Source organism: Streptomyces sp. NPDC030798, from assembly GCF_055572275.1.
The window spans coordinates 226,356-282,976 of the sequence record NZ_JBVIDR010000002.1; the positions used below are offsets into that span (position 1 = coordinate 226,356).

The 56,621-nt window shown below is 72.3% G+C and carries 52 protein-coding genes, 1 tRNA gene and 1 pseudogene (1 of these 54 only partly in view); 38 read left to right on the top strand and 16 right to left on the bottom strand.

Translation table 11 applies throughout. The features are described 5' to 3' along the window. Positions 1–857, top strand: the 3' portion of a protein-coding gene (locus ACZ404_RS05545; RefSeq protein WP_468436211.1) for a dihydrodipicolinate synthase family protein. The gene continues 295 nt to the left of window position 1, outside the view; only the last 857 of its 1,152 coding nucleotides appear in the window; its start codon lies beyond the left edge, outside the window; the stop codon is at positions 855–857. Then, positions 854–1,693, top strand: a complete 840-nt coding sequence (locus ACZ404_RS05550) for a sugar phosphate isomerase/epimerase family protein (RefSeq protein ID WP_468436213.1) — start codon at positions 854–856, stop codon at positions 1,691–1,693. Before ACZ404_RS05545 ends, ACZ404_RS05550 begins: the two co-directional genes overlap by 4 nt. Positions 1,694–1,874: 181 nt before the next feature. Here the strand turns inward: ACZ404_RS05550 and ACZ404_RS05555 are convergent, their stop codons facing one another. Next, complete coding sequence (locus ACZ404_RS05555) at positions 1,875–2,786, bottom strand: ribokinase (RefSeq protein ID WP_468436215.1); 912 nt, start codon at positions 2,784–2,786, stop codon at positions 1,875–1,877. Between the two features lie 196 nt (positions 2,787–2,982). On the opposite strand from ACZ404_RS05555, the gene recD2 reads away from it, so the two are divergent. Together recD2 and ACZ404_RS05565 are read left to right on the top strand one after the other, a co-directional pair. Continuing rightward, positions 2,983–5,241: an SF1B family DNA helicase RecD2 gene (gene recD2, locus ACZ404_RS05560; protein WP_468436217.1), complete on the top strand. Its 2,259-nt coding sequence runs from the start codon at positions 2,983–2,985 to the stop codon at positions 5,239–5,241. A 237-nt stretch (positions 5,242–5,478) separates the two neighbouring features. Next, on the top strand, positions 5,479–6,768 hold the full coding sequence (locus ACZ404_RS05565) for a citrate synthase (protein WP_468436219.1): 1,290 nt from the start codon (positions 5,479–5,481) through the stop codon (positions 6,766–6,768). 622 nt (positions 6,769–7,390) lie between these two features. Here ACZ404_RS05565 and ACZ404_RS05570 read toward each other — a convergent pair. From ACZ404_RS05570 to ACZ404_RS05585, 4 genes are all read right to left on the bottom strand, one after another. Then, the gene (locus ACZ404_RS05570; protein ID WP_468436221.1) at positions 7,391–9,643 is read right to left on the bottom strand and encodes a heavy metal translocating P-type ATPase; all 2,253 of its coding nucleotides are present in this window, start codon (positions 9,641–9,643) and stop codon (positions 7,391–7,393) included. Between the two features lie 86 nt (positions 9,644–9,729). Next, the gene (locus ACZ404_RS05575) at positions 9,730–9,969 is read right to left on the bottom strand and encodes a heavy-metal-associated domain-containing protein (RefSeq protein WP_468436223.1); all 240 of its coding nucleotides are present in this window, start codon (positions 9,967–9,969) and stop codon (positions 9,730–9,732) included. Between the two features lie 74 nt (positions 9,970–10,043). Next, entirely contained in the window at positions 10,044–10,994 is a 951-nt protein-coding gene (locus ACZ404_RS05580; RefSeq protein WP_468436225.1) for a PrsW family glutamic-type intramembrane protease, read from the bottom strand. Positions 10,995–11,163: 169 nt separating this feature from the next. Next, positions 11,164–11,805: a TetR/AcrR family transcriptional regulator gene (locus tag ACZ404_RS05585; protein ID WP_468436227.1), complete on the bottom strand. Its 642-nt coding sequence runs from the start codon at positions 11,803–11,805 to the stop codon at positions 11,164–11,166. Between the two features lie 180 nt (positions 11,806–11,985). On the opposite strand from ACZ404_RS05585, the gene ACZ404_RS05590 reads away from it, so the two are divergent. After that, complete coding sequence (locus tag ACZ404_RS05590; RefSeq protein WP_468436229.1) at positions 11,986–14,205, top strand: MMPL family transporter; 2,220 nt, start codon at positions 11,986–11,988, stop codon at positions 14,203–14,205. A gap of 160 nt (positions 14,206–14,365) precedes the next feature. Further along, positions 14,366–15,409 carry a zinc-dependent alcohol dehydrogenase family protein gene (locus ACZ404_RS05595; RefSeq protein ID WP_468436231.1) on the top strand — a complete coding sequence of 348 codons (1,044 nt, stop codon included), beginning with the start codon at positions 14,366–14,368 and terminating at the stop codon, positions 15,407–15,409. Here the strand turns inward: ACZ404_RS05595 and ACZ404_RS05600 are convergent. From ACZ404_RS05600 to ACZ404_RS05610, 3 genes are all read right to left on the bottom strand, one after another. Next, positions 15,390–15,953, bottom strand: coding sequence for a GNAT family N-acetyltransferase (locus ACZ404_RS05600; protein WP_468436232.1), 564 nt, complete (start codon positions 15,951–15,953; stop codon positions 15,390–15,392). The two genes, ACZ404_RS05595 and ACZ404_RS05600, sit on opposite strands and share 20 nt — an antisense overlap. Positions 15,954–16,005: 52 nt before the next feature. Then, positions 16,006–16,206 carry a helix-turn-helix transcriptional regulator gene (locus ACZ404_RS05605; protein WP_468436234.1) on the bottom strand — a complete coding sequence of 67 codons (201 nt, stop codon included), beginning with the start codon at positions 16,204–16,206 and terminating at the stop codon, positions 16,006–16,008. A gap of 256 nt (positions 16,207–16,462) precedes the next feature. Continuing rightward, the gene (locus ACZ404_RS05610; RefSeq protein WP_468436236.1) at positions 16,463–17,377 is read right to left on the bottom strand and encodes a sugar phosphate isomerase/epimerase family protein; all 915 of its coding nucleotides are present in this window, start codon (positions 17,375–17,377) and stop codon (positions 16,463–16,465) included. Positions 17,378–17,502: 125 nt separating this feature from the next. On the opposite strand from ACZ404_RS05610, the gene iolC reads away from it, so the two are divergent. The 12 genes from iolC to ACZ404_RS05670 all read left to right on the top strand — a co-directional run bounded on the left by iolC (position 17,503) and on the right by ACZ404_RS05670 (position 31,212). Next, complete coding sequence (iolC, locus tag ACZ404_RS05615) at positions 17,503–18,453, top strand: 5-dehydro-2-deoxygluconokinase (protein WP_468436238.1); 951 nt, start codon at positions 17,503–17,505, stop codon at positions 18,451–18,453. Positions 18,454–18,512: 59 nt separating this feature from the next. Next, a complete protein-coding gene (locus ACZ404_RS05620) occupies positions 18,513–19,397 on the top strand; it encodes a Cgl0159 family (beta/alpha)8-fold protein (RefSeq protein WP_468436240.1) in 885 nt (294 codons plus the stop codon). A 7-nt stretch (positions 19,398–19,404) separates the two neighbouring features. Next, on the top strand, positions 19,405–20,229 hold the full coding sequence (iolB, locus tag ACZ404_RS05625) for a 5-deoxy-glucuronate isomerase (RefSeq protein WP_468436242.1): 825 nt from the start codon (positions 19,405–19,407) through the stop codon (positions 20,227–20,229). Further along, positions 20,226–22,103 carry a 3D-(3,5/4)-trihydroxycyclohexane-1,2-dione acylhydrolase (decyclizing) gene (iolD, locus tag ACZ404_RS05630; protein WP_468436244.1) on the top strand — a complete coding sequence of 626 codons (1,878 nt, stop codon included), beginning with the start codon at positions 20,226–20,228 and terminating at the stop codon, positions 22,101–22,103. Before iolB ends, iolD begins: the two co-directional genes overlap by 4 nt. A gap of 16 nt (positions 22,104–22,119) precedes the next feature. Then, a complete protein-coding gene (gene mmsA / locus ACZ404_RS05635) occupies positions 22,120–23,622 on the top strand; it encodes a CoA-acylating methylmalonate-semialdehyde dehydrogenase (RefSeq protein WP_468436246.1) in 1,503 nt (500 codons plus the stop codon). Positions 23,623–24,031: 409 nt separating this feature from the next. Continuing rightward, complete coding sequence (locus ACZ404_RS05640; protein WP_468436248.1) at positions 24,032–25,423, top strand: APC family permease; 1,392 nt, start codon at positions 24,032–24,034, stop codon at positions 25,421–25,423. Positions 25,424–25,566: 143 nt separating this feature from the next. Then, positions 25,567–28,215, top strand: coding sequence for an alpha/beta fold hydrolase (locus ACZ404_RS05645; protein ID WP_468436250.1), 2,649 nt, complete (start codon positions 25,567–25,569; stop codon positions 28,213–28,215). Continuing rightward, positions 28,212–29,075 (top strand): ABC transporter permease, encoded by an 864-nt coding sequence (locus ACZ404_RS05650; protein ID WP_468436252.1) that lies wholly within the window; start codon positions 28,212–28,214, stop codon positions 29,073–29,075. Before ACZ404_RS05645 ends, ACZ404_RS05650 begins: the two co-directional genes overlap by 4 nt. 212 nt (positions 29,076–29,287) lie before the next feature. Further along, positions 29,288–29,677: a hypothetical protein gene (locus ACZ404_RS05655; RefSeq protein ID WP_468436254.1), complete on the top strand. Its 390-nt coding sequence runs from the start codon at positions 29,288–29,290 to the stop codon at positions 29,675–29,677. A gap of 435 nt (positions 29,678–30,112) precedes the next feature. After that, positions 30,113–30,433 carry a hypothetical protein gene (locus tag ACZ404_RS05660; RefSeq protein ID WP_468436256.1) on the top strand — a complete coding sequence of 107 codons (321 nt, stop codon included), beginning with the start codon at positions 30,113–30,115 and terminating at the stop codon, positions 30,431–30,433. A 65-nt stretch (positions 30,434–30,498) separates the two neighbouring features. Next, a complete protein-coding gene (locus ACZ404_RS05665; protein WP_468436258.1) occupies positions 30,499–30,819 on the top strand; it encodes a hypothetical protein in 321 nt (106 codons plus the stop codon). Between the two features lie 72 nt (positions 30,820–30,891). Next, positions 30,892–31,212, top strand: coding sequence for a hypothetical protein (locus ACZ404_RS05670; protein ID WP_468436260.1), 321 nt, complete (start codon positions 30,892–30,894; stop codon positions 31,210–31,212). A 193-nt stretch (positions 31,213–31,405) separates the two neighbouring features. On the opposite strand, the gene ACZ404_RS05675 is transcribed toward ACZ404_RS05670, so the two are convergent. After that, positions 31,406–31,699 (bottom strand): hypothetical protein, encoded by a 294-nt coding sequence (locus ACZ404_RS05675; protein WP_468436262.1) that lies wholly within the window; start codon positions 31,697–31,699, stop codon positions 31,406–31,408. A gap of 309 nt (positions 31,700–32,008) precedes the next feature. On the opposite strand from ACZ404_RS05675, the gene ACZ404_RS05680 reads away from it, so the two are divergent. The 8 genes from ACZ404_RS05680 to ACZ404_RS05715 all read left to right on the top strand — a co-directional run bounded on the left by ACZ404_RS05680 (position 32,009) and on the right by ACZ404_RS05715 (position 41,199). Then, complete coding sequence (locus tag ACZ404_RS05680) at positions 32,009–33,193, top strand: glycosyltransferase (RefSeq protein WP_468436264.1); 1,185 nt, start codon at positions 32,009–32,011, stop codon at positions 33,191–33,193. Beyond that, entirely contained in the window at positions 33,190–34,650 is a 1,461-nt protein-coding gene (locus tag ACZ404_RS05685) for an exopolysaccharide biosynthesis polyprenyl glycosylphosphotransferase (RefSeq protein WP_468436266.1), read from the top strand. The genes ACZ404_RS05680 and ACZ404_RS05685 overlap by 4 nt, the downstream gene beginning before the upstream one ends. A gap of 6 nt (positions 34,651–34,656) precedes the next feature. Next, positions 34,657–35,925, top strand: coding sequence for an O-antigen ligase family protein (locus tag ACZ404_RS05690; protein ID WP_468436268.1), 1,269 nt, complete (start codon positions 34,657–34,659; stop codon positions 35,923–35,925). A gap of 98 nt (positions 35,926–36,023) precedes the next feature. Then, the gene (gene murJ, locus ACZ404_RS05695; RefSeq protein WP_468436270.1) at positions 36,024–37,751 is read left to right on the top strand and encodes a murein biosynthesis integral membrane protein MurJ; all 1,728 of its coding nucleotides are present in this window, start codon (positions 36,024–36,026) and stop codon (positions 37,749–37,751) included. Then, on the top strand, positions 37,741–38,535 hold the full coding sequence (locus ACZ404_RS05700) for a polysaccharide deacetylase family protein (RefSeq protein ID WP_468436272.1): 795 nt from the start codon (positions 37,741–37,743) through the stop codon (positions 38,533–38,535). The genes murJ and ACZ404_RS05700 overlap by 11 nt, the downstream gene beginning before the upstream one ends. Then, positions 38,532–39,671 (top strand): glycosyltransferase, encoded by a 1,140-nt coding sequence (locus ACZ404_RS05705; RefSeq protein WP_468436274.1) that lies wholly within the window; start codon positions 38,532–38,534, stop codon positions 39,669–39,671. The genes ACZ404_RS05700 and ACZ404_RS05705 overlap by 4 nt, the downstream gene beginning before the upstream one ends. Beyond that, the gene (locus ACZ404_RS05710) at positions 39,671–40,099 is read left to right on the top strand and encodes a hypothetical protein (RefSeq protein WP_468436275.1); all 429 of its coding nucleotides are present in this window, start codon (positions 39,671–39,673) and stop codon (positions 40,097–40,099) included. The genes ACZ404_RS05705 and ACZ404_RS05710 overlap by 1 nt, the downstream gene beginning before the upstream one ends. Continuing rightward, positions 40,099–41,199: a GNAT family N-acetyltransferase gene (locus ACZ404_RS05715; RefSeq protein ID WP_468437151.1), complete on the top strand. Its 1,101-nt coding sequence runs from the start codon at positions 40,099–40,101 to the stop codon at positions 41,197–41,199. The genes ACZ404_RS05710 and ACZ404_RS05715 overlap by 1 nt, the downstream gene beginning before the upstream one ends. 16 nt (positions 41,200–41,215) lie before the next feature. On the opposite strand, the pseudogene ACZ404_RS05720 reads toward ACZ404_RS05715, so the two are convergent. From ACZ404_RS05720 to ACZ404_RS05730, 3 genes and pseudogenes are all read right to left on the bottom strand, one after another. Then, positions 41,216–42,096, bottom strand: a pseudogene (locus tag ACZ404_RS05720) (glycoside hydrolase family 26 protein); the annotation flags it as partial. Between the two features lie 165 nt (positions 42,097–42,261). After that, on the bottom strand, positions 42,262–42,912 hold the full coding sequence (locus ACZ404_RS05725) for a hypothetical protein (RefSeq protein ID WP_468436277.1): 651 nt from the start codon (positions 42,910–42,912) through the stop codon (positions 42,262–42,264). 221 nt (positions 42,913–43,133) lie between these two features. After that, the gene (locus tag ACZ404_RS05730) at positions 43,134–45,053 is read right to left on the bottom strand and encodes an AMP-dependent synthetase/ligase (RefSeq protein WP_468436279.1); all 1,920 of its coding nucleotides are present in this window, start codon (positions 45,051–45,053) and stop codon (positions 43,134–43,136) included. A gap of 228 nt (positions 45,054–45,281) precedes the next feature. Between ACZ404_RS05730 and ACZ404_RS05735 the strand changes: the two genes are divergently transcribed. The 10 genes from ACZ404_RS05735 to ACZ404_RS05780 all read left to right on the top strand — a co-directional run bounded on the left by ACZ404_RS05735 (position 45,282) and on the right by ACZ404_RS05780 (position 52,682). Next, entirely contained in the window at positions 45,282–45,872 is a 591-nt protein-coding gene (locus tag ACZ404_RS05735; RefSeq protein ID WP_468436281.1) for a hypothetical protein, read from the top strand. A 214-nt stretch (positions 45,873–46,086) separates the two neighbouring features. Further along, a complete protein-coding gene (locus ACZ404_RS05740; RefSeq protein ID WP_468436283.1) occupies positions 46,087–46,686 on the top strand; it encodes a vitamin K epoxide reductase family protein in 600 nt (199 codons plus the stop codon). Between the two features lie 110 nt (positions 46,687–46,796). After that, complete coding sequence (locus tag ACZ404_RS05745; RefSeq protein WP_468436285.1) at positions 46,797–47,294, top strand: tyrosinase cofactor; 498 nt, start codon at positions 46,797–46,799, stop codon at positions 47,292–47,294. Then, positions 47,278–48,144 carry a tyrosinase family protein gene (locus ACZ404_RS05750; RefSeq protein WP_468436287.1) on the top strand — a complete coding sequence of 289 codons (867 nt, stop codon included), beginning with the start codon at positions 47,278–47,280 and terminating at the stop codon, positions 48,142–48,144. The genes ACZ404_RS05745 and ACZ404_RS05750 overlap by 17 nt, the downstream gene beginning before the upstream one ends. A 126-nt stretch (positions 48,145–48,270) precedes the next feature. Then, positions 48,271–49,230, top strand: coding sequence for a D-2-hydroxyacid dehydrogenase family protein (locus tag ACZ404_RS05755; protein WP_468436289.1), 960 nt, complete (start codon positions 48,271–48,273; stop codon positions 49,228–49,230). Between the two features lie 187 nt (positions 49,231–49,417). Next, complete coding sequence (locus ACZ404_RS05760; protein WP_468436291.1) at positions 49,418–50,818, top strand: condensation domain-containing protein; 1,401 nt, start codon at positions 49,418–49,420, stop codon at positions 50,816–50,818. Positions 50,819–50,982: 164 nt separating this feature from the next. Next, entirely contained in the window at positions 50,983–51,225 is a 243-nt protein-coding gene (locus ACZ404_RS05765) for a hypothetical protein (protein WP_468436293.1), read from the top strand. Positions 51,226–51,268: 43 nt separating this feature from the next. Next, a complete protein-coding gene (locus tag ACZ404_RS05770) occupies positions 51,269–51,646 on the top strand; it encodes a hypothetical protein (RefSeq protein ID WP_468436295.1) in 378 nt (125 codons plus the stop codon). A 122-nt stretch (positions 51,647–51,768) separates the two neighbouring features. Continuing rightward, positions 51,769–52,140, top strand: a complete 372-nt coding sequence (locus ACZ404_RS05775) for a hypothetical protein (protein ID WP_468436296.1) — start codon at positions 51,769–51,771, stop codon at positions 52,138–52,140. A 197-nt stretch (positions 52,141–52,337) separates the two neighbouring features. Next, positions 52,338–52,682, top strand: a complete 345-nt coding sequence (locus ACZ404_RS05780; protein WP_468436298.1) for a hypothetical protein — start codon at positions 52,338–52,340, stop codon at positions 52,680–52,682. A gap of 134 nt (positions 52,683–52,816) precedes the next feature. Here ACZ404_RS05780 and ACZ404_RS05785 read toward each other — a convergent pair whose 3' ends face one another. The 3 genes from ACZ404_RS05785 to ACZ404_RS05795 all read right to left on the bottom strand — a co-directional run bounded on the left by ACZ404_RS05785 (position 52,817) and on the right by ACZ404_RS05795 (position 54,364). Beyond that, a complete protein-coding gene (locus ACZ404_RS05785) occupies positions 52,817–53,113 on the bottom strand; it encodes a hypothetical protein (RefSeq protein WP_468436300.1) in 297 nt (98 codons plus the stop codon). A gap of 237 nt (positions 53,114–53,350) precedes the next feature. Then, positions 53,351–53,644 carry a hypothetical protein gene (locus ACZ404_RS05790; RefSeq protein WP_468436301.1) on the bottom strand — a complete coding sequence of 98 codons (294 nt, stop codon included), beginning with the start codon at positions 53,642–53,644 and terminating at the stop codon, positions 53,351–53,353. A 231-nt stretch (positions 53,645–53,875) separates the two neighbouring features. After that, positions 53,876–54,364 carry a hypothetical protein gene (locus ACZ404_RS05795; RefSeq protein ID WP_468436303.1) on the bottom strand — a complete coding sequence of 163 codons (489 nt, stop codon included), beginning with the start codon at positions 54,362–54,364 and terminating at the stop codon, positions 53,876–53,878. Between the two features lie 428 nt (positions 54,365–54,792). Here ACZ404_RS05795 and ACZ404_RS05800 point away from each other — a divergent pair, with 428 nt between their 5' ends. Then, a complete protein-coding gene (locus ACZ404_RS05800; RefSeq protein WP_468436305.1) occupies positions 54,793–55,551 on the top strand; it encodes a hypothetical protein in 759 nt (252 codons plus the stop codon). Between the two features lie 79 nt (positions 55,552–55,630). Next, positions 55,631–55,906 (top strand): hypothetical protein, encoded by a 276-nt coding sequence (locus ACZ404_RS05805; protein WP_468436307.1) that lies wholly within the window; start codon positions 55,631–55,633, stop codon positions 55,904–55,906. Between the two features lie 395 nt (positions 55,907–56,301). Here the strand turns inward: ACZ404_RS05805 and ACZ404_RS05810 are convergent. Next, a tRNA-Arg gene (locus ACZ404_RS05810) sits at positions 56,302–56,374 on the bottom strand. Positions 56,375–56,621 lie beyond the last annotated feature (247 nt).

The window sequence follows — 56,621 nt, forward strand, 5'->3', positions numbered from 1 at the left end:
GCCGCTCGGCCGCGGAGGCGCGCGCCGTGGGCGGCCGCATCGCCTGCGGAGCCGGCACCGACCAGCTCACCGCCGGCACCCTCGCCGAGATCCGCGCCGCCTACGAGGAGCAGCTCGCGGTCGTGGAGGGGGCCGGCGCCCAGGCCATCCTCATGGCCTCCCGCGCCCTGGCCGCCGCCGCCTCCGGCCCCGAGGACTACCTCGAGATCTACGGCCACCTGCTCCGTCAGGCCGCCGAGCCGGTCGTCCTGCACTGGCTGGGCCCGATGTTCGACCCGGCGCTGGAGGGCTACTGGGGCTCGGCCGACCTCGACGCGGCCACCGAGACCTTCCTCGAGGTCATCGCGGCCCACCCGGACAAGGTCGACGGCATCAAGGTCTCCCTGCTGGACGCCCAGCGCGAGATCGACCTGCGTCGCCGCCTCCCGCAGGGCGTGCGCTGCTACACGGGCGACGACTTCAACTACCCCGAGCTGATCGCGGGCGACGACCAGGGCTTCAGCCACGCCCTGCTCGGCATCTTCGACCCGCTGGGCCCGCTGGCCGCCGAGGCGGTACGGGTGCTGGACACCGGCGACACGGCGGGCTTCCGCGCCCTGCTCGACCCGACCGTCGAACTGTCCCGGCACCTCTTCCAGGCGCCGACCCGCTTCTACAAGACGGGAGTGGTCTTCCTCGCCTGGCTGGCGGGCCACCAGTCCCACTTCACGATGGTCGGCGGCCTGCAGTCGGCCCGCTCGCTGCCGCACTTCGCCCGCGCCTACGAACTCGCCGACGGTCTGGGCCTGTTCCCGGACCCGAAGCTGGCCGAAGAGCGGATGAAGAACCTCCTGGCGCTGTACGGGGTGAACCGATGAGCACCGGACTCGAACGCTTCTCCATCAACCAGATGACGGTCAAGCAGCTCTCGCTGCCCGAACTGGTCGACGCCTGCGTCCGGTCGGGCGTGCCCGGCGTGGGCCTGTGGCGCGAGCCGGTCCAGGACCACGGCGTGGAGAAGACCGCCAAGCTCGTCCGCGACGCGGGCCTCGCCGTCACCACCCTGTGCCGCGGCGGGTTCCTCACGGCCATCGACCCGGACGCGCGCGCGGCGGCCCTGGCCGACAACCGTCGCGCCGTCGACGAGGCGGCCACCCTCGGCACCGACACCCTGGTCCTGGTCTCCGGCGGGCTCCCGGCCGGCTCCAAGGACCTGGGGGCGGCCCGCGAGCGCATCGCGGACGCCCTGACGGAGCTGGCGCCGTACGCCGAGGAGCACGGCGTACGCCTCGCCATCGAGCCGCTGCACCCCATGTACGCGTCCGACCGGTGCGTGGTCTCCACCCTCGCCCAGGCCCTGGACCTCGCCGAACGGTTCCCCGCCCACCAGGTCGGGGTGACCGTCGACACGTACCACATCTGGTGGGACGACCAGGCCCCCGCCCAGATCGCCCGCGCGGGCGCGTCCGGCCGCATCCACACCTTCCAGCTCGCCGACTGGACCACCCCGCTGCCCGAGGGCGTCCTGAACGGCCGGGGCCAGATCGGCGACGGCGCGATCGACATGCGGGAGTGGAAGGGGTACGTGGAGGCGGCGGGCTACACCGGTCCCATCGAGGTCGAGCTGTTCAACGAGGGGCTGTGGTCGAGGGACGGGCGCGAGGTCCTCACCGAAACGGCAGAGCGGTTCCTCGTACACGTGATCGACGGGTAATCCTCCCGGAAAAAAATCCGCGAGGCCGTGCAACCCTTCCCCGGCCTCTCGTGTCGTAGCAGGCGTCAGGACCTTGGTGGGGGACCCGGGGGGGATCACGGGGTTCTGACAGGGAGGGGAAACCCGAGGGGGCGCCCGGTCGACGGACCGGGCGCCCCCTCGAAAGTCGGGCGGCGGAAACCTAGACGCCGCCGAGGGCCTCGACCTCGGCCTCCGTCGGATACGACTCCTGAGCACCCCGTTTCGTCACCGCCGCCGCGCCGACCCGGGCCGCGTAGGCCGCCGCCTCGGCCAGGGCGGCACCCGACCCCAGCTCCCGGGCCAGGGCGGCCGTGAACGCGTCCCCGGCGCCGGTCGTGTCCACCGCGTCCACCTTCATCGACGGCACCCGGGTCACCCCGGAGGAGTCGCACACCAGCGCCCCCTCCGCGCCCAGGGTCACCACCACCGAACGCGGGCCCTTGGCCAGCAGCAGCCGCGCCCAGTCGGCCGGTTCCTCGCTCACACACGCCTCGCCCAGGATGACGCGGGCCTCGTGCTCATTGACGACCAGCGGGTCGCAGGCGGCCAGCACCTCCGTCGGCAGCGGGCGCGGCGGGGAGGGATTGAGCACGAACCGGCTGCCGTCCGCCAGGTTGCGCACGACCTCCACGACCGTCTCCAGCGGGATCTCCAACTGCGCCGACACCACGCGTGAGGCGAGGAACAGGCTGACGGCGGCCCTCACGTCGCCGGGGGTGAGCCGGGCGTTGGCGCCGGGCGAGACGACGATGCTGTTGTCGCCCGACGGGTCCACCGTGATCAGCGCGACACCCGTCGGCGCCTCGCCCACCAGCACGCCGATCGTGTCCACCCGGGCCGCGCGCAGCGAGTCCAGCAGCAGCCTGCCGTGCCCGTCGTCGCCGACCCGCGCCAACAGGGCCGTACGGGCACCGAGCCGGGCGGCCGCGACCGCCTGGTTGGCGCCCTTGCCGCCGGGGTGCACGGCCAGGTCGCCGCCGAGCACCGTCTCGCCGGCGGCGGGTCTGCGCTCGACGCCTATGACCAGGTCGGCGTTTGCCGAACCCACGACCAGGAGGTCGTAGTCGTCCATGATGTGACTCCCCTGAGAGATACCCGGGCGAGTGCTCCCGGCCACCACCCGCCCACCCCACCGGCACCGTCCATGACGGCCTTGCAACCGCCGGGAACGCCGTCGAAGCCTACGACCACGACAGCCTCCCCGGCCCGCGAACCGGGGCGATGGCACTGCCCGTACCACTGTCACCCCCCGCCGGTACCGTCGGGGCATGGCTCAACAAACGGGGACCTCGGGTGCGGAGCGGCGGCCGGCCGTGCTCGAAGGGGTGCTGGAGCGGATCACGTACGCCAACGAGGAGAACGGGTACACCGTCGCCCGGGTCGACACCGGAAGAGGCGGCGGCGATCTGCTCACGGTGGTCGGCGCGCTGCTCGGTGCCCAGGTCGGGGAGTCCTTGCGGATGGAGGGGCGCTGGGGGTCGCACCCGCAGTACGGCAAGCAGTTCCACGTGGAGAACTACACGACCGTCCTGCCGGCCACCGTCCAGGGCATCCGCCGCTACCTCGGTTCCGGCCTGGTCAAGGGCATCGGGCCGGTCTTCGCCGACCGCATCACGCAGCACTTCGGGCTCGACACGCTCCAGATCATCGAGGAGGAGCCCAAGCGGCTCATCGAGGTGCCCGGCCTCGGGCCCAAGCGGACGAAGAAGATCGCCGACGCCTGGGAGGAGCAGAAGGCGATCAAGGAGGTCATGCTCTTCCTCCAGACCGTCGAGGTCTCCACCTCCATCGCGGTGCGGATCTACAAGAAGTACGGCGACGCCTCGATCTCGGTCGTCAAGAACCAGCCCTACCGGCTGGCCGCCGACGTCTGGGGCATCGGCTTCCTCACCGCCGACAAGATCGCCCAGTCCGTCGGCATCCCGCACGACAGCCCGGACCGGGTCAAGGCGGGGCTGCAGTACGCGCTCTCCCAGTCCGCCGACCAGGGGCACTGCTACCTGCCCGAGGAGCGCCTGATCGCCGACGCCGTCAAGCTGCTCCAGGTCGACACCGGGCTCGTCATCGAGTGCCTCGCCGAGCTGGCCGAGCCGGGGGAGCAGGGCGAGGAGCCCGGGGTCGTGCGGGAGAAGGTGCCCGGGCCGGAGGGGGACGCGGCACAGCCCGTCACCGCCGTGTACCTGGTGCCTTTCCACCGCGCCGAACTCTCCCTGGCCGGCCAGGTGCTGCGCCTGCTGCGCACGGACGAGGACCGCATGCCCGGCTTCCGGGACGTCGACTGGGGCAAGGCCCTCGGCTGGCTGAAGACGCGTACCGGGGCCGATCTCGCGCCCGAGCAGGAGTCCGCGGTCAAGCTCGCGTTGACCGAGAAGGTCGCCGTGCTCACCGGCGGCCCGGGCTGCGGCAAGTCCTTCACCGTCCGCTCGATCGTGGAACTGGCCCGCGCCAGGCGCGCCAAGGTGCTGCTGGCCGCCCCCACCGGGCGCGCCGCCAAGCGGCTGGCCGAGCTGACCGGGGCCGAGGCCTCCACCGTCCACCGCCTGCTGGAGCTCAAGCCCGGCGGCGACGCGGCGTACGACCGGGACCGGCCGCTGGACGCCGATCTGGTCGTCGTGGACGAGGCCTCCATGCTGGACCTGCTGCTCGCCAACAAGCTGGTCAAGGCCGTGCCGCCGGGGGCCCATCTGCTTTTCGTCGGGGACGTGGACCAGCTGCCCAGCGTCGGCGCCGGCGAGGTGCTGCGCGACCTGCTCGCCGACGGCAGCCCCGTCCCCGCGGTGCGGCTCACCCGGGTGTTCCGGCAGGCCCAGCAGTCGGGCGTCGTGACGAACGCGCACCGGATCAACGCCGGGCAGCATCCGCTCACCGACGGCCTGAAGGACTTCTTCCTGTTCGTGGAGGACGACACCGAGGAGGCCGGCCGGCTCACCGTGGACGTGGCCGCGCGGCGGATCCCGGCCAGGTTCGGCCTCGATCCGCGCCGGGACGTGCAGGTGCTCGCACCGATGCACCGGGGACCGGCCGGTGCCGGCACCCTCAACGGCCTGCTCCAGCAGGCCATCACGCCCGGCCGGCCCGACCTGCCGGAGAAGCGGTTCGGCGGCCGGGTGTTCCGTGTCGGCGACAAGGTCACCCAGATCCGCAACAATTACGAGAAGGGGGAGAACGGCGTCTTCAACGGCACCGTGGGCGTGGTCACCTCGCTCGACCCGGTCGACCAGCGCCTGACGGTGCTGACGGACGAGGACGAGGAGGTTCCGTACGAATTCGACGAACTGGATGAACTGGCGCACGCGTACGCCGTGACGATCCACCGTTCGCAGGGAAGTGAATATCCCGCGGTGGTGATTCCCGTCACCACCGGTGCCTGGATGATGCTCCAGCGGAACCTGCTGTACACCGCGGTGACGCGGGCGAAACGGCTGGTCGTCCTGGTCGGTTCGCGCAAGGCGATCGGGCAGGCGGTGCGCACGGTGTCGGCCGGCAGGCGCTGTACGGCACTGGACTTCAGACTGAGCGGTTCCTGAGCGGTCCGGACCGGCTTCCGGGCGGCTTCGTAAAAAATGATCGATCAAACGAGTCGTGAAGGTCACAGAGCACTTCCAGATGCCCGCCGGAGGGGGCAGGATGAGCAGGTTGGCGGCACTGAGTGCCGCCAATAGGCCCAATGGTCGACCCCGAGTGCACTCTCCTGAGCCAAATGGGGGATGGTAGAGACAGTCAGGGCACCTCGAAGATGAGGCACTACGTCGGTGAGGGAAGACGTGAGCGACAACTCTGTAGTACTGCGGTACGGCGACGGCGAGTACACCTACCCGGTGGTCGACAGCACCGTCGGTGACAAGGGCTTCGACATCGGGAAGCTCCGCGCCCAGACCGGTCTGGTGACTCTGGACAGCGGTTACGGCAACACGGCCGCCTATAAATCCGCCATCACCTACCTGGACGGCGAGGCGGGCATCCTCCGCTACCGCGGCTACCCCATCGAGCAGCTGGCCGAGCGCTCCACCTTCCTCGAGGTGGCGTACCTGCTGATCAACGGTGAGCTGCCGACCGTCGACGAGCTGACGACGTTCAAGAACGACATCACGCGGCACACCCTGCTGCACGAGGACGTCAAGAACTTCTACAAGGGCTTCCCGCGCGACGCCCACCCGATGGCCATGCTGTCCTCGGTCGTCTCTGCGCTGTCCACCTTCTACCAGGACAGCCACAACCCGTTCGACGAGAAGCAGCGCAACCTCTCCACGATCCGCCTGCTCGCCAAGCTCCCGACGATCGCGGCGTACGCGTACAAGAAGTCGATCGGTCACCCGTTCGTCTACCCGCGCAACGACCTCGGTTACGTCGAGAACTTCCTGCGTATGACCTTCTCCGTGCCGGCGGACGAGTACGAGCTCGACCCGGTCGTCGTCTCCGCGCTGGACAAGCTGCTCATCCTGCACGCGGACCACGAGCAGAACTGCTCGACGTCGACGGTCCGCCTGGTGGGCTCGTCGCAGGCCAACATGTTCGCGTCGATCTCCGCCGGCATCAGCGCCCTGTGGGGCCCGCTGCACGGTGGTGCCAACCAGTCGGTGCTGGAGATGCTCGAGGGCATCCAGGCCTCCGGCGGCGATGTCGACTCCTTCATCCGCAAGGTGAAGAACAAGGAGGACGGCGTCCGCCTGATGGGCTTCGGCCACCGGGTCTACAAGAACTTCGACCCCCGCGCCAAGATCATCAAGGCCGCCGCGCACGATGTGCTGTCCGCACTCGGCAAGTCCGACGAGCTGCTGGACATCGCGCTGAAGCTGGAGGAGCACGCGCTTTCGGACGACTACTTCGTCTCCCGCAGCCTCTACCCGAACGTGGACTTCTACACCGGTCTGATCTACCGGGCCATGGGCTTCCCGACCGAGATGTTCACCGTCCTGTTCGCCCTCGGCCGGCTGCCGGGCTGGATCGCCCAGTGGCAGGAGATGATCAAGGAGCCGGGCTCCCGCATCGGCCGCCCGCGCCAGATCTACACGGGTGTGGTGGAGCGCGACTTCGTTCCCGTCGAGGAGCGCTGAGCCTTCCCCCGGGCGTCCGGGAGTGCGCGAGCCTCTCGGACGCCGCCTGTCGGCGCACGCAACCGGCGCCCGGCAGCAACTGACGACGCAGAGCAGAAGGCGCCCTGGAGCGCCGGTCCCCCCACGGGCCGACGACCAGGGCGCCTTCCCATGTCCCGGTGCGGATTCCCCCCACGGGATCCGGCCGGGCGCTCGGAGAGACAGCGCCTGAATCGCTGTCCGAGCACAACGAGCAGAACTCGTCGTACTCCAGTGATGCGGTGCGATCTGCCGGGACAAGCACGCTGGGAGGGCCGCTCAAAGCTTCCCGGTGTACGTGCCCCGGCAACGCATCTCTGAGGAAGTCCCCCAAGACATCCCCAGATGCCAGTCAGCGCCCCCCAAGACGCTGGTCTGACATCGCCAACTTAGACCTTCGAAGCCCTTCGATGGTTACGTTCGCATCACTGTGATCTGCGTCTCTTGCATATGTCCTATAGATGCGCAAGAGCCCCGATACGCCGATCGAGGCTCCAGCGTAAGGATGATGCGCGAGCCTTGTGAAGAGCTTATGTGAGGCTCGCGCCGGACTCTAGGGGGACTCTTACATCCGCCGGGCCGAACCCCCGGTAACACCTCGGGGTCAACGGAAGCGGCGCAGCCGCAGGCTGTTGGTCACCACGAACACCGAGGAAAAGGCCATCGCCGCGCCCGCGATCATGGGGTTGAGCAGCCCGGCGGCGGCCAGCGGCAGCGCGGCCACGTTGTACCCGAAGGCCCACACCAGGTTGCCCTTGATGGTGGCGAGAGTGCGCCGGGAGAGCCGGATGGCGTCCGCCGCCACCCGGAGGTCCCCGCGGACCAGGGTGAGATCGCCGGCCTCGATCGCCGCGTCCGTCCCGGTGCCCATCGCCAGCCCCAGATCGGCGGTGGCGAGCGCGGCCGCGTCGTTGACGCCGTCACCGACCATGGCCACGGCGCGCCCCTCGCGCTGCAGCCGCCGTACGACCTCCACCTTGTCCTCGGGGAGCACCTCCGCGTACACGCTCCCGGCGTCGATGCCGACCGTCCGCGCGACCGCCTCGGCGACCGTGCGGTTGTCCCCGGTGAGCAGCACCGGCGCGAGTCCCAGTGTGCGCAGCTCACGTACCGCCTCGGCGCTGGTCTCCTTGACCGCGTCGGCAACGGCGAGGACGCCGCGCACCTGCCCGTCCCAGCCGACCGTCACGGCCGTACGGCCGTCCTGCTCGGCCGCGTGCCGGGCCCGGGCCAGCTCCTCGGGGAGATCGTCGTACAGCCGCCCCACGGCCACCTCGCGGCCCGCCACGCGCCCGCGGGCGCCCCGGCCCGGCACGTTCGCGAAGTGCTCGACGGGAGGCAGGGCTCCGGTGCGCTCCTCGGCGCCGGTGGCGATCGCGCGGGCCACCGGGTGCTCGGAGGCGTGCTCGACGGCGCCCGCGAGCCGCAGCACCTCCTTCTCGTCCTCGCCGTCGGCGACGTGGACCTCCTGGAGGGTCATCCGGCCGGTGGTGACCGTGCCGGTCTTGTCCAGGACGACCGTGTCGACGCGCCGGGTGGACTCCAGCACCTCCGGGCCCTTGATGAGGATGCCGAGCTGGGCGCCCCGGCCGGTGCCGACCATCAGCGCGGTCGGGGTGGCCAGGCCCAGCGCGCAGGGGCAGGCGATGATCAGCACGGCGACGGCGGCGGTGAACGCGGCGACCGTGTCCCCGGTGACGCCGAGCCAGACGCCGAAGGTGCCGAGCGCGATGAGGATGACCACCGGCACGAAGACGGCGGAGATCCGGTCGGCGAGGCGCTGCACCTCGGCCTTGCCGTTCTGCGCGTCCTCCACCAGTCGCGCCATCCGGGCGAGCTGGGTGTCGGCGCCGACCCGGGTCGCCTCCACCACCAGCCGGCCGCCCGCGTTGACCGTGGCACCGGTGACCCGGTCGCCGGGGCCGACGTCCACCGGCACGGACTCGCCGGTCAGCATGGACGCGTCGACGGCGGAGACGCCCTCGACGACCGTGCCGTCCGTGGCGATCTTCTCGCCGGGCCGTACGACGAACCGGTCGCCGACGGACAGGGAGGCCACCGGGACACGCACCTCGCGCCCGTCCCGCAGCACGGCGACGTCCTTGGCGCCCAGCTCCATCAGCGCCTTCAGGGCGGCCCCGGCGCGGCGCTTGGAGCGGGCCTCCAGATAGCGGCCGAGCAGGATCAGCGCGACGACTCCGGCGGCGACCTCGAGATAGACGGTCGAGGCGCCGTCCGTCCGGGAGACGGTGAAGCGGAACTCGTCGTGCATGCCGGGCATGCCCGCGTCACCGAAGAACAGCGCCCACAGCGACCAGCCGAACGCGGCCAGCGTGCCGACCGAGACGAGCGTGTCCATGGTGGCGGCGCCGTGCCGCAGGTTGGTCCAGGCGGCCCGGTGGAAGGGCAGACCGCCCCAGACGACGGCCGGCGCGGCGAGCGTCAGCGAGAGCCACTGCCAGTTGTCGAACTGCAGCGCGGGGACCATGGCGAGCAGGACGACGGGGGCGGCGAGCAGCGCGGAGACCAGGAGGCGGTGGCGCTGTGCTGCGAGCTCGGGGTCCTGCTCCGCGCCCGCCTCCGGTGCCTCCGGTTCGGGCTCCGGCGGCGGGGGCAGCTCCGCGGTGTAGCCGGTCTTCACCACGGTCGCGATCAGGTCGGCGACCTCGACGCCCGGGGCGCAGCGGACCTTCGCCTTCTGTGTCGCGAAGTTCACGGTGGCGCTCACGCCGTCCATGCGGTTGAGCTTCTTCTCCACCCGCGCGGCGCAGGAGGCGCAGGTCATCCCGCCGATGAGCAGCTCGGCCTCGGAACTGCCGACTATCGCGCTCGCCGGTGTGGCGGTGGTGCTGGTCATGTCCGTACTCCAGACATCGGACCGGGCCGTACGGATCCAGTATCAGCTGGTCGGCACGGCCCGGTCGGTGAAGTGAAGGATGTCGCTCAGGCCCGGCCGGCCAGTTCGAAGCCGGCCTCGTCCACGGCGGCGCGCACGGCCTCGTCGTCGAGCGGCGCCTCGGAGACGACGGTCACCTCGCCGGTGGACGCGACGGCCTTCACCGAGCTCACGCCGGGGATCTGGGAGATCTCACCGGAGACGGAGCCCTCGCAGTGGCCACAGCTCATGCCGGTCACCTGGTAGACGGTGGTGACGTGGCCCGAAGTGTCGGTCTGGGCGGTCATGTCATTACTCCTCGTCCGGGGCGTGTGGTGCCGGTGGGGTCAAGGGGGGGCCCCACACTCCCCAGACTATACCCCTAGGGGGTATTCCTCCAAGGGAGGTCCCGGTGTGCCAGCGAGCGCACCCAGGCGACCCCGAGCAGGGCCACGAGTACCAGGCCGCCGACCGAGAACAACGCGAACAGATGCTCCTGTCCGGCGCCGGGCCACCGGGTGCGCCCCGGCGCGAAGGGCTGCGGGGGCGGGGCGATCCCGGTCAGGCGCGCCACCAGCCGGCCCGCGACTCCGTGCGAGGCGTCCCACAGAGCGTGCAGCACACCGACGCCGAGAAAGGTGCGCACGACCGGCGCGGCGAGCCGGAACTGCCCGTTCGGGCGGCGCAAGGACAGCAGCACGCCGCCCGCGACCGCTGTCCACAGCCCGCATCCGACGGGGGCGACCACCCCGCGCAGCAGCTCGGTCTCCAGCAGCGTCCCGGCGCCGGTGCCCGGTGCGCGCAGGGCCGCGTCGAGCGCGTATCCGCAGCTGTCCAGGGCCGCGAAGCCGCAGCCGGCCGCCGCGCCGAGCACCAGCCCGGCGCGCGTCCCGCGGATGCCGGGCTGCCGGCGCAGCGCGAACACCAGCGCGCCGAGCTGGGCCGCCTGCTCGGCCAGGCCGACGCCGATGAACATCCCCAGGGAGGGGTGGAGCAGATACGGCTCCACCGCCGAGGCGGCGAGCACGCCGAGCGCGCCGCCCGCCAGGAAGCAGCCGAGGACCGCGCTGACGCCCAGGTCGCGCGCGTGCCGCTCGTACGCCCACAGCACGAAGACCACGGGGACCAGGAAGCCGCCGAGCAGGACGAGAACGGGCAGCAGGGTGCGGGTCCCGGTCGTGTACGTCGCCAGGGCGGCCAGGGTCCACAGCGCGAGGCCGCCGGCCAGGCAGCGCTTCCACAGGCCCCTCGCGATCCGGGGGTACGGCGGTGGCGGCTGCTGCGGGCCGGGGATGCGGGCGCGGGGCGCGCCGGGCTGCGGGGAGTGGGTCACGGCGGTCCCCCTCGGACTCCTGGGCACCTGCTGGGCGATTCATCCCGCACCCTATGCAGACGTGCCTTGTGCCGCAGTCCGGGGATCCCGTCGGGCCGGGGGGGTGACAGGCTCTCCTCGGGTGAGCCTTCTTCGAATCAGGTGCTCTTCGCGTCGGGCCCTCTCGGGGTCAGGTTCGGCCGAGTCGGTCGCCGACGAGGGGGGCGAGGTAGCGGATCAGGACGTTCTTGACCTCCTGCACGTAGGCCGCGCGCTCGGCGCCCTCGTGGGCGAGGACCAGTTCCAGGCCGGCCTTGTAGATGCCGAGGCAGACGTGCGCCGTGCGGGTGACGTCGGCCGGGGAGGCGGCGTCGGGCAGCAGGGAGGCGAGCAGGTCCTCGATCCGGCCGACGAGGGTGGCGTGCAGCTGGTCGTGCGCCTCGGCGATCCGGCCGGGCACGTCCGGGCCGTGCATCAGCGCGAAGAAGACCGGGTGCTCGGTGTTGAACGCGATGAACCGGTCGACGGCCGAGCCGATGGCCTCCTCCAGCGGAGTGGCGGGGTCGACCGGCGTCAGTGCGGCGCCGTAGGTCTCCCGCATCTCGTGCATGAGACGGTCGCCCAGCTCGATCGCGATCGCTTCCTTGTTCGGGAAGAACTGGTAGAGCGTGCCGGGCGAGACGCCGGCCTCGCGGGCGATCGCGTTGGTGCTGGCCGCCGTGTAGCCGGTGGTGCAGAAGACCTGGGCGGCGGCGGCGAGGAGCTGTGCGATGCGGCGCTCGCCGCGTGCCTGGCGGCGGCGCGGCTGCTCCTTCTCCGAGGTGTCGGACACGCGTTATCCCCAGCCCTTCGAAGGCGATTGACAAACGCGAGTGGCCGCTCGCATTCTTGAGAAACGCGAGCGATCTCTCGTGTTTGCCAGTCTATGGCAATGACCGACCCGTGCTGCCTGCCCGCACAGACGGCTGCCTGCCTGCACAGACATGGGTCAAGGTGAAGGGGACACCGCACGATGACCGAAGTCAACACGGCACCGCACCCGGGGGACGGGCCGCCCCGTCCAGGGGGCTGGACCCGATTCGTGACCGCCCGACCGCGCCTGTCGCTGCTCGTGGCCCTGGTGCTCACGGCGCTGGCCGTGCTGGCCGGCAGCGGGGTCGCGGACCATCTGGGCAGCGGCGGCTGGGAGGACCCGGCCGCCGAGTCGACCTACGCCACCAAGGCGCTGGAGCGCGGGTTCCCCGACTCCCAGCCCAACCTGCTGCTCCTGGTGAACTCGGGCCGCGCCTCGGTCGACGATCGGGCGGTCGCCGCCGAGGCCCGCCGCCTGGCCACCCGGCTGGCCGGGGAGAAGGGCGTGACCGGCGTCGGCTCCTACTGGCAGGCCGCCCCCTCGGCGGCTCCCGCCCTGCGCGCCAAGGACGGCCACGAGGCGCTGATCGCCGCCCGCATCACCGGCGACGAGAACGCCATGGGCCGCACCCTGGACCGCATAGCCCCCCACTACCGGGGCACGCACGGCCCGGTCCGGGTGAAGGTCGGAGGCATCGTCGCGGTGCGGCACGAGATGCAGACGATCATCAAGGAGGACCTGACCCGCGCCGAGATGATCGCCCTGCCGATCACCCTGGTGCTGCTGGTGATGGTCTTCGGCAGCGCCGTCGCGGCCCTGCTGCCGCTGGGCATCGGCGTCGTCGCCATCCTCGGCACGAACGCGGCGCTGCGCGGCCTGACGACCTTCACGGACGTCTCCGTCTTCGCGCTGAACCTCACCACGGCCCTGGGCCTCGGCCTCGCCATCGACTACGCACTGTTCATCGTCCGCCGCTACCGCGAGGAACTGTCCACGGGCGCCGACCCGTTGACGGCGATCGGCACGACGCTGCGCACGGCCGGGCGCACGGTGCTGTTCTCCGCCCTCACCGTCGCGGTGTCACTGGCCGCCATGATGCTCTTCCCGCAGTACTTCCTGCGGTCCTTCGCCTACGCCGGTATCGCCGTCGTCCTGCTCGCCGCGGCGGCCGCGCTGATCCTGCTCCCGGCGGCGCTGATACTGCTGGGACACCGGGTCAACTCCCTCGACCTGCGCCGCCTGTTCCGCCGGCACCGGGAGCCCTCGGGCGCGCAGGGCACGGGCTGGGCGAGGACGGCCGCCCTGGTGATGCGCCGCGCCCCGTTCTTCGCCATCGGCACCACCGCCCTGCTGATGATCCTCGGGCTGCCCTTCCTCGGCGTGAAGTTCGGCACGGCCGACGACCGCCAGCTGCCGTCGGGTGCCGAGTCCCATGTGGTGCAGCAGCACATCCGGGACGGCTTCCCGGGCAGTCCCGGCGGCGGGCTCGAGGTGCTCGCCGAGGGGAAGGCCACCAAGGCGCAGTACGCCGCCTACAAGCAGCGGGTGGCCGCGCTGCCCGAGGTGGTCCGGGTCGACGGACCGCTGGTCAAGGGCGATACGGCCTACTTCACGGTGCAGCCGAGGGGCGAGGCCGTGGACGACGCCGCCCAGCGGCTGGTGGGCGATCTGCGCTCGGTGAAGGCCCCCTTCGGCACCAAGGTGACGGGCACGGCCGCCGTCCTGGTCGACTCCAAGCACGCGATAGGGGAACGGCTGCCGTGGGCCGGGGCGTTCATCGCGGTCGTCACGCTGCTTCTGGTCTTCCTGCTCACCGGAAGCGTGCTCATACCCCTGCAGGCCGTGGTGCTCAACGCGCTGAGTCTGACGGCGATGTTCGGCGCCGTGGTCTGGGTCTTCCAGGACGGCCATCTGTCCGGGGCGCTCGGCTTCACCAGCTCCGGCTCGATCGAGACCACACTGCCCGTGCTGATGTTCTGCGTGGCCTTCGGCCTCTCCATGGACTACGGCGTGTTCCTGCTCTCCCGCATCAAGGAGGAGTACGACCGCACCGGCGACCACAACGAGGCGGTGCGGCACGGCCTGCAGCGCACCGGCGGGCTGATCACCGCGGCGGCGGTCATCCTGGCCGTGGTCATGGTGGCGATCGGCACCTCGCGGGTGACCAACACCAAGATGCTCGGCCTCGGCATCGCGCTCGCGGTGCTGATGGACGCCATGGTCGTGCGCAGCCTGCTGGTCCCGGCGATCATGCGGCTCACGGGCCGTGCCACCTGGTGGGCCCCGGCCCCGCTGCGCCGCTTCCACCAGCGCTTCGGCCTCAGCGAGGGCGAGGCACCGACCGCGCCCGCGGAGGAGCGGGAGACGGCGGGAGTGTGAGGACCCGGGCCCCTGATGCGGGGCAGGGCAGGTTCCGGGTGGCGTGAGCCCTGCCGGGTACGGCACCGTGCACGTCGTGGAGCCGTCGATCCGCCCGGGGCACGTGGGCGTGGCGCGGGACCGGGGCCGGCGGTCCGGCCGAAGAGGATGCGAGGGGCGCATGCGCGCGGTGGTGTTCGAGGAGTACGGCAGGCCGGCCGAGGTGCGGGAGGTGCCCGACCCGGTGCCCGCCGAGCACGGGGTCGTGGTGCGGGTCGAGGCCACCGGGCTGTGCCGCAGCGACTGGCACGGCTGGATGGGCCACGACCCGGACATCACCCTGCCGCACGTGCCGGGGCACGAACTCGCCGGTGTCGTCGAGGCGGTGGGCGCCCGGGTGACCGGGTGGCGGCCCGGCGACCGGGTCACGGTGCCGTTCGTCTGCGCCTGCGGCGGCTGTCCGTCCTGCGCGGCCGGGGACCAGCAGGTGTGCGAGCGCCAGATCCAGCCCGGCTTCCACCACTGGGGCTCCTTCGCGCAGTACGTCGCCCTCGACCACGCCGACGTCAACCTGGTCGCGATCCCGGAGGGCATGACGTACGCGACGGCGGCCGCCCTCGGGTGCCGCTTCGCCACCGCCTTCCGCGCGGTGGTGCAGCAGGGCCGGGTGGCGGCGGGGGAGTGGGTCGCGGTGCACGGCTGCGGCGGGGTCGGGCTGTCGGCGGTGATGATCGCGGCCGCCTCGGGTGCCCGGGTGGTCGCCGTCGACGTCTCGCCGGGGGCCCTCGAACTGGCCCGGAAGTTCGGCGCCGCCCGGTGCCTGGACGCGACCGGAGTGTCCGACCCGGCGGCGGCCGTCCGCGAGCTGACCGGCGGCGGCGCCCATCTCTCCCTCGACGCCCTCGGCTCGCCCGCCACCTGCGCGGCCTCCGTCGGCTCGCTGCGCCGCCGGGGCCGGCACGTCCAGGTGGGCCTGCTGCCCTCGCCGGACGGCACCACCCCCGTCCCGCTGGCCCGCGCCATCGCGCTGGAGCTGGAACTCCTCGGCAGCCACGGCATGGCGGCGCACGCCTACCCGGCGATGCTGGAGCTGGTGGGAGCCGGGGTGCTGCGTCCCGAGCTGCTGGTCACGCGGACGATCCCGCTCGACGCGGCCCCGGCAGCCCTCGCGGCGCTCGGCACGGCCCCGGGTGCGGGGCTCACCGTCATCGAGCCGTGGCGCTGAGGGCGGCCCACTCCCGGTCGAGGATTGCCATGATCACCTCGTCGGCCCAGGCGCCGTCCCGCCGCTGGACCTCGCGCCGCACGCCCTCGACGACGAAACCGGCCTTCTCGTAGACGCGCAGGGCGCGGTGGTTGTGGGCGTAAGCCGCCAACTCGATGCGGTGCAGCCCGAGCTGGGCGAAGCCGTGCGCGACGATCAGCCGGGTCGCCTCCGTGCCGATGCCGCGGCCGCGTCCCCGGGGACCGATGAGGGTGCGGAAGGTACAGCTGCGGGCGGCCGGGTCGTAGTCGTACAGGACGACCTCGCCCAGCACCTCCCCGCTCGCGGGGTCGGTGACGGCGAGGTCGAGCCGGTCGGGGGCGCCCGCCCGGGTGCCGTACCAGGAGCGCAGCCGCTCCGGGGTGAGATCGGTCGACGGCTCGTAGGTGAAGCGGACGACCTCGGGGTCGGCGACGATCTCCCACATGGTGTCGGCGTCGGCCTCGGTGAAGGGCCGCAGGACGGTCTTCCGGCCGGTCAGCACGGGTTTGACGGAGAAACTCATGGCACGACTGTGCCCCACGGCGCAGGTGGGGCACAGGTCGTTTTCCGCGCCGTCAGCCCTTGCTGCGGCCCCGGTTGCCCGGGCGGGAGGCGACCCAGGCGCGGACGGTCTCGGCGTACCAGTAGGGCCTGCCGCCCTCCACGTGGTCGGGTGGAGGCAGCAGGCCGTGCTTGCGGTAGGACCGTACGGTGTCGGGCTGCACCCGGATGTGCGCCGCGATCTCCTTGTAGGACCAGAGCCTTCGGTCGGTCATGAGTTGCACCTCCCCGCGCGCGCCGCGGCGGCGGCCGGGGGACGGCCGTCGGGGGAGCCGGGCGCTGCGCTGGCGATCACCAAGCCTGTGCCCGGTCAACGACGGTGCGTGACGACCGGACAGCGCCTGTCGCCCCGATGTGACCGGCCATCCGCGTAGCTGCGACACCCGTGACACCGCTGAGGTGTTTGTGACACACCGGCAGCACGGGGCAGAGGCGGTCCGGCCCCGCCGTCCGGGGCCGGACCGCCGGTGGTCACGCCCCGCAGGAGCGCAGGAACGCCCGGGTGCGGCGGGCGATGGGGAGGGGCTTGTCCGGGTCGCAGGGGTACATGTCCTGCTCGACGATCGCGAACAGGTCGACGTCCAGCTTCTGCGCCGCCTGGAGCACCGGCCCCAGCTCGGGCACCCCGGCCGGCGGCTCGCACATCACGCCCTGCGCCACGGCCGGACCGAAGGGCGTGCCCTGGGCGCGCACGTCGGCCAGGATCTCCGGGTCCACCTGCTTGAGGTGCAGATAGCCGATGCGCTCGCCGTAGGTCTCGATCAGCTTGACGCTGTCCCCGCCGCAGTAGGCGTAGTGCCCGGTGTCCAGGCACAGGGAGACCAGCTCGGAGTCGGTGCCGTCGAGGAAGCGGGTGACGTTCTCCTCGCTGTCGATGTGGGTGTCGGCGTGCGGGTGGACCACGATCGTCAGGCCGTAGCGCTCGCGCACCTCCCGGCCCAGGCGCTCGGTCAGCGAGGTGAGATTGCGCCACTGCTCGGGCGTCAGTTCGGCGGGCTCCAGCACCTGGCCGGTCTTGTCGTCCCGCCAGAAGGACGGGATGACGACCAGGTGGCGGGCGCCCATCGCCCGGGTCAGGGCGGCGATGTCGGAGACGTGCGCCCAGGTCGTGTCCCACACGGCCGCGCCGTGGTGCAGGCCGGTGAAGACCGTGCCGGCCGACACCTTCAGGCCCCGCCGGGCGGTCTCGTCGGCGAGCACCGCCGGGTCGGTCGGCAGATAGCCGTAGGGGCCCAGCTCGATCCACTCGTAACCCGAGTCGGCGACCTCGTCGAGGAAGCGCTGCCAGGGGACCTGCCGGGGGTCGTCGGGGAACCAGACACCCCAGGAGTCGGGCGCCGACCCGATCCGGATGCGGGACAGTGAGGAGGGTGACAAGGACGTCATGGCCGTCAGCGTGCGGGGCCGCGGAAAGCGGTGTCAAGCTCTGGTCCGAATGTCTGGACAAAATATTGACAGGGATCTGGCGAGGGGACTAGAAAGCCGGGGAGAGCCGTGACGAAGGGAAGCCGATGGCGTACGACCTGATCACCATGGGGCGGATCGGAGTGGACCTGTACCCGCTGCAAACCGGCGTTCCGCTCGCCCAGGTGTCGTCCTTCGGCAAGTTCCTCGGCGGGTCGGCGACGAACGTCGCGGTGGCCGCGGCCCGGCTGGGCCGGCGCACCGCAGTGGTCACCCGCACCGGGGACGACGCGTTCGGCGCCTATCTGCACGAGGCGCTGCGCGGCTTCGGCGTCGACGACCGCTGGGTCACCCCGGTTTCGGGGCTGCCGACCCCGGTCACCTTCTGCGAGGTCTTCCCGCCGGACGACTTCCCGCTGTACTTCTACCGGCAGCCCAAGGCCCCGGACCTGGAGATCGACGCGCACGAGCTGGACCTGGACGCCATCCGGGACGCCCGGATCTTCTGGGTCACCGGCACGGGACTGAGCGAGGAACCGAGCCGTACGGCGACCCTCGCGGCCCTCGCCCACCGGGCCAAGTCCGGTACGACGGTCTTCGACCTCGACTGGCGCCCCATGTTCTGGACGCATCCGGACGAGGCCCGCCCCTTCTACGCGGAGGCCCTGCGCCACACCACGGTGGCCGTCGGCAACCTGGACGAGGTGGAGGTCGCCACCGGCGTCCGCGACCCGCACGCGGCGGCGCGGGCGCTGGTGGACGCCGGGGTCGAGATCGCCGTGGTCAAGCAGGGACCCAAGGGTGTCCTGGCGGTCAGCGCCTCCGGAGAGTCCGCCGAGGTCCCGCCCCTCCCCGTGAAGGTGCTCAACGGGCTCGGCGCCGGGGACGCCTTCGGCGGCTCCCTCTGCCACGGCCTGCTCGCCGGCTGGGACCTGGAGACGATCATGCGGCACGCCAACGCGGCAGGCGCCATCGTCGCCTCCCGCCTGGAGTGCTCCTCCGCGATGCCCACCCCCGACGAGGTGGCCGCCGCGCTCGAGGCCGGAGCGGTGCTGTGAGGGCGGGCCGCGTCGCCGGCACGCACCCGCACGGAGGCGACGGAGTCCGGCGCCCGTCCGTGGACGTGGCCGAGCTGGTCCGGATCCGGACGCAAGCCCCCGAGGCCATCGCCGAGGCGGCCACCCGCAGGGCCCGGCGGCCGCTGCTGAACGAGGACGGCCGGCTCATGATCGTCGCCGCCGACCACCCGGCCCGCGGCGCGCTCGGCGTCGGCGACCGCAGGCTCGCCATGGCGAACCGTGCCGATCTGCTTCAGCGGCTGTGCCTGGCGCTGTCCCGGCCCGGCGTCGACGGCGTCCTCGCCACCGCCGACATCCTCGACGACCTGCTGCTGCTCGGTGCGCTCGAGCACAAGGTCGTGATGGGCTCCATGAACCGCGGCGGCCTGCAGGGCGCCAGCTTCGAGCTGGACGACCGCTTCACCGGCCACCGCCCCGCCGACATCCAGCGCCTCGGCTTCGACGCCGGCAAGCTGCTGCTGCGCATCGACTACGACGACCCGGGCTCCCTGACCACCCTGGAGTCCACCGCCCGCGCCATCGACGACATGGCCGCGCGCCGGCTGCCCGTCTTCGTGGAACCGTTCATCAGCCGCCGCACCCCCGAGGGCAGGCTGAAGAACGACCTGTCCGCGGAGGCGGTCACCAAGTCCATCGCCATCGCCTCCGGCCTCGGCGGCTCCTCGGCCTACACGTGGCTGAAGGTGCCGGTCAGCGAGAACCCCGACGACATGGCCCAGGTGATGGAGACCTCCACCCTGCCGGCCGTGCTGCTCGGCGGCGACATAGGGGACTCGCCCGAGGACCAGGTCGCCGCCTACGAGAAGTGGCGCGGCGCGCTGCAACTGCCCACCGTGCGCGGCCTGGTGGTCGGCCGCTCGCTGCTGTACCCGGCGGACGGCGACGTGGCCGCCGCCGTGGACACCGCCGTAGGACTGCTGTGAGGGCCGCATGACCAGCACCGATCTGCACCTGCCCCGGGGTGCCACCGCGAACGCCCAGTACGCCGTCGACATCGACCCCAAACGGGCCGGCTGGACCCACAGCAGCCTGCGCGTCGCGGAACTGGCGCCGGGCGGTTCGCACACGTTCACCACCGGAGACAGCGAGTGGATCGTGCTTCCGCTGAACGGCGGAGGTACGGTGCGCATCGACGAAGACGAGTTCCAACTCCTGGGCCGGGACAGCGTGTTCAGCGGAGTCTCCGACTTCGTGTACGCGCCCCGGGACACCCGGGTCCAGATCGCCTCCGGCGCGGGAGGCCGCTTCGCCCTGGCAGGAGCGAAGTGCGAGCGACGACTCCCCGCCCGCTACGGCCCCGCGCCGGAGGTCCCCGTCGAGCAGCGCGGCAGCGGCACCTGCGCCCGCCGGGTGCGCAACTTCGCCTCCGCCGACTCCTTCGACTGCGACAGGCTGATCGCCGTCGAGGTGATCACCCCCGGCGGCAACTGGTCCTCGTACCCGCCGCACAAGCACGACGAGCACCGGCCGGGCGAGGAGTCCGAGCTGGAGGAGATCTACTACTTCGAGATCGACGGCCCGAACGGTGTGGGCTATCACCGCGTATTCCCCTCGCGTGAGGGCGGATCCGACGTCCTCGCCGAGGTCCGCTCCGGTGACGCCGTCCTCGTCCCCGACGGCTGGCACGGCCCGTCGATCGCCCAGCCCGGCCACGCCATGTACTACCTGAACGTCATGGCCGGACCCGGCGCGACGCGGGAGTGGCGGATCTGCTTCCACCCGGACCACGTAGAGAGCACAGGGGGTTACCGATGACGACCCGGCTGACCGTCGCGCAAGCGCTGGTTCGCTTCCTCGCCGCCCAGTACACCGAACGCGACGGCGTACGGCAGCGGCTGATCGGCGCCACCTGGGGCATCTTCGGGCACGGCAACGTGGCCGGCCTCGGCCAGGCGCTCGTCGAGTACGGCGATGTCATGCCGTACCACCAGGGCCGCAACGAGCAGTCGATGGTGCACGCGGCGGTCGGCTACGCCCGCCAGTCGGGCCGCCTGTCCACGCACGCGGTGACGACGTCGATCGGCCCCGGCGCCACCAACCTGGTCACCGGCGCCGCCCTGGCCACCATCAACCACCTCCCGGTCCTGCTGCTGCCCGGCGACGTGTTCGCGACCCGCCCCGCCGACCCGGTCCTGCAGCAGCTGGAGGTGCCGTACGCGGGCGACGTGTCCGTCAACGACACGCTGCGCCCGGTGTCGAAGTACTTCGACCGGATCACCCGCCCGGAGCAGCTGATCCCGAGCGCCCTGCAGGCCGTGCGGGTGCTTACCGACCCCGTCGAGACCGGCGCCGTCACCCTCGCGCTGCCGCAGGACGTGCAGGCGGAGGGCTTCGAGTGGCCGGAGGAGTTCTTCGCGACGCGGGTGTGGAGCGTACGGCGGCCGGGCGCCGACCCCACCGAACTCGCGGAGGCCGTCCGCGCGATCCGGGCCGCCCGGCGCCCGGTCGTCATCGCGGGCGGCGGGGTCCACCACAGCCGCGCCGAGCGGGCCCTCGCCGAGTTCGCCGAGACCACCCGCATACCGGTCGCCTCCACCCAGGCCGGCAAGGGCTCCCTGCGCTACGACCATCCGCAGGACGTGGGCGGCGTCGGCCACACCGGCACCGCGACCGCCGACGAACTCGCCCGCACCGCGGACCTGGTGATCGGCGTCGGCACCCGCTACACCGACTTCACCACGGCCTCCGGCACCCTCTTCGAGAACCCGGACGTCCGCTTCCTCAACCTCAACATCGCGCCCTTCGACGGCCACAAGCTGGCCGGGCTGCCGCTGATCGCGGACGCCCGCAGCGGCCTGGGCGAGCTGACGGAGGCGCTGGCGATGCACGGGCACACGGTCGCCGACTCCTACGTCACCGAGTACACCGAGGACAAGGAGCGCTGGGAGCAGCGCGTCGACGCCTGCTACGAGGCCGACGAGCCGGACGTCAGGCCGACCCAGCCGCAGGTCCTCGGGGCCCTCGACGCCCTGGTGGACGAGTCCGACATTCTCATCAACGCGGCCGGCTCCCTCCCCGGCGACCTGCACAAACTGTGGCGGTCGCGGTCACGGGACCAGTACCACCTGGAGTACGGCTACTCCTGCATGGGCTATGAGATCCCGGCCGCCATCGGGGTGAAGCTCGCCGCACCCGAGCGGAACGTGTGGGCGCTGGTCGGCGACGGGACGTATCTGATGATGCCGACCGAGATCGTCACCGCCGTGCAGGAGGGCATCGCGATCAAGATGCTGCTGGTGCAGAACCACGGGTACGCCTCGATCGGTGGCCTGTCGGAGTCGGTGGGCGGCGAGCGGTTCGGCACCGCCTACCGGTACACCTCCGAGGACGGCACCTTCACCGGCGCCCCCCTGCCCGTCGACCTCGCCGCCAACGTGGCCAGCCTCGGCATGCGCGTGCTGCGTGCGAAGACCGTACGGGACCTGCGCGCGGCGCTCGCCGAGGCGCGGGCCGCCGACACTCCCACATGTGTCTATGTGGAGACCGAAACGTCCGACACTGTGTCGGGCGCGCCTCCGGCGCAGGCCTGGTGGGATGTTCCTGTGGCCGAGACCGCGACCCGCTCGTCCGCGGTCAAGGCACGTGAGCTGTACGAACGGCACGTCTCGACCCGACGCCGCCATCTGTAAGAAGGAGTTACTGGGCATGACGAAGATCGTCAACCACTGGATCGGCGGCAAGACCGTCGAGGGTGCGTCGGGCACGTACGGGCCGGTCACCGACCCGGCGACCGGCGCGGTCACCACGAAGGTCGCGTTCGCGTCGGTGGAGGAGGTGGACGCGGCGGTGGCGGCCGCCAAGGACGCCTATCTGACCTGGGGCCAGTCCTCGCTGGCTCAGCGGACCTCGATCCTGTTCAAGTTCCGGGCGCTGCTCGACGCCCACCGCGACGAGATCGCCGAGCTGATCACGGCCGAGCACGGGAAGGTGCACTCCGACGCGCTGGGCGAGGTCGCCCGCGGCCTGGAGATCGTCGACCTGGCCTGCGGCATCAGCGTCCAGCTCAAGGGCGAGCTGTCCACGCAGGTCGCCACGCGGGTGGATGTCTCCTCGATCCGGCAGCCGCTCGGTGTCGTCGCCGGTATCACGCCGTTCAACTTCCCGGCGATGGTCCCGATGTGGATGTTCCCGATCGCCATCGCGTGCGGCAACACCTTCGTGCTCAAGCCGTCCGAGAAGGACCCGTCGGCCTCCGTCAGGATCGCCGAGCTGCTGGCCGAGGCCGGTCTGCCGGACGGGGTCTTCAACGTCGTCCACGGTGACAAGGTGGCCGTCGACCGGCTGCTGGAGCACCCGGACGTCAAGGCGGTGTCCTTCGTCGGCTCGACCCCGATCGCCCGCTACATCCACACCACGGCCTCCGCCAACGGCAAGCGGGTCCAGGCCCTCGGCGGCGCCAAGAACCACATGCTGGTCCTGCCGGACGCCGACCTGGACGCGGCGGCCGACGCGGCGGTCTCGGCGGCCTACGGCTCGGCGGGCGAGCGCTGCATGGCCATCTCGGCGGTGGTGGCCGTCGGTGCCATCGGCGACACGCTGGTGGAGAAGATCCGCGAGCGCGCCGAGAAGATCAAGATCGGCCCGGGCAACGACCCGACCTCCGAGATGGGCCCGCTGATCACCAAGGTGCACCGCGACAAGGTCGCCTCCTACGTGGAGGGCGCCGCCGCCGAGGGCGCCGAGGTGGTCCTGGACGGCACCGGCCACACCGTCGAGGGCTTCGAGGACGGCCACTGGATCGGCATCTCGCTGCTGGACAAGGTGCCGACCACCGCGAAGGCGTACCAGGACGAGATCTTCGGCCCGGTGATGTGCGTGCTGCGCGTCGACACCTACGAGGAGGGCGTGGCGCTCATCAACGCCTCGCCGTTCGGCAACGGCACCGCGATCTTCACCCGGGACGGCGGCGCGGCCCGCCGCTTCCAGCTCGAGATCGAGGCCGGCATGGTCGGCGTGAACGTCCCGATCCCGGTCCCCGTCGGCTACCACTCCTTCGGCGGCTGGAAGGACTCGCTCTTCGGCGACCACCACATCTACGGCAACGACGGCACGCACTTCTACACCCGCGGCAAGGTCGTCACCACCCGCTGGCCGGACCCGGCCGACGCCCCCGCCGGCGTGGACCTGGGCTTCCCGCGCAACCACTGACGCCCGCGTCGCTCTCCGTGCCCCGCCTCGCACCTGCCGAGGCGGGGCACAAGTGCGTCCGGATACCGGACGTGGAGGCATTTTTTTGCGGCGTCGGCTGCGATTCCCGTTCTGCGGGGATGAAACGGATGACGAAGGGACTTCACTCAATTTACCTTGGAAAGCAAGGTCATGAGCGCTACGGGTTTGGTGGATGCCGCTACAGCAGCTCATGGCCTGGGAAAGTGATGCGGCGTTACGGACCATCGAAGTGCGGAATCCGAAGGTAAATGGCCATTGACGCAGCGGTTTTCGTCGGGGTTCGCTATGCACCGCCGGGAGCGGACGAGACGAACGCACGACGAGCCGCCGGAGGCGATAGCGCTCCTGGCCCCACCCTCACACGCACGAGTCGATCGGAACCCGACGCATGACCGACACGCTCCAGAAGTCCCTGGTCGAGACCGAGCAGGCCCACCCACCGGGGCTGAAGCGTTCCATCGGTGTCGTCGGCGGCACCCTGCTGACCCTCTCCTGCGTCACGCCCGCCTCCACGCTCTTCGTGGTCGTCCCCGACCTGTTCGGCTCCCTGGGCACCGCCACCGCCCTGACGATCGCCATCGGCTCCCTCCTCTGCATCGCCGTGGCGTTCTGCTACTCCGAGCTGGGCACGCTCATCCCCAGCGCGGGCGGCGAGTACGCCATGGTGTCGACGCTCGCCGGACGGCTCGCGGGCTGGCTGGTCTTCGTGCTGTCCCTGCTGGTCGTCATGATCGTGCCGCCCGTCATCGCGATGGGCACGGCCGACTACCTGGCCCCGATCGTGCACCTCGACCCGGCCATGACCGGCGCCGGCGTGATGCTGCTCGCCACCCTCGCCGGCCTGCTCGACCTGCGCGCCAACGCCTGGATCACCGGCATCTTCCTCGTCCTGGAGGTCATCGCCGCGGCCGTCGTCGCCCTGCTCGGCTTCACGCACAGCCACCGCGGAGCGGGCAGCCTCGTCTCCATGCAGGTCGCCGGCGCACACGGGCACACCGACACCGTGACCGCCATGCTGGTGGTCTCCGGGCTCGCCATCGCGCTCTTCGTCACCCAGGGCTTCTCGACCGCCGTCTACCTCTCCGAGGAGCTGGAGCACCCGCGCCGCAACGTCGCCCGTACCGTGCTGGCCACCCTCGCCATCTCCACCGTGATCATCCTGGTGCCGGTCGCCGCCATCACCATGGGCGCCTCCGACCTCAAGGAGCTGACCGGCGGCGACATCAGCTCCATGGTCACCGCCTGGTCCAACTCCGCGGTCGGCACCTTCGTGAGCCTTTGCGTGGCCCTCGCGATCGTCAACGCGGGCATCGTCATGGTGATCCAGAACTCCCGCGTCCTGTTCGCCTCCGCCCGCGACAAGGCCTGGCCCGGCCCGGTCAACACCGTCTTCGCCAAGCTCGGCCGCTTCGGCTCCCCCTGGGTCGCCACGCTCGCGGTCGGCGTCCCCGGCGCGCTGCTCTGCTTCGTCAACCTCGACACCCTGTACGGCGTCACCGGCGTCTCGGTGACCGGGATGTACCTGCTGGTGGCGGTGGCCGCCCTGCTGTCCCGCCGCGGCTCCCACCGGCACACGCCGGCCTGGCGGATGCCGCTGTGGCCCGCGATGCCGGTCCTGCTGATCGCGGTCCTGGCCTACATCCTCACCCAGCAGGAGGCGAGCTACCTGCTGTGGACCGGCGGCATCACGGCGGTGGCCACCCTGTACTGGGCGCTGTACCTGCGCCCGCGCAAGGACACCCGGTGGCTGGTGTCGATCCCCGAGGACGCCCAGGCCTGACGGCGGCGTCCCCCGACCGCTCCCCGCCCCGGCCCGCGTACACCGCCTGACGTACGCGGGCCGGGGCCCGTAGTCCCCCAGGAGGGTCCCGGGTTCAGCCCGGGAGCTCATCCGTTGTCGGTGGCGGCCCGTACCGTTGAGTCATGGATCTTCGACTGCCCCGCCTGCGAGGGCTGCTGCGGCGGCCCCGGCGCCTGCTGGCCGCCGGGGCCGCCGTCGTCGTGCTGGCGGGCGCGGGAACGTGGACGGCCGTCGCCTCGGACGAGAAGGACCCGGTCCACCGGACCGACCGGCTCATGGCCATCGACGGGGTCCGCATCGACACGTCGTACTTCACATCCGGCTCGGGCGGCCGCCGCCCGGCCGTCCTGCTGGGGCACGGCTTCGGCGGCAGCAAGGACGACATGCGCGCCCAGGCCGAGGACCTCGCGCGGGACGGGTACGCGGTGCTGACCTGGTCGGCGCGCGGCTTCGGCCGCTCGACCGGCCGGATCGGGCTGAACGATCCGAAGCACGAGGTCGCCGACGTCTCCCGGCTCATCGACTGGCTGGCCCGGCGGCCCGAGGTGCGGCTCGACAGGCCGGGCGACCCGCGCGTGGGCCTGGCCGGCGGCTCCTACGGCGGCGCGATCTCCCTGCTCGCCGCCGGACACGACCACCGGGTGGACGCCGTCGCCCCGTCCATCACGTACTGGAACCTGGCCGACGCGCTCTTCCCCGGCGGCGTCTTCAAGAAGTTGTGGGCCGGCGTCTTCTTCAACACCGGCGGCGGCTGCGCCCGCTTCGAGCCCGCCCTGTGCCGGATGTACGACCGGGTCGCCGAGTCGGGGAAGCCGGACGCGGCCGCCCGCGAGCTGCTTCAGGAGCGCTCGCCGTCGGCCGTCGCCGACCGGATCAAGGTCCCCACCCTGCTGGTGCAGGGCCAGACCGACTCCCTGTTCACCCTCGCCCAGTCCGACGCGGCCGAGAAGGCCATCAGCGCCGGCGGCGCCCCCGTGGACGTCGACTGGATCGCGGGCGGGCACGACGGCGGTGACCTGGAGAGCGCCCGGATCGAGCAGCGCGTGACGGCCTGGTTCGACCGCTATCTCAAGGGCGAGAGGTCCGTCGACACCGGCCCCGCCTTCCGGATCACCCGCACCGGGGGCGTCGACTCCACCGACGGCGCCGCCCAGCTGCGCGGCGCGAGCGCCGGCACCTACCCCGGCCTGCGCGGCCACCAGCGGTCCGTCCCGCTGACCGGACGGGAACAGCACCTCACCAACCCGGCCGGCGCCAGTCCGCCCGGCATCTCCGCCCTGCCCGGTCTCGGCGGCTCCGGCGCTCTCGCCCAGCTCTCCGCGCTCGGAGTCGGCGTCTCCCTGGACTTCCCCGGCCAGTACGCCCGCTTCGACTCCGCGCCGCTGTCCCGGAGCCTGCGGATCACCGGCTCACCGACGGTCACCGTCCACGTCACCTCCACCGGCCAGGACGCCGTCCTCTTCGGCAAGGTGTACGACGTCGGGCCGGACGGCACCCGGCAGGTGCTGCCCTCCCAGCTCGTCGCGCCCGTGCGGGTGAGCGGCGCCCGGTCCGGCAAGGACGTCACGATCACCCTCCCGGCGGTCGACCACGAGGTGCAGAAGGGCCACCGGCTCCGCCTCGTCCTCGCCTCCACCGACCTCGGGTACGCCTCACCGGCCGCCCCGGCGACGTACACCGTCTCCCTCAAGGGCCGGCTGAGCGTGCCCACGGCCCCCGCCGTGCACACCGCCGCGGCGCCCCTGCCCGCCTGGGTGTGGTGGCTGCCCCTGGCCGGTGCCGCCGTCGCGCTCGCCCTGCTGCTCACCGGCCGCCGCCGCACGGCCGCCCCCGCGCCCGCCCCCGAACTCGCCGAGGTCCCGCTGCAGATGACGGACCTCAGCAAGCGCTACGCCCGCTCCGCCGAGCGGTACGCGGTGCGCGAGCTGTCCTTCCGCGTGGAGAAGGGCCAGGTCCTCGGCCTGCTCGGGCCCAACGGCGCCGGCAAGACCACCACCCTGCGCATGCTGATGGGGCTGATCCGACCGGATGCCGGAGAGATCCGCGTCTTCGGGCACGCCGTGCGGCCCGGCGCGGCGGTGCTGTCCCGGGTCGGCGCCTTCGTCGAGGGCGCGGGCTTCCTGCCGCACCTGTCCGGCCGGGAGAACCTCGAGCTGTACTGGCGGGCCACCGGCCGGCCGCCCGAGGACGCCCATCTGGACGAGGCCCTGGAGATCGCCGGACTCGGCGACGCCCTCGCCCGCGCGGTGCGCACCTACTCCCAGGGCATGCGCCAGCGCCTGGCCATCGCCCAGGCCATGCTCGGCCTGCCCGACCTGCTCATCCTGGACGAGCCCACCAACGGCCTCGACCCGCCCCAGATCCGTGAGATGCGCGAGGTGATGATCCGCTACGCGGCCGCCGGCCGCACGGTGATCGTCTCCAGCCATCTGCTCGCCGAGGTCGAGCAGTCCTGCACCCACCTGGTCGTGATGGACCGCGGCCGGCTGATCCAGGCGGGTCCGGTGGAGGAGATCGTCGGCTCCGGCGACACCCTCCTGGTCGGCACCGGCGCGCCCCTGGAGGAGCCGGTCGTGGAGAAGGTGGCCGCGCTGCCCGGCGTCGCCTCCGCCGTGCCCACCGAGGACGGGCTGCTGGTCCGCCTCGAACCCGGCGGCACGGCCGAGCGGCTGGTCGTGGAGCTGGTGCGCCTGGAGGTGCCCGTCGCCTCCGTCGGACCCCACCGGCGCCTGGAAGACGCCTTCCTCACCCTGATCGGAGGTTCCGCATGAGCACGCTGGTCGAGCGCGCCGAGACGGCGTCCGGCTACCGCCCGGGCCGCACCCTGCCCCTGCGGGTGGAGCTGGTCCGGCAGCTCAAGCGGCGCCGCACCCTGATCATGGGCGGGATTCTCGCCGCCCTGCCGTTCGTCCTGCTGATCGCCTTCGCGATCGGCGGCGACCCGGGCGACCGCAACGGCCAGGTCACGCTGATGGACACGGCCACCGCCTCCGGCGGCAACTTCGCCGCGGTCAACCTGTTCGTCTCGGCCGGCTTCCTGCTGGTGATCCCGGTCGCCCTGTTCTGCGGGGACACGGTCGCCTCCGAGGCGAGCTGGTCCTCCCTGCGCTATCTGCTGGCCGCGCCCGTGCCCCGGGCCCGGCTGCTGTGGTCCAAGCTCGCCGTCGGGCTCGGGCTGAGCCTCGCCGCCATGGTGCTGCTCCCGGTGGTGGCCCTCGCCGTCGGCACGGCCGCCTACGGCTGGGGCCCGCTGCAGATCCCCACCGGCGGCGCACTGGACCCCGGCACCGCCGCCCGACGCCTGCTGGTCGTCGTGGCGTACATCTTCGTGTCCCAACTGGTCACCGCAGGGCTGGCGTTCTGGCTGTCGACCCGGACGGACGCCCCGCTCGGCGCGGTCGGCGGGGCGGTGGGCCTGACCATCGTCGGCAATGTCCTCGACGCCGTCACCGCCCTCGGCCACTGGCGCGACTTCCTGCCCGCGCACTGGCAGTTCGCCTGGGCCGACGCCGTCCAGCCGAGCCCCGAGTGGTCCGGCATGATCCAGGGCACGGCGATCTCCGTCACCTACGCGCTGGTGCTCTTCGCCCTGGCCTTCCGGGGCTTCGCCCGCAAGGACGTGGTGTCGTAAGCGTGGTGTCGTAGAAGCCTTTCCCGCTTGACGCACCATACGATGAATTGATTCGCCGACCACATGTGAATATCTCTGGAAATATAAAAGCGGCGCCCTCTTTCACTCCCGTGGTATTCATGCGTATGGAGTAGTGCCTCGCTTTGCGCCCATCGTGGACTGCTATGTTCTGCGTCTGTCGGATCAGAGGTCGCTTTCACGTGAGGTGAATCATGAAGAAGGCAGTTTTCACAACTGCGGCGCTGGCCCTCGGTGCCGGTCTCGTCGGCGGCTCCGCCGTCGCCGCGTCGGCCGCCGGGACGCCGGTCAACACCAGCGGTCCGCTCGGCCTCGTGTCCCAGACGGAGGTCACGCCGGCGGTCGTGCCCGCGGCCGACACCGTGACGCGGCTGGCCCGCGAGGGCAACATCACCAAGGGCAGCGCGTTCGACGAGAAGAAGCCCGCGAAAATCTCCGGTGTTTACCTGGACGGTATGGGGCGCGGCAGCGGAAAGAAGCCCGCGGTTCCGGTGAAGAACCCGGTCGGTACCGGCTCCTTCCAGCTTCACCCGCTGAGTGCGCCGACCAGCGCCGGACTCGGCAGCCTGCTCAGCCAGGCCTGACCGGAAACGCTGGAAAGTCGGCGTACGGCGAAAGCACTACTTCGGAGACCGACACCGCGGTGTCGCGAGACGGCCGGGCCCCGGTGGCGGCCTGGCTCGGCCGACGTCCCGGACACCCGCTGCTGCCCCGCCCCACACGACGGCTCACCAAGACAACTGCATGAGACGGCCGCACAGGCATCTCCGGTCCACTGGCCCCCTCCTTGCCAGTGGACCGGACGCACGTCCGGCCCCCTTCGGCTTGCCGTCTCCCCGGCTGGATCGCATTGTCATCCATGAATGAGACGAAAAGCCATGTGCCGGTCGGCGCACGGCACCGTTCCGCCATTTGATGGAATCTGTGCCGCAGGAGCGATGTCACCGTGACTTTTCACCGCATATTTCGGTTTCTTGCTATGTAAGCGTGTCCTACCGTGAATCCAGGAAGGAACCGAGTTGCCCAGGAAGTTCGCGGTCATCACTGCACTCGCCCTTGGCGCTGTCTGCGGCAGCGCCGGCGTTGCCTCCGCCCACTCGAGCCACACCAACGCCTCTGGCGGTGACGGCTTCTCGTCGTCCCCGGTCGTCGTGAACGCCCCCCAGCAGGGCGTCCTCGTCGTCAACGGCACGCTCGTCGACGGTCGCTGCATCGCGCCGTGGTCCAACGGCGCCGTCCTCGCCGGCACCGTTGCCCCGAACTCGCACTACGCCGCCTGCAACACCGGTCTGGTCGACCAGTCGCAGAACTCCGCGTACGCGGGCGGCCTGCTCTTCTGACCCCTGCTCCGAGTATTCCGAGCAGGTCAATCCCTTCTGAAAACGCAGCCCTGAAAGGCCATCTCATGCGTAACAAGGTTACGGCCATCTCCGCCCTCGCCGCAGGCGTCGTCCTGGCGGCCGGCGGTACCGCCGCGGCCGACAACTGCACGACCGTCAAGGGTGGCGAGGGCTTCTCGTCGTCCCCGGTCGTCGTGAACGCCCCGCAGCAGGGCGTGCTGGTCTCCAACGGCACGCTCGTCGACCTGCGCTGCGTCGCGCCGTGGTCCAACGGTGCTGCCGTCATCGCCGGCGTCGTCGCGCCGAACTCGCACTACGCCGCCTGCAACACGGGCACCGTCGACCAGTCGCAGAACGCCGGCTACAAGGGCGGCCTGCTCTTCTGACCCCCCCTGCTCCGATCTCGGTCGGAGCACGGCGGACGCCCCAACCCGTCCCCCATCTGAAAGGCGCATCCCATGCGTAACAAGGTTACGGCCCTCTCCGTCCTGGCTGCGGGCCTCGTGCTCGCGGCGGGCGGCACCGCTGCGGCCGACGACAACACCACCAACGTCTCCGGCGGCAACGGCTTCTCGGAGTCCCCGATCGTCGTGAACGCCCCCCAGCAGGGCCTTGCGGTGGTCAACGGCGCGCTGGTCGACGGCCGCTGCATCGCGCCGTGGTCCAACGGTGCCGTCCTCGGCGGCGTCGCCGCGCCGAACTCGCACTACGCCGCCTGCAACACGGGCACCGTCGACCAGTCGGAGAACGCCCCGTACGTGGGCGGCCTGCTGTTCTGATCGGTATCCCGGCCTGGCGGCCCGCCGACTGTCGGCGGGCCGCCATCGGCCTTTTTTGCGACCCTTCAGGAAGAAACATTTCTGCATATACGGTCGAACGACTCCGGAATACGCTGAATGCGCCGGAGGGATCCCGGACACGCCAAAGGCCGGCTCCGGGGATTGCGGAGCCGGCCTCGAAGAGCCAGGGTCGCTACTTGGCGAGCGGAAGTCCGGCGGGCGCCTTGCCGTTCAGCGGGTTCGGCAGCGTACCGCCGAAAACGGGGGTCTTCACCACGCCCGACTGCTTCACGCCCTCGGCCGCCTTCCGCACGTCGTTGGCCAGGTAACCCGTCGGAATCTCGGTCGCCCGCGGCAGGCTCTGGGTGACCGTCCTGCCGTCCTCGACGAGGCCCTTCGCCGGCATGTCCGCGGCCAGGGCGGGCGACGCGGCACCGGCGAGGGCGAGGGCGCCGACGACGAGGGCGGCAGCCTTCAGACTCTTCATGGTGTTCCTTTCCTGGAAGCTCGGTTCCCCCGGACCAACGACGCAGGAACGGCACGGGAAACCCCACTGGCGGCAAGTTCCGGAACTCATACGAGAGGACTGTGTGCGTCGACCCCGTCGGATTATCTGTAATATCCGCCCGGTGGGCGGACGCCATTCCGACACAGTTGACGGTTCCGCGGATAAATACCGATAAGAGGCTAGTGTTGCCTTCCGAATCCAGCGCATTTCGCATCGAACCCGCGACCGCACACCCTTGTGCCGAGTGCGCCGAGTTCGGAATCTTTCTTCGGAAGGGAAGCCTCGGTCATGCGCATTCCCCCTGGTCCCGTCCCGCGCCGTGCGACACCGTTCGCGGTACATGAGCCGCACGTCCTGCACATCACCCAGCCGGTCGAGGGCGGTGTAGCCCGGCTCGTGACGGACCTGGCGGCCGCACAGCTCGCCGCGGGGCTGCGCGTCACCGTGGCCTGCCCGCGGGGCGGCATGCTGACGGACGCCCTGCGCGCGGTGGGCTGCGAGGTGCTCCCCTGGGAGGCGACCCGCGCGCCGGGACACCGGCTGCCGGACGAGGTGTGGCGGCTGGCGCGGCTCGTGCGCGACGTGCGGCCCGACGTGGTGCACGCGCACAGCGCGAAGGCGGGGCTCGCGGCGCGGCTCGCGGTGCACGGCCGGCTCCCGACCGTCTTCCAGCCGCACGCCTGGTCGTTCGAGGCCGTGGACGGAAACCTGGCCCGGGCGGCGCTGCGCTGGGAGCGGTTCGGGGCGCGCTGGGCGTCGCGGGTGCTGTGCGTGAGCGAGGCGGAACGGCGTACCGGCGAGCTGCACGGCATCACCGCCCGGTGGCACGTGGTCCCCAACGGCGTCGACACCCGCAGATTCCGGCCCGAGGGGCCGAGCGCCCGGACCGGAGCGGGGCCGCTCGTCGTCTGCGTGGGGCGGCTGTGCCACCAGAAGGGCCAGGACGTACTGCTGCGGGCCTGGCCCGCCGTCGTACGCCAACTGCCCGCCGCCCGCCTGGTGCTGGTCGGCGACGGACCCGACGCCGACCGGCTGCGCGCCGTCGCGCCCGGCTCCGTGGAGTTCGCCGGCGCCGCGCGCGACGCCGCCCCCTGGTACCGGGCCGCCGACGTCGTCGTCCTGCCCTCCCGCTGGGAGGGCATGGCGCTCGTCCCGCTGGAGGCCATGGCGTGCGGACGGCCGGTCCTCGTCACGGACGTGGACGGAGCCCGCGAGAGCCTGCCGCCCGGCCATCTGCCGTCCTGCCTGGTGCCGCCGGAGGACCCCGACGCGCTGGCGCGGGCACTCGCCCAGCTGCTGCGCCGCGGCCCGCTGCGCGCGGCGCTCGGCGCACAGGGCCGCGCCCATGTGGTCGGCGCCCACGACGTCCGGCACGTCACGCACGCGGTGACCGGCCTGTATCGCGAACTGCTGGGCATCGTCACCCGGCCGTGCGTCGTCCCCAACCAGAGCAGGGAGTCCATCACCACATGACTGCGGAAAGCACCGTTCCCGCTCCTGCCGGGCAGCCTCGGGCGGCGGGGCACGCGGTCACCGTCCTCGACCCGCCCGGCAGCGCCGGGCCCGAGCTGCCCTCCGGACGGGGACCCCGTCGTCCGCCGTGGACCTCCTGGACCCCCCTGCCGGCCGTCGACGCCGCCGGCGCCCTGCTGGGCACGCTGGTCGTGCCCGGCGACCACCGGCACGCGTGGCTCGTCGCGCTGCTCGGCCTGTGCGTGCTCGGCCTCAACCGGCGGGCCCTGCTGTACGACCTCTCCGCCGTGCCCGGCGTGCTGGAGGAACTCCCGGCCGTCTGCGCCCCGATCGCCGTCGGCTGGGCTGCCCTCGCGGCCCTCTTCCTGCGGTCGCTGCCGCTGACCGTGCTCGTCGGCGCGTGCGCCGTGCACTGCGCGGTGGCCTGCGCGGGCCGCGAGGCGGTGCACGCGCGCCGGCGCGGGGCGCTGCGACGCCGGCCCCGCCCCGCCCTGGTGGTGGGCCCGGCCCCGGAGGCCCTGCGGGTCGCCGCCGCGCTGCTGCGCCGCCCGGAGGGCGGCGTACGGCCGGTCGGTGTCGTCGCCGACGCGCAGGCCCCGGTCCCGCATCCCGGCGTCCCGACCGCGCTCCCCGTGCTCGCCCGCGAGGAGGAGGCGGTGCGCGCGCTCCTGCAGAACGGCGTGGAGACGGTTCTCGTCGTGGGGCCCGCGACCCGGGTGCACCGGGCCGCGCTGCTGCGGCAGTTCGCCGCGTTCGGCTGCGCGCTGTGGGAGCTGGACGCGGACGTGCCGTCGTACGGGCTGCGCACGGGGCGCGGGCGGGCCGGGCACCTGGCGGGCTTCTCCCGCAGGCCGCTCTGCCCGGACGCCGGGCGGCGGCGCGACGTCCTGGGCAAGCGGCTGCTCGACGTCGTCCTCTCCGGCTCGCTGCTGCTGCTCGTCAGTCCGGTGCTGCTGGTGTGCGCGGTGGTGCTGCGCGTCGTGGAGGGGCCCGGCGTGGTGTTCCGGCAGGAGCGGATCGGCAGGGACGGGCGGCCCTTCACGATGCTGAAGTTCCGCACCCACCGGCCCGCCAGCGCCCACGAGTCCGCGACCCGCTGGAGCGTCGCCGACGCCCAGGAGATGGGCCGCTTCTGCCACTTCCTGCGCCGCACCTCGCTGGACGAACTGCTCCAGCTCTGGAACGTCTTCCGCGGCGACATGAGCCTGGTCGGACCGCGACCGGAACGGCCGTACTTCGTCACCAAGTTCAGCCAGGTCCACCCCGGCTACCCGGCGCGCCACCGGATGCGGACCGGGATCACCGGACTCGCCCAGATCCACGGGCTGCGCGGCGACACCTCGATCGAGGACCGGTGCCGCTTCGACAACGCCTACATCGACCACTGGTCGCTGTGGCAGGACATCTGCATCCTGGTGCGTACCGCGACACAGTTCGTCCGGCCGACGGGGAGCTGAGCGCCGGTGAGCTCTTCCTCGGCGGCCTCACCCCCGCTCGCCCTTCCGCTGCCGGCGCCCCTGGCGGCGCTGCGCGGGGCCGCTCCCGTCCTGCCCGTCGTGGCGGTCGTCGCCCTGCTGGGGCTGCCGGCCGGGCCGGACGGCGGCGGGGCCACTCCCGCCGACGCGGCCTCGGGGCTGGTGGTGCTGTGGGCCGTCGTCCGCACCGTGCGGCAGGCGTCGCGCCCGCTGACCCGGACGGCCGCCGTGGTGCTCGGGCTGCCCGTGGTGGGCATCGCGGTCGCCGCGGCCGGGGCGGCGACCGCCGGTGACGCGCTCGCCGGACTGGCCCGCCATCTGCAGCTGTTCGTACTGGTCCCGGTCGCGGTGATGCTGCTGCTGCGCGACCGGCGCGACGTGCGGCTGGTGCTCTGGTCGCTGGTCGGCCTGGCGCTGGGGCAGGGTGCGCTCGGGGTGCACCAGTACCTCACCGGGACCGGGGCCTCGTACCAGGGGGCCGACATCCGGGCGGTGGGCACGTTCGGACCGGGCGACGTCATGGGGATGGCGGCGGTCGTCGCCTTCGGGGTGGTCGCGGCGACGGGGCTCGCCCTCGGGGCGCCGACGCGGCGGCAGCGGGCCGTTGCGGCGGGCTGCGCGGTGCTGCTGCTCGTGCCGCTCGCGGTGTCCTTCAGCCGGGGTGCCTGGATCGCGACGGCCGTCGCCTGCGGGGCGCAGTTGCTGCTGACCGGGGTGCGGCGGGCGGCGACGGTGTGCGCGGCCGCGGTCGCCGACGCGCCGGACCAGTCGGTCGTCGACCGCTACGCCCTGTGGGCGGCGGCCACCGACATGTGGCGCGGGCACCCGGTGACGGGCGTGGGCCTGAAGGCCTTCCCCGAGTACCGGGACGGACACGCCTCGCTCGCGCTGTCCTCGGGCGGCGACACCGGGGGAGCCGGCCAGGAGTTCCGGCGCCGGCCGCTTTTGTCCCCGCACAACATGTACCTGCTCCTCCTCGGCGAACAGGGCCTGCTGGGCCTGCTGACGGTGGCGGGCAGCCGACTCGCCCTGCTGGTCGGCGCCCGGCGCCGGCTGCGCCGCCCGGGCCACGCCCGTGACTGCGCGACAGCGGCCTGCGGCCTGCTGCTGTGGCAACTCGTGGACTTCGCCTACGCCGACATCGGCGGCCCCTCCACCATCCTGACGGCCCTGTCCCTGGGCCTCGCGGCCTGGTGGGCCCTGTCCGACGAGGCGTCACGTGCCGTGACCGCCACCGCCCCGGAGGCCCGGCGGTGAGGCCGGCAGCACAGGACGCCCCGGGCGACCTGACGCCTGCCCCGGACCGTTCGTCACCAAAGGCGCCGACGCCCGCACAGGGCTGTGAGCCGGCGGGGGTGGCGGCGCCCGCACCGGACTGCGAGCCCGCGGGAACCGAGACCGCCACCCCCCACCCCCCGGCACCCGCTCCCGGCGATGCCCAAGGCCGTCCGGCAGCGCCGGGCCCGGCCACCCCCGGTACGGCGCGCGAAGCCACTGCCGGTGGGGGAACGGGGCGGGTGCTCGCCAAGGCCACGTTGCTGTCCGCCCTGTTGTCCGTCGCCGGGTCGGTGCTGGGGCTGGGGCGGGATCAGGCGCTGGCGCACTTCTTCGGCGCCGGGGCGGAGACCGACGCGTTTCTCGTGGCCTGGACCGTGTCGGAGACCGCGGCGACGCTGCTGATCGACGGCGGCATGGCCTACGTACTCGTGCCCGCGTTCAGCGTGGCGCTGGCCCGGCGGGCGCGCGGCAGCGGCGGGCCCGACCCGGTGCGCGCGCTGGTCGCCGCCTCCCTGCCGCGCCTGTGCCTGGGCCTCGCGGCCGCCTCGGCGCTGCTCATCGCGACGGCGCCGCTGCTGGTGGCCGTCCTCGCGCCCAGCCTGCCCGACGCGTCCCTCGCCGTGGACTGCACGCGACTGACCGCGACCTGCGTCCTGACCTTCGGACTGGCCGGCTACTGCAGCGCGGCCCTGCGCGCGCACGGCTCGTTCCTGGCACCGGCGGCCATCTCCGTCGCGCTCAACATCGCGGTCATCACCACGGTCCACGTCCTCGCCGAGCGCTGGGGCGTACGGTCCGCGGCGCTCGGCGTCGCCCTCGGCGGATGCCTCATGCTCACCGTCCAGGCACCGTCCCTGTGGCGCAGGATCGCCGGCCGCCCCCGCCCGGACACCTGGTCCCCGGACACCGGCGGCGACCGGCGGGCGCCGCCCCTCGCCCTGGTGACGGCGGTGCTGCTGTACGTGCTGTGCCGCCAGTCCCAGGTGCTCGTCGAGCGCTATCTCGCCGCTGCCCTCCCCGCCGGCGCCATCTCCCACCTCAACTACGCCCAGAAGGTGGCCCAGCTGCCCATGTCGCTGTCGCTGATGGTGTGCGTGGTCACCTTCCCGGTGCTGGCCAGGGCCGTGGCGGACGGCGACCTGCGGCAGGCCCGGGACCGCCTCGAGCGGGACCTCGTCCTCGTGGGCTGTCTCGTGCTGCTCGGCACCGCCGTGGTCGAGGCCTGCGCCCCCCGGATCATCCAACTCCTCTTCCAGCACGGCGCCTTCACGGCGGCGGACACCGCCGCGACCGCCTCCGCCATGCGGGTCTACGCGCTCGGGCTGCTCGGCCAGACCCTGGTGGGCGCGCTCGCGCGGTCGTACTTCTCGGCGGGCCGCGCCAGTTGGTACCCGCTGGGCGCGATGGCCGCCGGCCTGGCCGTGACCGTCGGGCTCGGCGCCTGCACGGTGGGGTTCTGGGGCGTGCGCGGCATCGCCGCCGCCAACGCCGCCGGCATCACCCTCACGGCGCTGATCCTGCTGCACGGCCTGCGCGCGCGCAGCGTCCCGGTGCGCGTGACCCGGGTCCTCGCCGAACTGGCCAAACCGGTGGGCGCGGCCGTCGTCGCCACCGCGGCCGGGGTCGTCTGCGCGCAGCCGTTCACCTCGGCGCCGGCGGCCGTCGCCGCGGGCTGCGCGGGCGTGACGGCCGTCTTCGTCCCGCTGGTCCGGGTTCTCGACACGGCCGGCACGCGGTCCCTGCTCTCCTGGGCCGCCCTTCCTCCCCGACGCTCCGTCACACGAAGGCTGAACCATGGTCGTTGACTTCGCCCTGCCCCCGCACACGGCCGAACCGGTCCGCGCACCGGTCGTACCGGCACGCCGCACGCGGGGTCCCGCCGCCTGGGTGGCCATGTACCACTCGGTCTCCGATCACCCGGAGGACCCGTACGACATCACCGTCTCGCCCGCCCGCCTCGACCGCCAGCTCGCCTGGCTGCGCGGCCGCGGCCTGCGCGGGGTCAGCATGCGGGACCTGCTCGCGGCGCGGGCGCGCGGACAGGAGCGCGGACTGGTCGGGCTCACGTTCGACGACGGCTACGCCGACTTCCTCACCGCGGCGCTGCCCGTCCTCAGCCGCTGGCAGTGCGGGGCCACCCTGTTCGTGCTGCCCGGGCGGCTCGACGGCGAGAACGACTGGGACGCGCTCGGGCCGCGCAAGCGCCTCCTCGGGGCCGAAGGCATCCGCCGGGCCGCGGCCGCGGGCATCGAGATCGCCTCGCACGGCCTCACGCACGTCGACCTCACCCAGGCGGGCCCCAGCGAACTGCAGGCCGAGGTGCACCGCAGCCGCTCCGTCCTGGCCGACCTCCTTGACGCCGACGTCCAGGGATTCTGCTACCCCTACGGCCGTCTCGACGCGCCCGCCCAGGACGCCGTCGCCCAGGCCGGGTACGGCTACGCCTGCGCCATCGCGCCCCCGCCCGACCTCGCCGGCGACTTCGCGCTGCCCCGGCTGCACATCTCCCAGGCCGACACGGCCCCGCGCCTGGAGCTGAAGCGGCGGCTCGCGCGGATCCGCGGACGTGCCGTGGAGGCGGCCGGGTGAAGGCCCTGCACGTCATCACCGGCCTCGGCGTCGGCGGCGCCGAGCAGCAACTGCGTCTGCTGCTGCGGCAGTTGCCCGCGCGGTGCGACGTGGTGACGCTGACCAACCCCGGACCGGTCGCCGAGGGGCTGCGCGCCGACGGCGTCCGCGTCATCCACCTCGGCATGCGCGGCAACCGCGACCTCGGCGCCCTGCCCCGGCTCACCGGGCTGATCCGTGCCGGCCGCTACGACCTCGTGCACACGCATCTGTACCGGGCCTGTCTGTACGGCCGGACCGCGGCGCGGCTCGCGGGCGTGCGGGCGGTGGTGGCCACCGAGCACTCCCTGGGCGACGCCCGGATCGAGGGACGCCGGCTGACCGCGGGCGTCCGGTCCCTGTACCTGGCCGGCGAGCGCCTCGGCCGGGCCACGGTCGCCGTCTCCCCGACGGTGGCCGAACGGCTGCGGCGCTGGGGGGTGCCCGGCGGGCGCATCCGCATGATCCCGAACGGCATCGACGCCTCCCTGTTCCGCTACGACGCGGCGCGGCGCGAGCAGGCCCGGGCGCACTACGGCATCCCGCGCGACGCCTACGTCGTCGGCGGGCTCGGCCGCCTCACCGCCGGCAAGCGCTTCGACCTCCTCCTCCACGCGCTGGACCGGCTCCCCGGCGACGTGCGGCTGCTGCTGGTCGGCGGCGGGGACGAGGAGGAGGCGCTGCGCCGCACCGCCCGGGAGCTCGGGGTGGCCGGCCGGCTGGTACTGACCGGCGAACGGCCGTACCTGCCCGGCCCCAAGGACCCCGCGCCCGGCCTGCCCGCCCTGCTGGCCGCGATGGACGTGCTCGCCGCCCCGTCCGCCGAGGAGGCCTTCGGCCTGGCCGTGCTGGAGGCACTCGCGGCCGGGCTCCCCGTGCTGTACACCACCTGCCCCGCCGTGGACGACCTGCCGCCGGACAGCGCACCCCGCGCCCGGCGCGTCGCGGGCGGCGCCGACGCCTACGCCCGGGAACTGCTGCGGCTGCGCGCGGCCGGACCCGGCGACCGCACCGTCCCGGACGCGGTGCGGCACTACGGCATCGAGCGCACCGCCCGGCAGCTGATGGACGTGTACACGGCCGTCGTGTCCGGCTCCCCCCTGGAAGTGAGGCCCTGATGACCGACACCCCCCGAGAGCCCGTACGACCGCCCCGCCCGAGGTGGGGGCGTCCGGCGCTGCGATGGCTGACCCCGGCCGGCGCGCCGATGATCGCGATCTCCGTGACCTCCGGGCGCCCCGACCGGGCCACCGCCATCGCCGACGCCGTCTCCCACGCCCTGACCGCGCAGGCGAACCGGACCAAGCGGGCCACCGGCGTCGCGCTGGTCATCCTCTCCCGAGCCCTGCCGCCCACCGAGCCCTCGTCCCCGTCCACGGCGCTGACCACGCTCGTCGGCGCGAGCGCCGGCGGTCTGCTGGGCGGCCTCGCCCTGCTGGCCCGGCCGCGACGGGCGGCCGAGACGGGCGGCGACCCGGTGCGCGCCCAGCTCCCCGGCCCGGCCGCCCCGGCCGCTTCGGCCGCGGAGCCGCAGGGGGTGCGGTGATCACCGCGGCCCGCCGCCCGCTGTCGGCGGAGGTGTGCACCGACGAGCAGGGGTTCGGCCTGCTGGCGGACGAGTGGGACCGGCTGTACCGGGCCTGCCGGCCGGCGACGCCGTTCCAGAGCCACGCCTGGCTGCACTCGTGGTGGCAGTCGTACGGCACCCCGGGCGCGCTGCGGGTCGTGCTGGTGCGCCGGGGCGGTGACCTGGTGGCGGCGGCACCGCTCATGCGGGTGAGCCGGCCGCTGCCGGCGCTGGTGCCCGTCGGCGGGGCCGTCTCCGACTTCTGCGACGTCCTCCTCGACGAGTCGGTGACCCACCAGGCCGCCCCGGTGCTGGCGGACGCCCTGGCGGGCCTGGCCCGCACCGCACTGATCGACTTCCGTGAGGTGCGGCCCGGCAGTGCGGTGGAGCGGGTCTACCACGCCTGGTCCGGCCCGCGGCACCGCGTGCCCGACTCCCTGTGCCTGGAACTGCCCGCCGTCCCGATGGCCCAGCTCATCGGACGGCTGCCGTCGAAGCGCGCCCAGCGGGTCCGCAACCGGATGAACAAGCTCGCCCGGCTCGGCGTCCGCTGGCGCGCCGTGCACCCCGAGGAGACGGCGGCCGCGCTGCGCCGGCTCCTGGAGCTGCACCGGCTGCAGTGGGAGGGCCGGAAGGTGACACCGGAACATCTGCGGCCGCGCTTCTGCGACCACCTGGTCCGGTCGGTGGTGCCGCTGGCCCGGCGCGGCGAGGCGGTGGTGAAGGAGTTCCTGCTGGACGACGAGGTCATGGCCGTCGACCTCACCTTCCACGCCCGGGAGTTCGCGGGGAAGTACCTGTACGGCGTCCACCCGCGGCTGCGTGAGCGCAAGGTGGACGTGACGACGATGATGTTCAGCGCCGCCCTGGAGGACCTCTCCGCGGAGGGGCCCGCGGTGCTGAGCCTGCTGCGCGGCACCGAACCGTACAAGTACCAGTGGCGGCCCCGGAGCGTCGTCAACGAGCGGCTGCTGCTGGCCCGCCGGCGCACCGCGCCGCTACTGGCGGCCGCCGCCTGCGAGGCCGCCGCGCGGGCCCGGGCCAAGCAGCTCCTGCGGCGCACGCCCGCTGCCCAGTAGTCCTCAGCGGCCTCCGGGGAGTCCGGGCGGCCGGCGGTGTCGGGTCGGGGGTCGGACGCGGCTCCGAGGGCGCCTGGCCCGGCACCGCCGGGCCGGACAGCGCCGCGCGGTAGACGGCGGAGGCCCGGGGGTTGGCGGTGCACTGCCACACGCCGTGCGGGCAGTAGTCGGTGATCGTCTGGTACAGCGGCTTGTGCTCGTCCAGCCACGCCGGCATGCGCAGCATGTACGACCGGTTGTCGCCGTTGCGGAACAGCCCCCACTCGGGATACGAGAGCGGCTTGCCGTGGGCCTTCGCGAAGTCCACCTGGGCCTGCAGCCCGTACGGTTCGGACACCTGCTCGTCGAAGGAGATGCCCTTCGGCTGGTCGTAGGAGCCCATGCCGATGATGTCGACGACGTCGTCCCCGGGATAACACCTGGGCCACGGAACGGCGTCCACGCCCCGGCTGGGCGCGAAGTCGAAGCGGAATCTCTGTCCGGGCACCGAGCGCATGGCGGTGACGATGCGCCGCCAGTACGTCTTCCAGCGCTCAGGATCGGGGCCGCGTCCGGCAGATAGGTGTGTCCGACGCGCACCTCGGCGCCGTCCAGCCAGGCGGCGAAGTCCTTGATGCGCGCCACTCCGGTGGGTCCGTAGTCGAGGTACGCACCGAACGCGGGCGACGCGGACGCCGTACCGGAGGCGGTACGCGGCCCCTCGGCCGGGCATGCGGAAGCACCGGCAGCCGGTGACACGGACGGCTGGAGCTGCGCGCACGGCGGCGGACCGGGCCTGCCGTCGGTGCCGGACGGCTCGGGGCCGGGGGTCGGCAGGAGCGCCGCCGACACGAGCAGCCCGGTGGCGATGAGCACCAGGCGCCGTCTGAAGGGGGACCGCCGGCGCGCAGACGTCATTCCCACTCCATCGGTGCGGCCACGCCCCGGGAACCGAGGCATGGTCGCATATACGCCGAACGCACCAAATGAGTCGGACGGCTCGGCGGCCGGTCGCCCGCAAGGAGGACCCCGGCACGCCGGCCGCGGGTGCCGGGCGCGAGGCGTCCGGCACCCGGTGCCCTCCTAGCGGCGGGCGGTGGCGCGGCCCCGCCGGTACAGGACGGTGCCGGCGGCCAGCAGCGCCCCACTGGCGGCGACGGCCGCGACGGTGCTCTCGGCGCCGGTCTCGGCCATGGCGGGCGGCGCGGCCGGCGTGCTCGGCTTCGCGGGCGGGGCCTTCGGCGTCGGCGTGTCCTTCTTCGGGGGCTCCGGCGTGGCCGACTTGCTGGGCGCGGGCGTGGGTGACGGCTTGGGCGACTCGCACGCGCACTCGTCGGAGCCGTACCCGGAGTCGTCGGAGCCGTAGCCCGCCATGTCGGATCCGTAGGCCGACGTGTCGTCCGACCCGTTGCCCGAGGAGCCGCTGACGGAGCTGCTGGAGGAGCTGCCGGAGGAACCGCCGGCGGACGTGTCGGACGAGCCGATGGCGGAGTTGCCCGACGAGCCGTCGGTGGACGTGTCGTCGCCGTATCCGGACGTGGTGTCCGTGAGCACGGGCTGCAGGGCGTCCAGCTCGTCCGGAGTGTCCCTCTGCACCGTGTTGCCCAGTGCGGTGGCGGACGAGTCCGCCGCCGTGCGCGCACCGGAGTCCGCGAAGGCCCAGGTGCCGTACAGAGACAGGGCGCTCGTCGCGGCGGCGGCCACGACCAATCCCTTGGTCAGAGTCTGTCGCACTCTCGTTGTCTTTCTCTCGGCGGGAAGGGGAAGCCGGCGCCGGTCGTCGATGCGATCGCCTCGTGTGCCGGGTTCCGCAGGGGTCGGCGCAGGGACCGTGATGCCGCACGTTCGCACTCGCCACGACCTGCGGACTGTGAACGACCGATGAAGGCCCGAAGAAACCGAGACGCCTCAAATGCCGCGAAATTCACCCGATTGCCCGCCCGGGTGCGATCCGCTCACCCCCCGTACAGCGCCTCCACCTGCTGCGCGTACGCGGCCAGCACCGCGTGCCGCTTGACCTTCAGGGACGGGGTGAGCAGCCCGTTGTCCTCGGTGAACTCGCCCTCGACCAGAACGAAGGCGCGGACCGACTCGGCGCGCGAGACGGCCTCGTTGGCGTAGTCCACGGCCCGCTGCACCTCGGCGCGCATCCGCGGGTCCCGGACGACGTCCGCCATCGGCGTGTCCGGGGGAAGTCCGCGGACCGACAGCCAGTGCGCGACCGCCTCGGGGTCGAGGGTGACGAGGGCGGCGACGAAGGGCCGGTTGTCGCCGACGACCAGGCACTGGCCGACGGGCGCGCGGCTGCGCAGCCGGTCCTCCAGGACGGCCGGGGAGACGTTCTTGCCGCCGGAGGTGACGAGGATGTCCTTCTTCCGGCCGGTGATGGTGAGGTAGCCGTCGTCGTCCAGGGAGCCGAGGTCGCCGGTGGCGAACCAGCCGGCGTCCAGCACCGCCCGAGTGGCCGCCGGGTTGTTCCAGTACGACCCGAAGACCACGCCGCCCTTGACGAGCACCTCCCCGTCGTCGGCGATGCGCACCGCGGTGCCGGGAACCGGCAGGCCCACCGTGCCCGGCCGCGGCCCCAGCGGCGGGACGATGGTGGCGGCGGCGGAGGTCTCGGTCAGACCGTAGCCCTCGTAGACGATGACACCGGCCGCGTAGAAGAAGAGGTTCAGGCCCCGGTCCAGCGGGGAGCCACCGCTGATGGCGTAGCGCATCCGGCCGCCCAGCTCCTTGCGGATGCGCCGGTAGACCAGCAGGTCGTACAGCGCCCAGGCGGCGTACAGGCCGATGCCCGGGCCCTTGCCGGTGCCGAGGAAGCGGTTCAGGTACGCCTCCCCGAAGCGCATCCCGACGCGGTCCGCGCGGTCGAAGGAGGCACCACGGCCGATCTTCTCGGCGGTGGCGCGCCCGGTGTCGTGGATCTTCTCGAACAGGTACGGCACGCCGACCAGGAAGGTGGGCCGGAACTCCTTGAGCGCCGGGCGCAGTTCGGCGGGCTTGATGCTCGGGTAGTGGCCCAGCTCGATGCGGGCCAGCAGGCAGGCGATCTGCAGGGTGCGGCCGAGGATGTGCGCGAGCGGCAGGAAGAGCAGGGTCGAGGCGGTCTGGCCGGTGACCTCCTTGAAGATCGGGTGCAGCAGCTCGACCGTGTTGGCGGCCTCGGCGTACAGGTTGGCGTGGGTGAGCACGCAGCCCTTGGGCCGTCCGGTGGTCCCGGAGGTGTAGCAGATCGTGGCCACCGTGTCGGGCGTCAGGGCCGTCCGGCGCTTGGTGACCTCCTCGTCGGGCACCTCCCGGCCGAGGGCGACGAGCTCCGCGAGCCCCTGTTCGTCGAGCCGCCACCGGCGCGGGGGCTCCGCGTGGCGGGCCGTGGCCGCGGTGACGGTCCCGGCGTTCTCGGCGGTCTCCGTGACGACGAAGCGGGCACCGGAGTCGCGGACGATCCACTCGACCTGCTCGGCCGAGGAGGTGGGGTAGACCGGGACGGTCTGGCCGCCGGCCGCCCAGATCGCGAAGTCCAGCACCGCCCACTCGTAGCGGGTGCGGGACATGACGGCGACGCGGCCGCCGGGTTCCAGACCGGCGGCGATCAGCCCCTTGGCGGTGGCGGTGACCTCGCGGGCGAAGGCGGCGGCGGTCACCGGGCGCCAGGCGCCGTCCTGCCGGCGGCGCAGCACCACGGCGTCCGGGGCCTCCTCGGCGTTGGCGTACGGGATGTCGGCGCTGCTCCCGGAGGTCCTCGGGGGTGCGAGGGGAGCCGTCCGCACCTCCCGCACCGTGCCGGAGGCGTCCCTGACCGTCTCGACCCGCGTGCGGGCCGCGAGGTCGGTGCGCTTCCGTGCCCGTTTCAGGTCCTTGCGCACGCCCATGCCAGCTCCCGGTCGCGGCTCCCGGTACTTCCCTGCGTACTTACTCCAGAGTCAACTTACTCGCGCGTAAGAAATGGTCAAGGGTCCCGACGCGCCAGGGGGGCGGCCGACGCGGAATTGCGCCGAATGGACCGGGCGTTCACCACGGCGGGCGTGCTCGGTTGCAGACGTCGAGGGGCGACTTCACGGTGGGCACAAGGTCCGACACACCTTTCGAAAGGAACGTCCATGGGTGGTCTGCCCGTTCGGCGTATCGCGTCCACCGCACTCTGCGCCGCCCTGCTGGCCGGCGTCACCGGCCCGGCCGCCGTCGCGGCCGACACCGGCCGCGAGCGCGCCGCCCCCACGGCGGCCCGCGCGCCCGTGCCCGGCGCCGACGCGCTGCTCACCCAGGTCAAGGGCCTCGGCGACCTCGGCACCGTGCTCGCCCCGGTCACCGCCCTGCTCAACGCGGTGCTCAAGGCCGACAACGGCCAGCTGCCCGCCGACCAGGCCACCCAGCTCGTCCAGGCCGCCAAGGACGCGATCGCCAAGGTGAGCGCGGCGGCGCCCGCGGCCGGGGCGGGCGGCGACAAGGCGCGGGCCGACCTTGTGAGCAACGCCCTCACCGCGCTCACCCAGGCGCTGGACGCCCTGCTGAAGGTGGTCACCTCCGGCAACGCCGACCAGGTCGTCCCGGCGGTCACCGGCGTACTGACCGGCCTCGTCAACTACCTCGCCGCCCTGCTCCTCGGCACCGGCCTGCCCGTCCCCAACCTTCCCGGGCTGCCCCCGCTGCCGAGCCTGCCGGTGACGACGCCCACACTGCCGGCCTCGTGACGCAGGGGCTCCTCACGCCCAGCCGTCGCACCGGAGGTGCCGTACCGGTGCGGCGGCTGGGCTCTTGCGCGGGAGCCGCCACGGCGGCGCGGCGGTGCTGTCGTTCTGGATCCGCCGCGCCGGCGCAAGGGCGACGCCGCGCTGAAACCGCCCCACCGGCGCGCCGGCCGTCCGCTGCCCGGCGGCCGTCCGCTGCTCGCCGGCCGTCCGTGTGATGGCTCCGGCACCCGCTCCCCGAGCGGCGGGCAGCGGACGCGGTCCGGCGGTGCTCCTGGTGCTCGGCGGCGCGGCCGGGCTGCTGGCCTCCTGGGTCATCACGCTCGACGAGTTCAAGCTGCTGACGAACCCGCGCTTCGTCCCCGGCTGCAGCCTGAACCCCGTGGTGTCCTGCGGCAGCGTCATGAAGAGCCCGCAGGCCTCCGTCTTCGGCTTCCCCAACCCGATGCTGGGCCTGGTCGCCTACGGCATCGTGATCTGCGTCGGCATGAGCCTGCTGGCCGGCGCCGCCTTCCCGCGCTGGTACTGGCTGACCTTCGGCGCGGGCTGTCTGCTCGGCATCGGGTTCGTGTCCTGGCTGCAGGTCGAGTCGCTCTACCGGATCAACGCCCTGTGCCTGTGGTGCTGCCTGGCCTGGGTCGCCACGATCTTCCTCTTCTGGTACGTCACGTCGTTCGTCCTGCGGCACCGGTTCCTGCCCGCGCCGCCCGCGCTCAGGATGTTCCTCACCGAGTTCACCTGGGTCCTGCCCGTGCTGCACACCGGCGTCGTCGGGATGCTGATCCTGACCCGCTGGTGGGACTTCTGGACCGGCTGACCCACCCCTCCCCGACCGGCTCGGGTCACCGGTCCGGCCGCACCGCGGTGACCGGGAGGCCCGTGCGGCGGTTACCGCAGGGACAACCGAACCCGGACGAGGAGTGAACGATGGTCGTAGGCGTCGGCAGAACGCCGATGCACAGGCACCGCGCGACGCCGACCGAGGACGGGGCGCGGTACCGCACCAGGACGCGGCGGGAGTTCCTGCGGGGGCTGCTCTTCTCGGCGGTGGCCGCCGCGCTCGCCCCGGTCGTCGCGGCCTGCCGGCACCCGCGCGCCGCGGACGGCCGCGGCCGTCGGGCCACCGCCTTCGACGAGACGTACCGCGGCCGCCGCATCCGGGGCGTCGAGGTCACCGCCGCCCACCCCGCCGGCAGCCGGTGGGAGGTCACGGTCGACGGCCGGCCTCTGCACCTGATGCGCCGCGCCGACGGCACCTGGCTGAGCATGGTCGACCACTACTGCTCGTACCCGAGCCCGCTCGCCGCCGCCCGCGCGGCGGTCGACGAACTGGGCCCCGGCGAGCACCTGCGCGACCTGGCACCCGGGCCGATGGACGGCGGACCGATGCACCGGGGTGGGGGCGAGCATGGCGTACACGCGTAAGAACGTCAGCGCCCTGACCCGCACCGAGCGTCGACGGTTCGTCAGCGCCCTGCTGGAGGTCAAACGGCGCGGCGAGTACGACGAGTTCGTGCGCACGCACATCGAGTACTACACGCCCGACGGCGAGGACGGGCTGCGCGCCGCCCACATGGCGCCCTCCTTCCTGCCCTGGCACCGCAAGCTCCTGCTGGAACTGGAGCAGGCGCTGCGTCGGGTGGACCCGTCGGTGACCGTGCCGTACTGGGACTGGACCCGCGACCGCACGCCCGGCGCCCTGCCCTGGACCGACGACCTGCTCGGCGGCAACGGGCGCAGCTCCGACCGGCAGGTGATGACCGGCCCGTTCGCCTACAGCGCGGGCCACTGGACCATCACCGTGAACGTCACGGACGGCACGTTCCTCACCCGCGACCTCGGCCGCGCCCGCTCCCCGATCGAACTGCCGACGGCGGCCGACCTGGAGAGCGCGATGTCCGACCCCCTCTACGACACGGCGCCCTGGGACTCGACGGTGAGCAAGGGGTTCCGCAACAAGCTGGAGGGCTGGGGCTCGGGCCGGGGCAGCGTGTCCTGGCGCAACCACAACCGGGTGCACCGCTGGGTCGGTGGGGTGATGATCGGCGGCGCCTCCGTCAACGATCCCGTCTTCTGGCTGCACCACGCCTTCGTCGACCTGCAGTGGACCCGGTGGCGGCAGCGCCACCCCGACTCCCGCTACCTCCCCGCCGATCCGCCCGACGGGAGCGACCCCCAGCACGGCCGGGTCGTCGCCCTGCACGAGCGGCTGCCGCCGTGGGACGTGACACCCCAGGAACTGGAGGACCTGAGCGCCATCTACCAGTACGAGTGAGGCCGGTTCGCGAGCCGCCCGGGACCCGTGCACCGCCGGGCGGCGGCGCAGTGGTGGACTGGGACCGCCGGTGGCCCCCGGGCCCCGGCGCCACCACGCATCACACCGACAGGGGAGACAACCGCCATGCGACTGCGCTGTGCCGTGCTCGACGACTTCCAGAACGTCGCGCTCACGTCCGCCGACTGGTCCGCCGTCCAGGACCGGGTCGAGGTCGTGGCCTTCCGCGAGCACATCGCCGACGAGGACGAACTCGCGCGTGCCCTCGCCGACTTCGACATCGTCGTCACCCTGCGCGAACGCGTGCCCTTCCCGGCCTCCCTGCTCGACCGGCTGCCCCGGCTGAAGCTGCTCGTCGCCTCCGGCATGCGCAACTCGGTGCTCGACTACGAGGCCGCCGAACGAAACGGCGTGACGGTGTGCGGAACGGCCAGTTCCGCGACCCCGCCCGTCGAACTGACCTGGGCGCTGCTGCTGGGCCTCGCCCGCAACCTGGTGCCCGAGAACGGTGCGCTGCGCACGGGCGGCCCCTGGCAGTCCACCGTCGGCGCCGATCTGCACGGGCGCCGCCTGGGGCTGCTCGGGCTCGGCAACATCGGCAGCAGGGTCGCCCGGATCGGCCTCGCCTTCGGGATGCGGGTCACCGCCTGGAGCCAGAACCTCACCAAGGAGCGCGCCGACGAGGTGGGCGCCGAACTGGCCGCCTCCAAGGAGGAACTGCTGCGCACCAGCGACTTCGTCTCCCTCCATCTCAAGCTGGGCGAGCGCACCCGCGGCCTGCTCGGCGCGGCCGAACTCGCCCTGCTCAAGCCGACGGCGTACCTGATCAACACCTCGCGCGCGGGCCTCGTCGACCAGGACGCCCTGCTCGCGGCCCTGCACGAAGGCCGCATCGCCGGCGCCGGCGTGGACGTCTTCGACTCCGAACCGCTCCCCGCCGATCACCCGATCCGCACTGCCCCGCGCCTGCTCGCCACCCCGCACCTCGGCTATGTGTCCGAGGCCAACTACGCGACGTACTACGGCCAGGCCGTGGAGAACATCGAGGCGTTCCTGGTCGGCTCCCCGATACGCCGCCTCGGCTGACCGCCGCCGCAGCCGTCCGCCGGCCCCCGGCAACGGGCCCTGCTGCCCGCAGGGTTCGGCGGACGATGCTTCGCTTCGCCGTTCGAAACGCCACACGTTCCGCTGAATGTCGGCGACACGGCGGTCACCGCCCGCGCACGCTGCACCCCCTTGATCGATTCTGTGGCTTCTGCGAACGGAGACGCCCGTGCGAATTTCTGACATCCAACGCTGCGAGGTCCGGCCCGGACGGCTCGTCGAGTGGACGTTCAGTCCGGCGACCGTCGCGGCGGCGACAGACTTGCCGACGGACTCACGGCCGCCGGCGTACAACCAGGAGTCGCACATCAGGACGGCGCGTACGGTGCGCGAGGACGGCCTGTTCGTGCCGACCTGGCTGGGCGCGGCCTTCGACCTGCCGGGCAGCGCCGACCTGGACGCGCTCGGGGAGGCGCTGCGTGCCTGGACGCTGCGGCACGAGACACTGCGCAGCGGCTTCCGCTGGTCCGGCGACGAGATGCACCGGTTCACGCTCGACCGGGACGACGTGTCGCTGCGCCGCGAGGTGATCGGCGACTTCACCGACTCCGGCACGCTGGTACGGCACCTGCAGGACCGATTCGACGTCGCGGCCGACGCGTTGGGCTGGCCGAACCTCATCTACGCGGCCGTCGTCCGCGACGACTCCACCAGCGTGTACCTGGCCTTCGACCACACCAACGTCGACGCCTACTCGCTGCAGCGCATCCCGGACGAGATCCACGAGTTGTACGCGGCGCGGCTCGCGGGCCGCACCGTGACCGGCACCCCGGTCGGCAGCTACGTCGACTTCTGCGAGCTGGAGCGGGCGAACGCGGACGGCATCGACGACACGCACGCGATCGTCGCCCGCTGGCGGGAGTTCATCGGCCGGTGCGACGGCCGGCTGCCGAACTTCCCGGTGGATCTCGGGCTCGAGCCCGGCGGCCGGCTGCCCGCCCAGAAGCTCATGTGCGAGTGGCTCGTGGACGCCGACGCCGCCGCCGCGTTCGAGGCGTACTGCCGGCGTTACGGCGGCAGCCTGGTGGGTGTCCTCGCCGCGACCAGCATGATCGTCCACGAGATCGGCGGGGGACCGGTCTACCGCACCGTCGTCCCCTTCCACACCCGGATGAAGTCCGCCTGGTCGGACTCCGTCGGCTGGTACGTCGGCGGGGCGCCGATCGAGGTGCCGGCGGCCCGGGACTTCGACGAGGCGCTCACCGTGGTGCGCTCCGAACTCCAGGCCAACCGCTCGCTGGCGCGCATGCCGCTGGCCCGGGTCCTGCGCCTGCTCGGCGCGGACTTCCGGCCGACCTCGCCCGACCTGTACTCGATCGTCTCGTACGTCGACGCCCGCGTCGTCCCCGGCGCCGAGCGCTGGACCGAGCGGAAGGCGTACGGCCTGATCCGGGTCTCGTACGGCGACCAGGTCTGCGTCTGGGTCAACCGGCTGGAGGAGGGCCTCTGGTTCGCCTGCCGGTACCCGGACACGGACGCGGCGTACAAGAACATGCGGCGCTACGTCGAGGCGCTGCGGGGCCTGATCGCGTCCGTGCCCGCAAGTGCCCCGCTGCCACACGGGCGTTGAAGCCCTTTAGTCCCGGTGTGTCCTCATCTCCCCGCTTGGACACGGGTATCCACCGATGTGGAACACCCTGAATAACTACTGCTAGTGTTCGTTCAGTCACGGTAGGCAATCAGCCTCTCTGCGTAGGCGAGTTCTGCGCAGGCAAAGGAAGAACCGAGGGTTCCATGCGTAAGCTTCAGCAGGTCGTGATCGCAGCAGTGGCGGCCGGCGGTCTGACCGCCATCGGCGCCGGGGCCGGTACCGCCTTCGCCCACGACGGCGGGCCGACGGTGTCCGACCTCTACCGCCCCTACCAGGAGTGCAGCCCGCAGACGGTCGCCGAGAACGACATCCCGGTCGGCGTGCTCGGTCTCGGTCAGACCTTCGACACCACCTGCGGCCAGTTCAACCACGCCTTCACCGGCTGAATCCGGCCCCACGGCCGCACGGCCGCGAAAGGAATCGCAACACATGGTCAGCAGGAAGAAGATGGCGGTCGTCTCGGGGCTGCTCGGCGGCCTCGCCGTGACCTGTGCCGGCGTCGCCCAGGCGCACGCAGCGGCGGGCCCGGGCAACTGCACGCGCGACCTGCAGGGCAACGTCAGCTGCATCCAGTGGATCACCGGCGAGGTGCCGGAGGGTCAGGTCCCGGCCCGGCAGGCGCAGAGCTGTGTGCCGTCGGAGCCGCTGACGCTCCCCTCTCCGCTGAGCAACGGCACCACGCAGATCGGGCCGCGGGTGACCTGCGCCAACACGGCGCCGGTGCCGGCGAAGCCGCAGAGCCACGACAAGGGCGACAAGGCTGACGAGAGCGACGAGGGCCTGTCGCTGCCGGGGCTGCTGGGCTGAGTCGCGGCCGTCCCGTCGACACGGCGCATGGCTATAGATCCCAAAATGCTACGTACGGTGTGTATATGCTCACATTACGTAGTCAGACCAGGGCGCCATGCCCGGGTACGAAAGGGTCAACCATGCGCAAGTTCCAGCGTGCTGCGGTCGTAGCCGCAGTCGTCGCGGGCCTGTCCACCTTCGGCATCAGCGCCAGCTTCGCCGGCGACAACGATGACGCTCCCCAGCTCACGGCGGTGGCCAACTCGCAGGCCAACGCCGTGGCCAACTGGAGCGCCCCCATGGGGCACTCCAAGGACGACGAGGGTGGCAAGTCCGACGAGGGCGGCAAGTCCGAGGACGGTGGCAAGTCGGACGAGGGCGGCAAGGAGGAGGGCGGCAAGTCCGACGAGGGCGGCTCGGAGTACGGCAACAAGTCGGCGGACAACGCCAAGTACGCCGAGGTCATCTACGGCCAGTTCATCGCTCCGTTCTTCTCCAGCCTCTCCAAGTGAGGCCCGCGCATCGACACCCCGTCAGAGCACCGTTCGAAGCGGTGCGCTGAATAACGCCCACGGCGGCAATGGCAGCCCGGACGCGCACAAACCCACCAGGGTGCGCGCCCGGGCTGAACCTCTTGTGCTCGCGATTTCAGCTTTTCCCACCATCGCATCCACCGGTTTCCTCCATCGATCGCAAAGGAACGCGGTACATGTTCAGCCGACAGAAGATCGCAACCGTCTCAGGGATCGTCGGTCTCGCCGTGATCTCCCTGGGCGGCGCGCACGCTCACGCCGACACCTCCCCGGGTGACTGCAAGACGTCCGCGCAGGGGGACATCACCTGCGTGCACAAGAACGAGACCATTTACACCGACAAGGGCGGCCGGTACGTCATCAAGCAGGCGCAGGACTGCTCGACGATCGGCCGGCCGCATGTGGTGGATCCCGAGGACGGCCTCCTGAACCGCCGGTCCGAGGACATCGGGCCGGTGGTGGAATGCTCCAACAAGACGAAACTGCCCAAGAACTTCGTGCCGCCGCACTTCCCTTCCTGAGGCGGAAACGGCGAATGCCGGACGGGCTGGCGCCCGTCCGGCATTTCTGCTGTGCGGCTTGCGTTCTGTTCTTCGTCCCGTCATGGAAATCCCGGTGCCCCGGCCTGCGGCCGGGGCACCGGGACGACCGCCGGTTACTTGCCGACGCTGTTGTTGCAGCCCATCGACGAGCCGAGGGAGCTTTCCTGCGCCCCCGAGTTGCCCTCGCCGTTCAGCAGGTTGCCGCCCAGGCCGTTGGCGATGCCGACCTCACCGAGGACGTCGACGTTGGCGTCGTGCGACCTGCAGGTGGTGCTCTGCAGGACGCTGAAGCGGCCGCCTTCGTGTCCCCAGCCGCCGTTACCCCCGTCCGCGTGGGCAGCGCCGGCGCTCAGGAGTCCGACGCTCCCGAGGGCGGCGACCAGAACGGCAGCCTTGCGGAGCTTGTGCATGTTCTCTCCGGTGGAGTGAAGTGGATGCGATCTGCGGGAGATCGACTTCGTACGGTTATGGAGGCTAATACGAACTATGGAACTCACCGTCGCTGGCGCGCCGTACCTGATGAATTGTCACCGCGTTGGTCGATGCCCGGTAATTGGTCATACAAAAAGTCCCGGCGCCGGGAACGGTGCCCGGCGCCGGGATATTTCTTTTCCGCTGTCCGGCCGCTCGTGCGCGGCCTGGGCGACCTAGAAGGCGCTGTTGTTGCAGCCCATGGTCGAGCCGATGTGGGTGCTCTGGGCACCCGGGTCGCCCTCACCGTTGAGCGCGCTGCCCAGGAGGCCGTTGAGCAGACCGACCTCGCCGAGGACGTCGAGGTTCAGGTCGTGCGACTTGCAGTTGGTGCTCTGCAGGACGCTGTAGCTGTCACCCTTCCCGCCCTTCTCGCCGTACTTGCCATCGGCGTGAGCGGTGCCGGCACCCACGAGGCCGACGGTGCTGAGCGCGGCGACCAGGACGGCAGCCTTGCGAAGCTTGTGCATGTCATCTCCGGTGGTGTGAAGAGGATGCGATCTGTAGCAGATCGACTTCTTACAGTTACGAGAGATTAATACGAACTATCCCAAAACGGACAGCGACGCGCCGATTCGCGGTTTCGGTACAGGGTGGGACCTGACGCTGCGTCACATGCGTAAGGGCACATGCGTAAGGGCCCCTCGAGGAGTGCTCCTCGAAGGGCCCTTACGGATGCGGAAGTCGGAAGTTGGGGCGGCTCAGTGGGCGGTGGCGGCGGCGTTCGCCTGGCTGTTGGCCTGCGTGCAGCTGATGCCGCGCGTCTCGGAGGCGGCGAGCAGGGCGACCGGGAGGTTCGCGTTGAGCAGCGACTGCGGGCTGCACTCCTGGTACGGGCGGAAGAGGTTGGCCTGGGTCAGCGGCCCGCCCTGAGCGGGGGCCGACTGCGGGGTGGCCTGCGGGGTGATCTGCGGGTTCAGCTGGGGGTTGAGCTGCGGGTTGAGCTGCGGGCTGACCTCGGCGGGCTGCTGCGGCGCCGCCTGCCGCTGCGGGGCGGCCGGCGAGCCGTAGCTCTGCACGCTGGCCTGGGAGGAGGTCAACGAGGCGGCCTGCGCGTCGGGCTGGGAGACGGGGGGCGGAACAGCACCGCTGTACGCGACGGGGGCGTCGGCGAAGCTGGGGCCGGTGCCGATGGCGGACAGACCGCCTGCTGCTGCGACGACGAGCGCGACGTGCTGGAGCTTGCGCATGGAACCCTCGGCCCTTCATTGACCTGTGCGTGGAACTGTGCGTGAACGTATCGGGAAATGCTGATGCGGCTGCGATGGACCATCGTCCTGGCTGCGTGGGGAACGACGGGAATGGCGATACGGACACGGTCGCCGGGGGAGTGGTCACCCATCTGTCCCAACGCCCGGTGGCCCTGCTTGACGACACCGCCTTCTTTTCGTCAACACGCCCGGCGTGCGCGCTTCCTGGCAAACGGGTGACGGCATTCACCGTCCCGTGACCGGGCCGGGGCAGATCTCGTTGCCAGCAGCGAGAGGGCGTGAAGTCCGCGTCGTATCCCGGCATTTGTCTCTCTTCGGATGCGGTACGAACATCCGGCCGGGCGTACGCGGACCGCAATGAATACAAACGGATTTCCCTGTACAGGTATTGAAGGGCCGAGGGTTCCATGCGCAAGCTTCACAAGGCCGCGCTCGTCGTAGCAGCGGCCGGCGGTCTGTCCGCCATCGGCGCCGGCGTCAGCCATGCCGACACACCCGTCGGATACAGCGGCGCCGCTCCGGCGCCCGCTCCGCAGTACCCGGCTCCCCAGTACGCGGCCCCGGCGCCCGCTCCCCAGTACGCGGCGCCCCAGTACGCGGCGCCCCAGTACGCCGCCCCGCAGTACGCGGCGCCCCAGTACGCCGCCCCGGCGCCCCAGTACGCGGCCCCGCAGTACGCGGCGCCCCAGTACGCCGCCCCGCAGGCCTCGGCGGCGTCCGGTGCGGCGGGCGTCGCGCAGGCCTCGACGCAGCAGCCGTACGCCCAGCCCATGCAGGCGGCTCCGCAGTACGCGGCCCCCCAGCAGAGCGGGTATGCCTCGGCCTCGGCGTCCTCGGGCGGCTTCGCCCACGCCTCGGGCTCGGGCGAGCCGTATGCCCCGCAGCAGGTTGCCGCCCCCCAGCCGGCGCAGGTCGTACCGCAGGTCACCCCGCAGACGGCGCCGCAGGTCATGCCGCAGGTCGCCCCGCAGGTCGCCGTGCCCCAGACCTTCGCGCCGGAGCCCGGGCCGCGGGTCACCCCGCAGGTGAACCCGCAGGTCAACCCCCAGGTGAACCCGCTCGTCAACCCGCTGCTCGCGCCGGGCGCACCGCAGATGGCCCCGCTCGGCCTCGGACAGGTCGCGGCGCCTCCGGTGGGTCAGCTGGGTCTGCCGCACGTCGGCTGAGGCCCTCCCGCACGCGTCACCGCTCCACCCGCTCCCCCGATCTGCCGCAGATCGCACCCGCTCGACCAACGGAGAGAACATGCGCAAGCTTCACAAGGCGGCCCTCGTGGGCGCCGTCCTCGGCAGTGTCGGCTCCTTCGGTGTCGGCACCGCCGTCGCCCACGGTGAGCCGGGGCACGACCTCGACGTCCGGCAGGGCATCGAGTGCCGCTCGCACGACATGAACATCGACGTGCTCGGCAGCGTCGGCGCCGTCAACGGCCTGCTGGGCAACGCGCTCAACGGCGAAGGCCACCCGGGCGCCCAGCCCACCAACCTCGGCTCGCACATGGGCTGCAACAACCAGGCTCTCTGACGCCGCCGCACCCCGCACGGACAGACGCTCCGTCGCCCCTGCCGGAGGGACACGCTCCCCGCCCGGCAGGGGCGTCGTGGCATGCGCGGACTCAATCGTTCGATCCGGTGCGGGGTTTCACCTCACATCGACGTCGGCGGGCAGTGTGCGGACCTGAAACGGCGTCCGGAGCCCGCAGGGACCTCTCGGAGGCGCGGGTGTCGGGCGCTGGCTGATCTTCGCCGGGTCGAGAACTCCGACACGCATACGACACCGCCACCCGCGAGCACCCGGCGCCGACCGGACAGCCCCGTGGTCCGCCTTGATCATCAGGATGGCGGCCGGGGCTGTCCCGCGTCGCGCGGCACCCATCGTGACCAGCAAAAAGCCCTCCCGAGCGGGAGGGCGGAGACTTGCGCCCCCGGCAGGACTCGAACCTGCGGCCAAGCGCTTAGAAGGCGCCTGCTCTATCCACTGAGCTACGGGGGCCTGGTGGCGGGACAAGGATAAAGGTCCCCGTTCCTCGACCCGGTCGCTTCGCCTCCGTGGCTCGATGTGGAGGTTCGGTGAAGCGGTCCTGATAATCGCAGGCAGGTACGAATCGTGCACCGCTTTTGACCTCCGACGCACCGGGTGTTGTGCACTCGTTATGCCTCGACTGTGCCCGCGTCCCAGTCGTCCCTTCCGTCCGTTCTGTCCTGTCGGCACGCAGACATGTCTATATGCTTCAGAATTC

Bases quoted from the DNA above. Each gene is read 5' to 3' on its own strand.
- ACZ404_RS05790 (WP_468436301.1), bottom strand. From the start codon at position 53,644: ATGCACAAGCTTCGCAAGGCTGCCGTCCTGGTCGCCGCGCTCAGCACC.
- ACZ404_RS05670 (WP_468436260.1), top strand. From the start codon at position 30,892: ATGCGTAACAAGGTTACGGCCCTCTCCGTCCTGGCTGCGGGCCTCGTG.
- ACZ404_RS05640 (WP_468436248.1), top strand. From the start codon at position 24,032: ATGACCGACACGCTCCAGAAGTCCCTGGTCGAGACCGAGCAGGCCCAC.
- ACZ404_RS05675 (WP_468436262.1), bottom strand. From the start codon at position 31,699: ATGAAGAGTCTGAAGGCTGCCGCCCTCGTCGTCGGCGCCCTCGCCCTC.
- ACZ404_RS05550 (WP_468436213.1), top strand. From the start codon at position 854: ATGAGCACCGGACTCGAACGCTTCTCCATCAACCAGATGACGGTCAAG.
- ACZ404_RS05740 (WP_468436283.1), top strand. From the start codon at position 46,087: ATGGCTCCGGCACCCGCTCCCCGAGCGGCGGGCAGCGGACGCGGTCCG.
- ACZ404_RS05800 (WP_468436305.1), top strand. From the start codon at position 54,793: ATGCGCAAGCTTCACAAGGCCGCGCTCGTCGTAGCAGCGGCCGGCGGT.
- ACZ404_RS05590 (WP_468436229.1), top strand. From the start codon at position 11,986: ATGACCGAAGTCAACACGGCACCGCACCCGGGGGACGGGCCGCCCCGT.
- ACZ404_RS05770 (WP_468436295.1), top strand. From the start codon at position 51,269: ATGGTCAGCAGGAAGAAGATGGCGGTCGTCTCGGGGCTGCTCGGCGGC.
- ACZ404_RS05805 (WP_468436307.1), top strand. From the start codon at position 55,631: ATGCGCAAGCTTCACAAGGCGGCCCTCGTGGGCGCCGTCCTCGGCAGT.
- ACZ404_RS05645 (WP_468436250.1), top strand. From the start codon at position 25,567: ATGGATCTTCGACTGCCCCGCCTGCGAGGGCTGCTGCGGCGGCCCCGG.
- iolB (WP_468436242.1), top strand. From the start codon at position 19,405: ATGACCAGCACCGATCTGCACCTGCCCCGGGGTGCCACCGCGAACGCC.
- ACZ404_RS05795 (WP_468436303.1), bottom strand. From the start codon at position 54,364: ATGCGCAAGCTCCAGCACGTCGCGCTCGTCGTCGCAGCAGCAGGCGGT.
- ACZ404_RS05610 (WP_468436236.1), bottom strand. From the start codon at position 17,377: ATGACGTCCTTGTCACCCTCCTCACTGTCCCGCATCCGGATCGGGTCG.
- iolC (WP_468436238.1), top strand. From the start codon at position 17,503: ATGGCGTACGACCTGATCACCATGGGGCGGATCGGAGTGGACCTGTAC.
- ACZ404_RS05575 (WP_468436223.1), bottom strand. From the start codon at position 9,969: ATGACCGCCCAGACCGACACTTCGGGCCACGTCACCACCGTCTACCAG.
- ACZ404_RS05680 (WP_468436264.1), top strand. From the start codon at position 32,009: ATGCGCATTCCCCCTGGTCCCGTCCCGCGCCGTGCGACACCGTTCGCG.
- ACZ404_RS05750 (WP_468436287.1), top strand. From the start codon at position 47,278: ATGGCGTACACGCGTAAGAACGTCAGCGCCCTGACCCGCACCGAGCGT.
- ACZ404_RS05730 (WP_468436279.1), bottom strand. From the start codon at position 45,053: ATGGGCGTGCGCAAGGACCTGAAACGGGCACGGAAGCGCACCGACCTC.
- ACZ404_RS05785 (WP_468436300.1), bottom strand. From the start codon at position 53,113: ATGCACAAGCTCCGCAAGGCTGCCGTTCTGGTCGCCGCCCTCGGGAGC.
- ACZ404_RS05780 (WP_468436298.1), top strand. From the start codon at position 52,338: ATGTTCAGCCGACAGAAGATCGCAACCGTCTCAGGGATCGTCGGTCTC.
- ACZ404_RS05655 (WP_468436254.1), top strand. From the start codon at position 29,288: ATGAAGAAGGCAGTTTTCACAACTGCGGCGCTGGCCCTCGGTGCCGGT.
- ACZ404_RS05685 (WP_468436266.1), top strand. From the start codon at position 33,190: ATGACTGCGGAAAGCACCGTTCCCGCTCCTGCCGGGCAGCCTCGGGCG.
- recD2 (WP_468436217.1), top strand. From the start codon at position 2,983: ATGGCTCAACAAACGGGGACCTCGGGTGCGGAGCGGCGGCCGGCCGTG.
- ACZ404_RS05710 (WP_468436275.1), top strand. From the start codon at position 39,671: ATGACCGACACCCCCCGAGAGCCCGTACGACCGCCCCGCCCGAGGTGG.
- mmsA (WP_468436246.1), top strand. From the start codon at position 22,120: ATGACGAAGATCGTCAACCACTGGATCGGCGGCAAGACCGTCGAGGGT.
- ACZ404_RS05745 (WP_468436285.1), top strand. From the start codon at position 46,797: ATGGTCGTAGGCGTCGGCAGAACGCCGATGCACAGGCACCGCGCGACG.
- ACZ404_RS05765 (WP_468436293.1), top strand. From the start codon at position 50,983: ATGCGTAAGCTTCAGCAGGTCGTGATCGCAGCAGTGGCGGCCGGCGGT.
- ACZ404_RS05700 (WP_468436272.1), top strand. From the start codon at position 37,741: ATGGTCGTTGACTTCGCCCTGCCCCCGCACACGGCCGAACCGGTCCGC.
- ACZ404_RS05665 (WP_468436258.1), top strand. From the start codon at position 30,499: ATGCGTAACAAGGTTACGGCCATCTCCGCCCTCGCCGCAGGCGTCGTC.
- iolD (WP_468436244.1), top strand. From the start codon at position 20,226: ATGACGACCCGGCTGACCGTCGCGCAAGCGCTGGTTCGCTTCCTCGCC.
- ACZ404_RS05600 (WP_468436232.1), bottom strand. From the start codon at position 15,953: ATGAGTTTCTCCGTCAAACCCGTGCTGACCGGCCGGAAGACCGTCCTG.
- ACZ404_RS05605 (WP_468436234.1), bottom strand. From the start codon at position 16,206: ATGACCGACCGAAGGCTCTGGTCCTACAAGGAGATCGCGGCGCACATC.
- ACZ404_RS05555 (WP_468436215.1), bottom strand. From the start codon at position 2,786: ATGGACGACTACGACCTCCTGGTCGTGGGTTCGGCAAACGCCGACCTG.
- ACZ404_RS05775 (WP_468436296.1), top strand. From the start codon at position 51,769: ATGCGCAAGTTCCAGCGTGCTGCGGTCGTAGCCGCAGTCGTCGCGGGC.
- ACZ404_RS05570 (WP_468436221.1), bottom strand. From the start codon at position 9,643: ATGACCAGCACCACCGCCACACCGGCGAGCGCGATAGTCGGCAGTTCC.
- ACZ404_RS05595 (WP_468436231.1), top strand. From the start codon at position 14,366: ATGCGCGCGGTGGTGTTCGAGGAGTACGGCAGGCCGGCCGAGGTGCGG.
- ACZ404_RS05735 (WP_468436281.1), top strand. From the start codon at position 45,282: ATGGGTGGTCTGCCCGTTCGGCGTATCGCGTCCACCGCACTCTGCGCC.
- ACZ404_RS05755 (WP_468436289.1), top strand. From the start codon at position 48,271: ATGCGACTGCGCTGTGCCGTGCTCGACGACTTCCAGAACGTCGCGCTC.
- ACZ404_RS05650 (WP_468436252.1), top strand. From the start codon at position 28,212: ATGAGCACGCTGGTCGAGCGCGCCGAGACGGCGTCCGGCTACCGCCCG.